The sequence below is a fragment of the Kaistella sp. PBT33-4 genome (assembly GCF_029194425.1).
Classification (GTDB): domain Bacteria; phylum Bacteroidota; class Bacteroidia; order Flavobacteriales; family Weeksellaceae; genus Marnyiella.
In genome coordinates, this window is record NZ_JARFYL010000002.1 from 288358 (window position 1) to 346028 (window position 57671).

A 57671-nucleotide genomic window follows, 5' to 3' on the forward strand; every position below is an offset into this window, starting at 1 on the left:
TGATTGCATGAGCATCAAATGATGGTGTCTCAGGAATGAAATTACCATCTTCGTAAGGCGATTCGTCATAGTACCATCCCAGTCTGCCGGCAATCTTGGAGGTGAACAAGTATTCCGTACCTACGCGGAAATTCCTGGTATTATGGAAATCCTTGATGTTGGTAAGCACTGTTGGGTCGGCCTGGTTACCGATAGGTGCGTTTGCGAAATCGAGTGTTAGCCTGTCGTATTTCTCCCAACCTACATAATTCATGTCGGCAGAAAGTTTCCATTTTGGTGTAACCTTAAAGGTAGCACCAATTGTATATTCCTCCACAAGAGGTAAAGTAGCTGTGAAATTATCCTGACCTGCAGCGTTGATTCCAATAAGTGGGTAGAGTGCCGGACTTACACTAAAAGTAGCTACCCCATTGTCTGCCTTCATGTTTACAGGGGAACGGTAAGCCACGGAAACGTCCCATTTCTCATCGGGCTGGAAATAAAAGCCCAGTCCAAATCCGTGACCTTTGGCTTTCTCGTCTTTAATATTAAGTGATCCGTTGTACAGGGTCAGTCCTTTGTCCCAGTCCACGGAGCCGGTAGCGTAAATATAACTCGCTCCTACAGATGCCCAGGGAGCCAGTTTCACAGAAACCATTGGCTGGAAATACATGGCCTTCAACGCCAGTTTCTGTACAATTTCATTTCCCTCCCAGTCATTAGGCCACTGAATAGTACTTCCATAGGGTGTAGTAAAACTGAAACCAACAGAAACATTGTCCAGTACCTTATAGGCCACAGCTGCATAAAGAGGCGTCCCGATTGGGTTGTCTGTTTCAAAGGACTGAAGCGTGGTAGGATTCTGATAAGTTACGTTGGTTATTGCACCGAAACCTCCTGCTGCGACGCTAAGTTTGGACGGAATAAACGACATACCTGCAGGATTGAAGAATGCAACACTTGCATCTCCTGCATGCGCGCTGGTGTGCGCCATGGCGAGCTGCTTAACGCCCTGCAGTGAAACCCTGAAAGCTCCTGCATACGTTAAAACTCCTGCCAGTAAAGCTGTAGAGATTAAAACTTTTTTCATAATCAATGATTCGTATATGTTGTTCAAATATATAATTAATTTTATTTCTGTGTTAATATTTCTTAATATTTATAGGGACTCGCTAAAATTTACGCTATGCTTCGAACAGGTGTTTGTGGATGCGGTTCGAAGGATTCGGAGGCAGGTCTGTCAAATTAAACCGGCCTGATAAGCCACGATATAAAAATTATTCTAAATTTGCAGATTGAACAAATTTTAAAACAGATAAATATGAGTTGTGGATGTAAGACATCCGGAGATTCTGCTCATAACTGCGGAACAAAATCCGCGAACGGCTGTGAAAGTGTTGATACCTGTGGTAATAGCTATAAATTAAGTGTTTTTGACTGGCTTTCAAACATTAACAATCCCACTTCCAGTAAGTGCGATATGGTTGAAGTCAGATTTAAAAATGACAGAAAATGTTTTTATAAGAACATAAACAGTTTGCCGCTTCACATTGGAAGCATCGTTACAGTAGAATCGAGTCCCGGACATGATGTGGGAGTAGTAAGCCTTACCGGAGAGCTGGTAAAGGTGCAGATGAAGAAGAAAAATGCTTCTGAAGAAGGTGCCCTGAAGATTTACAGGCTGGCCAATCAGAAGGACGTGGAAACCTGGCAGGAAGCCAGGGCACGGGAAGAACAGACCAAAGTGCAGGCGCGTAAGATCGCTCAGCATCTGCGGCTGGATATGAAGATTACCGATGTCGAATTTCAGGGAGATAACGGTAAGGTCACTTTTTATTATACGGCAGAAAACCGTGTGGATTTTCGCCAGTTAATAAAGGAATTTGCTGGAGCCTTCCGTACCAAAATCGATATGAAGCAGATTGGTTTCCGCCAGGAAGCTGCAAAAATAGGAGGAATCGGGTCCTGCGGCAGGGAGCTGTGCTGCTCCACATGGCTTACCGACTTCCGTTCGGTGAATACAAATGCCGCACGCTATCAGCAGCTGAGCATAAATCCGCAGAAACTGGCAGGACAGTGCGGAAAGCTAAAATGCTGTCTCAACTATGAGCTGGACAGTTATCTGGACGCGCTCCATCATTTCCCTTCTACAAGCACCACCCTGGATACGGAGAAAGGTAAAGCCTTCTGTATAAAGATCGACGTGTTCAAGAAGAAGATGTGGTTTGCCTACATGGACCATTCAGCTGCATGGTATGATCTTGACATTGCAGATGTAAAGGCAATGGTAGCTCTAAATAAAAAAGGGGAAAAAGCCAGGCCTTTGGAAGATCTGAAAGCTGTGGCACCCGAGGTCTTTGCAAAGAATACCGATCTTATTCAGGAGAACAGTGTGGACCGTTTTGAAGGCAAAAACCGGAATAAAAACCGGGGACGTAAGCCGGATAACAGAAAACCGGACAACCGGACAAACGCAGAAAGCCGTTCCGGATCAGAAAATAAACCCCGGAAACCGAAAGGTGAGCAGAAGCCAAAGCAGCAGAATGCCCGTCCGGAAGGCAAGCCGGCAAGAGAGCCCGGTACACCCAATCCAAACAAGAAGAAATTTCACAAAAAAGGTCCACCAAAACGTGATACGAATGCCTAAAGTATTTATGCTGCTAGCCTCCTTGTTGCTGCTGAGCTGCACTTCTGACGGATCCGATATCAAGACCAACAGCCTGAACAGCAGTTGGATCAAGGATGCGGAACAGCGCTTTGACTTTGATATCGACCAGGCTCAGAATCCCAAAAACATTATCTTTGTAGTAAGGAACAATAACACTTATCCTTACAGCAATATCCGTTTTATTGTAAAAGTTTCCAATCTTAAAACTAAGAAGGCAGAAACTGATACGGTAGAATATACGATGGCTAAGCCGGACGGAGAATGGTTGGGCAAAGGTTTTGGTGAGATCAAGGAAATTCATTTTCCCTACCGCACAAATTACCGTTTTCCGCAGGACGGAACCTACAGCATTGGCATCATTCAGGCGATGAGAAATGATACCCTGAAAGGGATTGAAGACATAGGTGTAAAGATAGAGAACACAAAACCATAATTATTAGCTATGGACGTTAAAAAAAATACGGACGGCACTACCCGCAAGACTTTTCCTTTACCTCCAAAAAAAGGAAGGAACAGAGGATGGAAAAAGTGGGTAAAGTTTATCTGGACGGGCCTGGTGGCAGTAGTATTGGGTATTGCCGCACTCTTTTTTGCTGTATCGCAGGGATTCCTGGGTGAAATGCCGGAAGTGCAGGAGCTTGATAATCCTGATATCTACGTAGCGTCTGAAATTTATTCGGCAGACGATGTGCTGCTGGGTAAATTCGAAAAAGAAAAAACACAGCCGGTTACATTCGCAGACCTGCCCCCTTTCCTGGTGTATGCCTTGCAGGCCAAAGAGGATGAGCGCTTCAAGGAACACTCAGGTATTGACCTTCAGGCTGTGGCGCGGGCCGTGATTTATGGAGGCGAGCGCGGTGGTGGTTCTACCATTACCCAGCAGCTGGCTAAACTTCTTTTTACGCCGGATCCGGCATCCAACAAAATCAAAAGAGGTTTTCAGAAACTTAAGGAATGGGTTGTGGCGGTAAGCCTTGAAAAGAGATATACCAAGGAAGAAATCATACAGCTTTATCTGAATAAATTCGATTTCCTCTACAATGCCAACGGAATTGAGATGGCTTCACGGATATACTTTAATAAGAGTACGAAGCAACTTACACTGCCTGAAGCCGCAATGTTTGTAGCCATGCTGGAAAATCCGGTGAAGAATAATCCAAAGAGAAATCCGGAACGTGCCAGGGAGCGCCGGGATGTAGTTTTAAGCCAAATGCTTAAGACAGGATATCTGGATCAGGATACTTATGATAAGGCAGTTAATCAGCCTGTGGTCCTTGATTACCAACCGGTAAAATCTATTGACGAAGGATACTCTGCCTATTACAAATTTCACCTCAGAAAGGAAATTGAAACCTACCTGAAGGATTACGAAAAGAAAACGGGAAAAACACTTAACCTGTTTAAGGACGGTCTTAAAATATACATCACGCTGGATTCGAAAATGCAGAAATATGCCGAGGAGGCCATTAAAGAGCATATGACGGAACTTCAGGCAAGTTTCGACAGGGAACAGCGCGGACGCAAGGATGCACCGTTTTATTATATTGATAAAAAGCAGATTAACGACATTATGATGTCTGCGGTGAAAAGGACAGGACGTTATAAACAGCTAAAGGCTGCTAATGTTTCGGAAGATTCCATTCTGATTGATTTCAATACGCCTACCCGCATGTCCAGATTTACATGGAATGGTGAAGAGGAGGTTGAAATGTCTCCGTGGGACTCCATCAGGTATCACAAACAGATTGCACAGGCCGGACTGATGTCCATGGTGCCGGGTACCGGCGAGATCAAAGCCTGGGTAGGAGGTATCAACTGGCAGCACTTCCAGTATGACCATATAAAGCAGGGTAAAAGACAGGTAGGCTCTACATTTAAACCGTTTGTTTACGCTACTGCAATTATGAATCTGGGAATGACACCATGTTCACAGGTTTCCAACGCCACCTACCGTAAGGGTACCTGGACCGTAGAAGGTTCCGGGGGTATGCTGGCACTTAAGGACGCTCTGGCACATTCCAAAAACCCGGTGGCGGTACGGCTGATTGAAATGACCAGTCCTAAAAAGGTGATCCAGACCGCCAGAGATCTGGGGGTTACAGAAGATATTCCCAATGAGTACGCAATAGCCCTGGGATCATCGGATATTACGATCTATGAAATGTTAGGTGCATACAGCACATTTGCTAACTATGGTAACTATATGAAACCGGAGATGATCTGGCGGATTGAAGATGCCAACGGCCGCGTAATTAAGGAGGTTGAACCTGTGGAACGTGAGGTAATGAACGAGAAATATGCCTATACGATGATTGAACTGATGAAAGGTGTGGCACAGTTCGGTACCGCTGCGGGGGAGCTTGGCCGCAGAGGCATCAGCAAGGCCGTTGAAATTGCAGGTAAAACGGGAACAACAAACAATAACTCCGATGGTTGGTTTATGGGGATTACCCCAAACCTGGCAACAGGTGTTTGGGTAGGCTGGGAAGACCGAGCCACGCACTTCCGCAGTACAGGTGAGGGTCAGGGTGCAAAGATGGCACTTCCGATTTGGGCAATCTTTATGAAGAAAGTCTGGGCCGATAAATCTTTAGGGGTGACACCGGAGGATAAATTCGTGAAACCTTCCGACTGGACCGATGGTTGCCAAAACCTGCAGGGTCTGGGTGGTGGTTATGGCGATGAGGGACCTTTACCCACTTTGGAAGACCTTAAGAATCCTACGATTGAGGAACCTGTAAGAAACAACAGCAAATCTCCGGGACGTAAAGAAGATAATGTAAATGAAACCCTTAACTCCGGCGATGAAATAGATTTTAACAAGTAAATCCACCATAAACTCTCCCTTCAGAACAAGGGGGAGTTTTTTTTACTCCCTGCGCTTTCTTTAACTTTACCTGATGAATATTCAAAAAATTACACAGAAGTATCTCGATATTTTTCCCGGCGATCTTACCGGAAACCTTCAGCAGCGGCAAACGCCAAATGTCCTTTTCTCCACCGTGAAGCCGGTAGGTTTTGAACGCCCCAAACTGCTTCTTTTTAATACTGAACTTTCCGAACAGATAGGTCTCGGCTCTTTTGATGATAAGGATCTTTCCTTTCTAGCAGCTACGGAGCTGCCGGAAAACGTGCGGACTTTCGCTACGGCTTATGCCGGGCACCAGTTCGGTAACTGGGCAGGACAGCTGGGTGACGGCCGGGCAATCTATGCAGGTGAAATTAAAAACACCCACGGAAAAACTACGGAACTGCAGTGGAAAGGAGCAGGTGCAACACCCTATTCCAGGTCGGCAGACGGTCGTGCGGTGCTGAGGTCTTCCCTGCGGGAATATCTGATGAGCGAAGCCATGTGGCATCTTGGTGTTCCAACAACGAGGTCTCTAAGTTTGGTGCTTACAGGAGAACAGGTGGTGCGCGATATGATGTATGACGGTAATCCTGCACCTGAATCCGGTGCGGTGGTAATACGAACTGCCGAAAGCTTCCTTCGCTTCGGCCATTTTGAACTGCTGTCCGCTCAGAAAGACATTACCTTGCTGAGAAAGCTGGCTGATTTTACGGTAGACAGTTACTTCCCCGAAATAAAATCAGAAGGAAGTCAGAAATACCGCGATTTCTTTACATCCGTATGTTCCAAGACAGCGCTGCTGATGTCGGAATGGTTTCGGGTCGGTTTTGTTCATGGTGTAATGAATACGGATAATATGTCGGTGCTCGGTCTTACCATAGACTACGGACCCTTTTCAATGCTGGACAGTTATGACCTTAATTTTACGCCAAATACCACCGATCTTCCCGGCCGCAGGTATGCTTTCGGTAAACAGGCACAAATCTCACAGTGGAACCTCTGGCAACTGGCCAATGCGCTTTTCCCGCTGGTAGAGGATGCCGGATTTTTGGAGAAAACTCTAAATGATTACAGTGACAGATTTTGGCAGGAGCATGACTGCATGATGGCTTCAAAATTTGGTTTCGACCAGCTTGTTGAGGGTGATGAAGAATTTTTTACGGAATGGCAAACCTTGATGACAGAACTTCAAATGGATTATACCCTGTTTTTTACGGAGCTGGAGAAGTGGGAAGAGTCGGTGTCTGTAAATGATTTCTTCACAAAAGTGTCCTATTCCCCCGCGTCCGAAGAGTTATTGTCTTCACTTGACCGATTTTTGAAGTCTTACAGTTCAAGAAGAAGCCGGAATAAGGTTTCCATTGCCGAATCAAGAATGCTGATGGCTAAAACCAATCCTAAATTTATCCTTCGAAATTACCTTCTATATGAATGTATCCAGGAGGTAAACGCGGGTAAATCCGGTATGCTGGACAAACTGCTTGATGCGCTTCAAAATCCCTATCAGGAAATTTATCCCGAATTTTCAGTGAAGCGGCCTTTTGGATACGATGATGTATCCGGCTGTTCAATGTTGTCCTGCAGCTCGTGATTTTGATGTATTTTCGCAAAAAATTAGCCGCTGTGAAATTCAGAAATAAGCTTATCGCTTTTCTTAAACTCGTTTTCCCCAGCACTACTCCGGAAGTGGTGCTTTTTTTTGCTTTCCTCACTGCCTATGGCGTATTGGGCTCAATGATCGCGGTTAATTACCGGATTATCTTTGACAACCGCATTCCATGGGATGCTTATTTCAGTTTTGACAACCGCGCCATTGTGATGACAGGTGGGGGTTTTGAGCGCCATCCGCTGGCCAATTATTTTTTTGATGTAATCCGGATGGCGGGCCGCGAATTTTCAGGCGGGCAGTACAACGATGATTTCAGGTTATTTCTAGCCTGGTGCAGTGCCCTGACGGTGAGTTTAAGTATGATTCAGATTTATAAGTATTTAAGAACAATAGTCGGCCTGCCGGTTTACCTGTGTCTGTTTTTGGTGGTTTTCTTTTCGCTCTTCAGCACAAGTCTTTTACTGTCATTCACGCCGGAAACCTACACCTATACCCTGTTTTTGCTGATTCTCTTTAATTACTACGCCGCTTTGAAAATCCGGGAAGATAAGAAGATCCCGACTGCTGCTCTGGCGCTGGCGACCGTTTCCATAGGAGGACTTACGATTACAAATGCTGCCAAGGTTTTTGTACCCGTGCTCCTTGAAAAAGGACTGTTCCGGAGCTGGCGCAAAATTCTTAATGCCTTTGTGAGAAGCCTGACAGCAGTAGGCGTATTTGTGATTCTGTATTTAAGCCGCCTCAATTTCGATATCGAACGGATCTTTACCAAAACAGCCGCACAGTATGACAAATTTTCTAATCCCAAAGTAACACCTTTCTGGGATATGGCTGTTTCGTGGTTTTGGGGTGGAAATATCCTTTTTCCGGGTTTTGTGATCCGCGATTATCACAATGCCAAAGGGTTTGAATATAAAGCCCTGTTTATGGATGTCTATAACGGTTCACTTCCATACGTATTCTGCGGGCTTCTTTTTATTCTGTTTGTTTTGGGCTGCGTGCGTAACTTCCGCAACAGTCTGGTTCAGATTCTTATGCTTAGTTTTTTGGTAGATGTGGTCATCCACATTGTTCTTAAATTCGGTTTGCATACGTCCTACATCTACGGAGGGCATTTTATCTTCGCTGTGCCGCTGATCCTGGGCTGGCTGCTCTGCAGTTTCCGCGAAAACAGGACTGGATTGATGAGTGTTTTATCTGTCCTGATTTTACTGTTTGTTTTTCTCGCCATCAATAATGGGGTGAGAATGAAGGAATTCTTCTACTTCCTGGAGGCTTATTACAAATAAAAAACCGGCCAGAGGCCGGTGCGTCTATCAGTGTTTGTTATTTGGCTTCTACACAGAAAACCCTGTATTGTACAGCTACTGCCGTGTTGAAGCTTTGCCTGATTCTGGCAAGGTCAGCGGAAGCACTTTGCTTGGTGAAATAACTTCCAGCCAGAATCTTATAGTTAGGTCTTAGGGAAGCATCTGTTTCCACCTTCATATTCGGAAACCTTCTCCGGAAGGCAGCTTTTACCTCGTTTGCTTCCGCATTACTTTTCACCACAGCAATCTGGATTTTGTATCCCAGGATCCGCGGATTTCTGCGGCAGATTTCGGCATTGGTGAGTTCGCGGTTCGGTACCAGTACTCGGGCAGGCTTTGGACTGCTGGTGGCAGATGATGACCTGGTATTGCGGTCGCAGTTGTCTTCCATATCCTCCAATGCGTTCTGGACTTTCGTGTCCATAGAGACCTGCAGCCTGGTGCCGTTTATTGTGTCTACTTTCACAACCTCTTGCGCACCAGCATTATATCCTGTCAGGCACAGCAAAAGGCTGCAAATCTTAAGAAGGTTCTTCATTCAGTATTATTTTAAGCAAATTTATAACAAATAAAAATTATTCCAAACTTCCTTATTTAGAACAGTTACAAATTAGTTGAAAACCAAAATAGGGTCTGCGTTCACCTGTTAAATTCCTGTTAATTGTCTTATTTTTGCGCCACTGATTATGTTCTCTGAAATCTAGAAATTAGTACTAACACAAGTTTATTATCAATGATTAGTTGGAAAAAGCATTACAAAAAAGGGTTGATAGCAATAATGCTGTTGCTTTCGACCGGTGCTTCTGTTTATGCGCAGGGCGATGCCAAAAAGGGTGAAGAGCTCTTCAAGGCAAACTGTACCGCCTGTCACGCTTTGGATAAGCAAATGGTAGGCCCCGCACTGGGCGGAGTGGTGGACAGGTTAAAGACCGAGCAGAATCTGGATACAGACTGGCTTCATAAATGGATAAAGGATAATGCTTCACTGCGTGCTTCCGGCGACAAATATGCAAATGAGGTCTACGAGAAATTTAACAAGACCGAAATGCTTCCTTTTCCTAATCTTAGCGATCAGGACATAGATGACATTCTGGAATATACCACCAATCCACCTGCGCCGGCTCCTGCAGCTACAGCGGCTGGTGATGGTGCTGCTTCCGACCAGAATTCCGCTGCAATGCTTGAGGCGGCTCAGGCGCAAAAAACCAATTCTACAATTATTCTTGTTTCACTGATAGCCATCTGTGGTCTGCTGGTTTGGCTTCTCCTTAAGCTCAGACAGTTGGTTAGGCTTCAGCAAACTGAAGAACTTGCCGGTCTTAATACCTCTAGAAGTATGTCTTTCGGCGCGCTTTACGAGAAATACAGCTATGTAGGTAAGGCGCTTTTGGGTCTTCTGGCTCTCTTTGCTTTCTACGGTATCTGGAACTGGTTAATGTGGATTGGTGTTTACAAGGGATACAAACCGGAACAGCCTATCTACTTCTCTCACAAGATTCACGCGGGCGAGAACAAAATTGACTGTCAGCTTTGTCACTCATCTGCAAAATACGGTAAGGTTTCAGAAATTCCTTCAATGAACGTGTGTATGAACTGCCACCGTAATATCTCTGAATACAACGGGTCTTATATGGAGCCGGGTAAAGATAAGGCATTCTATGACGCGGAAATCCAGAAAATATATGCCGCTACCGGTTGGGATCCTGCGACACAGCAGTATACCGGTAAGACACAGCCTGTAGAATGGGTAAGAATCCACAACATGCCCGATTTCGTGTACTTTAACCATGCACAGCACGTTGTTGCCGGCGAGCAGGCAATCATAAGCTCACACAACAAGAAAAATCCGGACAATAAGATCGATGTTGTCTGTAAAGCATGTCACGGTGCGGTTGATACGATGAACGTAGTTCAGATGGCCAATGACTTTACAATGGGTTGGTGTATAGACTGTCACAGGACAACTGAAGTAGATATGGGCAATTCTTACAATAAGGAGTATTTCCAGAGTCTGCATGATAAGCTGAAGAAGCAGTATCCTAAGAAAGAAGGAAAGATTACTGTGGACGCGATCGGCGGTCTGGAGTGCGGTAAATGTCATTATTAATAACTAAAAATTAGAAGTATCAATGGCTTCAAATAAAATACAATTCAGAAGTATTCACGAACTTAAAGACCCGGCTTTAAACGGTAAGCTGGCTCAGAAAGAGTTTCAGAATGAAATTCCTGTTGATGAAATTCTTGGGGATGACCAGTTGCTGAAAAGTGACAGCGGTACCTCCAGAAGGGACTTCCTGAAGCTTTTAGGCTTCTCCACTGCGGCGGTTACTTTGGCTGCCTGTGAAGCACCGGTTATAAAGTCAATTCCTTATGTAGTAAAGCCGCACAGTATTGTACCCGGTGTACCTAACTACTATGCGTCCACTTATTTTGACGGTTTCGATGTTGCAAGTGTTCTTGTAAAGACCAGAGAAGGGCGCCCTATCAAGATTGAACCTAATCCTGCTGCAGGAGCAATGGGTATTACCAGTGCCAGAACTCAGGCAAGTATCCTTTCTCTTTATGACAATGATAAAGTGAAGCAGCCTAAACTGAACGGTAAGGATGAAACTTTTGACAAAGTGGATGATTACGTTCTGAACGCACTTACTCAGGCACAGGGTGCAGGTAAGAGAATTGTAGTTTTATCACATTCTTTCCCTTCGCCAACATTCAAGAAGCTTTTCTCTGAATTTAAGACAAAATACCCAACGGCCGAGCTCGTAACTTATGATGCTTATCCGTACGGTGCATCTCTTGATGCAGCTCAGGAGGTTTTCGGACAGAGAGCACTTCCTGTTTATGACCTTTCAGGCACTCAGCTTGTGGTATCTTTCCAGGCAGACTTCCTTGGAGATTACAACGGCGGAGGTCTGGAAACTACCTATGCAGCGGCCAGAAAGCCGGGCGCGAATATGCTGAAACATATTCAGGTAGAATCCAATATGTCGCTTTCCGGAGCAAATTCCGATGAAAGGATTCCAATGAAGCCAAGTGAAGTTAACCAGACTTTGCTGGCGGTTTATAACGGACTGAACGGTGGAGGGGTGAATAATCCTGCCGCAGCGAAAATCGTTAAGGAACTGCAGGCTAAAGGTAGCAGCGCTGTTGTATTTGCTGACGGCTCAAAAGCCGCCCAGGTACTGGCACACCTTATTAACCAAAAACTTGGCTCTACCGCTTTCACAGGAAAAGCAAACCTGATGAAGGAGTTCGACGGCGCAAGATACCAGGAGTTCCTGAACTGGATGAATGCTGGTCAGGTAGGAGTTCTTATCACCAACAACGTAAACCCGATATATTCTTCCAACAAAGGACAGGCTTTCAAGGGCGGTCTGGGTAAAGTAAATGCTGTAATTGCAGTTGCTGACAAGAAGAATGAAATGTATAAAGCTGCACACGCAGTAATTCCTGTAGCCAACTGGCTGGAAAGCTGGGGTGACCTAACGCCGCAATCCGGAGTTTATGCACTTATACAGCCTACAATCCAGAAAATCTATAAATCCAGACAGATTGAAGAATCTTTACTGGTTTGGATTAACGGAAAAAACAATACGAACAATAACTATTACGAGTACCTGAAGGCAAACGCCGCCACAATGCTGGGCGGGACAAGCTTTAACAAGGCTCTGTATAATGGCTTTGCCGCTACTGCCAATGCAGGCGCATCCCTGTCCTACACAGGTGGGAACGCTGCTCAGGCAGCAACAGAGCTGGCTAACTTGAAGCCTTCGGACTATGAACTTGTTCTTTACACGAAGACATCAATGGGCGACGGTACCCAGGCCAACAATCCATGGCTGCAGGAACTTCCGGACCCTATTACCAGACTTGCCTGGGATAATTACCTGACCGTTTCTCCGGACGATGCCAAGAAACTTGGACTGGAAAACGACCTGAATGCCAGAATGCAGCTGGATGGTTCCAGAGTTAACCTTACGGTAAACGGTGTAACTCTGAAAGATGTGCCGGTATTTGTTCAGCCGGGCCAGGCTGACGGTTCTTTCGGACTTGCTTTGGGTTACGGTAAAAGTAATTCAGGTAAGATCGCCGAGACGGGTGTAAACGCATATCCTCTGTTCGACGGTGCCAACCTGACCCTATCAAACGTTAAGATTGAGAAAGTTAGCGGTATGCACGAGTTTGCAGGTATGCAGCTTCAGAATACATTAATGGGCCGTTATGAAATCGCAAGAGAAGTATCTCTGGAGGATTTTATAAATGTACCTTTTGACGATAAGCTTAAAGGATGGAATAAGCCTTTGGAGTACCACACACTTACAGAATCTGCTCCTGCCGGTAAGATTACTTTGTGGGATGAACATGATGATACAGACGGTCCTCACTTTAACCTTTCTGTAGACCTGAACGCTTGTACGGGCTGTGGTGCATGTATCATTGCCTGCCAGGCAGAGAACAATGTTCCTGTTGTAGGTAAAGAGGAGATCAGAATGTCGCGTGATATGTACTGGTTAAGAATTGACCGTTATTATTCAGCAAAGGAAAAGATCCATACCAAGGAGCAGGTTGAAAGAGGCCTTAATGTTCCGCAGGTATATGATATCCTGATAGAGCCGGCTAAGAATCCGGACGTTATCTTCCAGCCGGTGATGTGTCAGCACTGTAACCACGCACCATGTGAAACTGTATGTCCGGTAGCGGCAACCTCTCACGGTAAGCAGGGTCAGAACCAGATGGCGTACAACAGATGTATCGGTACCAGATACTGTGCGAACAACTGTCCGTATAAAGTAAGAAGATTTAACTGGTTTACCTATAACCTTAATGACAAATTCGACTTTAATCAGAATAACGATTTAGGAAGAATGGTACTGAACCCGGATGTCGTTGTAAGGACCAGAGGGGTAATGGAGAAATGCTCTATGTGTATCCAGATGACTCAGAACACTATTCTTGAGGCCAAGAAAGAAGGCAGAAGAGTGGCAGACGGGGAATTCCAGACAGCTTGCTCGCAGGCGTGCGGAACCGGTGCTATGAAGTTTGGTGACATGAATGATAAAAAATCAGAAGTTAGGAAACTGTACAGCAGCAACAGAAGATATACGCTTCTGGAGGAAATCGGTACGAAGCCTAACGTGTTTTATCATACCAAAGTTAGAAACAGAAGAGAAGATAATAAAGTATAAATAATAATAAGGTAACAAATGTCACATTACGAAGCCCCGATCCGGGAACCTTTAATTATTGGTCACAAAACCTATCACGATATCACCGAAGATATCGCCAGACCCATCGAGGAAAGAGCCGGTAAACTGTGGTGGATTTCTTTCTACGCAGCTCTTGCCCTTTTCATTTACGGCTTCGGCTGTATTGCCTATACCATTGGAACAGGTATCGGTGCGTGGGGCCTTAACAGAACCATCAACTGGGGTTGGGATATTACCAACTTCGTATGGTGGGTAGGTATTGGTCACGCAGGAACACTTATCTCCGCTGTACTTTTACTGTTCAGACAGAGATGGAGAATGTCCGTTAACCGTTCAGCAGAGGCCATGACCATCTTCGCGGTTGTTCAGGCGGCTATTTTCCCTGTAATCCACATGGGTAGAGTTTGGGTAGGTTACTGGGTATTCCCGATTCCTAACCAGTACGGATCGCTTTGGACCAACTTTAACTCTCCTCTGTTCTGGGACGTATTTGCAATCTCCACTTATTTCTCTGTATCTACAGTATTCTGGTTCATGGGTCTTATTCCGGACTTTGCAATGATCAGAGACCGTGCAAAAACGCCGTGGACAAAAAAAATCTACACTTTCCTGGCCTTCGGCTGGGGTGGTAAAGCCAAGCACTGGCAGAGATTTGAGGAACTTTCACTTGTTCTTGCAGGTCTTGCAACACCACTTGTATTCTCTGTACACACCACCGTATCCTTTGACTTTGCTACGTCGGTAATCAAAGGATGGCACTCCACCATTTATCCGCCTTACTTCGTAGCCGGTGCAATCTTCTCCGGATTTGCAATGGTACAGACTCTTCTGTTAGTTGCCAGAAAAGTATGTGACCTGGAGGATTATATCACAATGTACCATATCGAGATCATGAACATCGTTATCATTGTAACGGGTGGTATGGTAACCGTAGCTTATGCATGTGAATATTTCATCGCCTGGTATTCCGGAAGCCGTTATGAGGATTTTGCATACCTGACTCCGGGTGCCGCTACAGGTCCGTACTGGTGGGCATTCTGGTCACTGATTATCTGTAACCTCGTTGTACCTGCATTGTTCTGGTTCAAGAAAGTAAGAACGAATATCATCGCAACATTCATCATTGCCCTTATCATTAACATCGGTATGTGGTTCGAACGTTTCGACATTATCGTTATCAACCTGTCACGCGATTATCTGCCGAGCAGCTGGACCATGTTTAAGCCGTCCATTATAGACGTTGGTGTATTCCTGGGAACCATCGGATTCTTTTCCGTACTCTTCCTGCTGTATGCACGTACATTCCCTGTAATCGCACAGGCTGAATTGAAATCTATTCTGAAAATTTCAGGTGAAACCTATAAAGCAAAAGAAGGAGATGAGCACCACTAAAATAATTTACGGCCTGTATGCCGACGATGATGAACTGATGGATGGCGTTAGGACTTTCAGAGACAAAGGAATTGCCATCAATGAAGTTTACACCCCATTTCCTGTACACGGACTGGACAAAGCACTTGGTTTAAAGAAAACCCGTATTTCCGATGCTGCATTTATGTATGCTGTTTACGGTGTTACTGTTGCCATTCTTATTTCATGGTACGCTATGAATCATGACTGGCCTATGAATATCGGCGGAAAACCTTCCTTCACCTGGTGGGAAAATATGCCGGCGTTTGTTGTACCGATGTTTGAACTTACAGTTTTCTGTGCTGCACACATGATGTCGCTTACTTTCCTGATCAGGAATAAGATGTATCCCCTGGCACCGCCGCAGAATCCGGATCCCCGTACCACGGATGATAAGTTTATGATGGAGTTCCTTACAGATGATGTAGAGACTGTGAAACAGATCCTGATTGACACAGGAGCTGAGGAAATAACTGTAAAAGATGCGTAAAATGAAACAGAATATATTCAAAATAACTGCAGCTTTGGCAATTACTACGGTGATGCTTAATTCCTGTGGTCCCAAGGATAATCCGCCATTGGTTTATTTTCCGGATATGTATTTCCCGGTAGCCTACGACCCGCTTATGAAAGCGGAGGATGCTTATTCTGACCATGAAAATGAAATTCCTGCTTTCGTTAAGAACGGCGGTGCTACAGGAATGATTCCGGTAGACGGCACAGTAATGCAGAATAAAGACGGAATTGCAGAATCTAATTCTGCCGCAGCAATGACGCCGGATCAGTACAATGCCGGTTATGCAGAGTCAAAAGGTATTACAGCTTCCCCACTTAAAGCTGCAGGTCAGAAGAAAGACCTTGAAAGAGGTAAAGTACTTTATGACCGTACTTGTGCGGCATGTCATGGTACTGCCGGTGACGGACAGGGACCCATCGTACAGAGCGGTGCCTACAGTGGCGTACCTAAATATGCAGACCGCGAGATTTCCGTCGGTTCGGTTCATTATGTAATTATGCACGGAAGAAACGCTATGGGATCCTACGCAGGCCAGCTTAACGCAGGCGACCGCTGGAGAGTGGCCATGTACGTTATGAATGCTTTTAAAGGTGGTATGTCTCCGGCTACTACAGCCTCCGCTGCCGCAGCAACAACAGATTCTACCGCAACACAATAATAAAAAGAATTAAAATGTATAGTTTTTCGCCTAAATTAAAATTAGTTTCTATTATACTCCTCGTTGCCGGTTTGGTTCTTTTTACCGCGGGATATTTTATGAACCATGGTATGGATGATACCAGGATAGAACATATGATGGAGGCTGCTATGAGCTCCGGAGAGAAAGCTCCGTCGCACTCCAGCGAAGTAATGACACCCGCCAAAGATCATGATGGTCATCTTAAGCATGCAAAGCATCAGATCCACAACCAGCCGCTTGCTTCGATACACTTTATTGCGGTGTTCTTTTTCGGAGTAAGCTGTGCGGTAATGTTCTTCTACAGTATTCAGCATGTGGCGCACGCCGGATGGCCAATAATCATTACACGTGTTATGGAGGCTATAGGTGGTTACATCCCTTACGGTGGTGCCATTCTGATCATCATCATGCTTCTTAATATCACACACAACGGTCATCTGTTTCACTGGATGGATCCTGAACTTACAGATCCTAACTCTGATCAGTTTGACGTAATCCTGTTCGAAAAGAAAAAGTTCCTCAACATTCCCTGGTATGCGTTCCGTACGATACTGTATGTGGTAGGTGCTTCATTCCTGGCCTGGAAACTCAGACAGATGTCCAGAAAAGTGGATGAGACCAAGTCTCTGAGAGACTATCAGTACCTTTACAGATGGGCCGTAGGTTATATCGTATTTTTCGGTTTCGCATCCGCAGCGTGGGCGTGGGACTGGTTAATGTCTATTGACCCGCACTGGTACTCCACCATGTATATCTGGTACTCTATGGTATCCTGTCTGTCCAGTGGAATCGCAGTGATCATTATCCTGAGTGTTTATCTGAAGAAAACCGGTTTCCTTCCGCAGTTCAATGATAACCACCTGCATGACTTGGGAGTATTCCTGTTCGCATCAAGTATGCTTTGGACATATACCTGGTTTGCACAGTTCATGCTTTACTGGTATGCTAACGTACCGGAGGAGGTTAACTACTTCTTTGGCAGGTTCGAGCACTATAAGGAAATTTTCTTGCCGATGCTGATCCCGAACTTCCTGATTCCTCTGTTGGTAATGGTGAGTTCAAGTATTAAGAGAAACTATAAAGTAGTGACTACAATGGCATTCATTGTACTGTTTGGTCATGCCTGGGACTACTTCAACATGGTAATGCCCGGTACGATTGGACCATACTGGAGAACTCCGGAACTTTGGATCCTTACCATTGGCGCGGTACTGTTTGTAGTTGGACTGTTTATGTTTGTGGTTCTCCACACCCTGTCTAAACTCAAACTTATTCCTGAAGGTAACCCTTATCTGCACGAATCCAAGATTTACGAATATCCTTTCTAAAGGAAACTTCAACATATCAATCCCCGTTAACTTATGTTTTCGGGGATTTTTATTATCTTTTACAGCTTTAAACCCAAATCCTGACCGTTTAAGTATTCAGCATTTGAAGTTGCTTTTTAAACAGTATGTTAGATGAAAATAACTTAGACTATGAAAACAAAATTTGTCTCCCTGATACTTGCTTTCGCCGCATCCTTTTTAGTTTCTGCACAAACGCTGAAACTGGTTTCCGCTACTTCAGGCGAGCCACTAGCTAATGTCAGTTTTTTTTCAGCAAAAGGTGAACTCTTTACAACATCTGATATTGAAGGCATAGTACAGCGCGAAGCATTATTGCCTGCGCAGGAAACCTATATCCTGATACATGACTCTTATAAAATCGCGACCGTATCTGCAAAGGATCTGGATAGTGGAACGCTGAAGTTGAAGGACAGGATAACTGAAATTGCGCCCGTCATTGTAAGTAACAGGAAGGCGAAATACATGACGGTTCGCGGACCCTTCAATGTTTACCTGACAGTGAACAAAGAATTTAATGTTTATGCGGATGGAATAGCAACGTATGTTTACGACAGCAATACCAAAAAGGTTAAGGACCTGTATATTGAGCAGTACCGTTCATTCACCACGAAAAATGAAAAAGAAGACCGGAAGAAAGTCGCTTCTTTGGTATATACCGGTTTTCTGAAGCTTCCGGAACTGGAGCGTGTTGGCAAAATGCAGGAACAGAAAACCAACCCTAAAAGTAAATATAAAGAGATAAGTAATAACGGGTATACAATGATGCAGTTTAATTCAGCAGGGCTTCAGGATAAGCCGTTCACCATATTTGGATACAGCTTCTATGATTTTATTTATAACAGCACCGTAAGTTTTACAGAGGGTTCCCTAAATCTGCGCGACTTTACTTCGTACACCGAGCAGCTTGATTTTAAACTTAAGCATAAGTCCGAACCGGATTTCCATCAGATGGTTAAGTATGCCACCTTCATCCCGCAGGAAATTGGCTTTACAGACAAACCGCAGCCCACCAAAGTGCGTTTGGATCCTGCCAAAAGTTTCTATAATGAACGTTATTGGGAGGAAACCGGTTTTCCAAATATGCAGCCGGTCTTCAGCAGCTTCAGTGGCCAGGGACTTAACGAGGGGCCTAACAGCGGCCAGCTAAATTAAGAGGTGAAGTATGGGCAAAAAAAGTTAAATTTGTATGAAATGACCTTTCTATGAGAAAATTAACCCTGCTGCTATGTGCGGTTTTCCTGTTATTAATTAGCTGCAAGAAGGATGCTGTAGATTCCACCAATCTTAAAACCTTCCAGTCCAGCATCAACGATATGGCTTCCAGCCTCAATACCCTTCAGCAATATAAATTTAATGAAGCCTTGTATATTCTGAAGACTTTTGCTGTCGATGCGGAAGGCGAAACACACGAACTTGTGCAGCTTTCAAAACTCCTGGAAGGCAAGAAGGTTCCGGACATTTTCCGTATGGCCGACGAGGTGGCCAGGGAAAATGGTATTGACTGGACCAGTACCGGTCCGCCATCATTAGGTGAGATGAATATTTTTGAAGATGTAACGGCTAAGGAATCGGATGCCAACGATATCAGTGCCAGCGCCCTGCGGATAACCACCCGACCCACCCAGTCCGACAGTATACTTGGACCAAAAGCCCTTGTGGTAGTGCCAAGGCTGGTAGATGGAAATGGAAAGAACATCGAATTCAGCGGTGCCGCACTCGAAACGGTAATGGAAGTATTCAGTGGCGGGAATAAGGTTTATACCTCGAAAAATTTAATGCAGGACAATAAATTCTATGGATTTACACTCCGGTTTGATAAACTACCGGCCGAGAAACTTCAAAATAATTCCATCGATATTACAGTAAGTGTGAAAACCAGCTCCAAAACGCTCAAGATGACAAATGTAGGCGTAAAGGTGAATCCAAATGCCTTGCTGCAGCCTCAGGTTGCTGTGCCTGCGGATCCTGGCGACACCGAATTAACTGATCCTTCACTTACCGATCCGCTGGCCCAACCTGCTCCGGGAAATACGCCTGTGGCGTCCGGAGATCCCAAGACCACAGTACAGCGGTTCCTCAACGGCATCAGTACTCAAAACCTACGGTCGGCTTATGAAGCATCAAACAATCCCGCCTGGGGTACCTATGAGAAATTTTCAAATCCAACTACCGGTTTTGGCAGCGTGAAGAGTGTGAATGTGAAAGATATTACCACCTCCGCTTCCAATCCCAATTCAGCCTCAGTTTCAGCAAGCTACGATGTAACTGATAAAAATGGGAGTACCTCTTCATTAAATGTGACATTCGGCTTGAAGAATGTAAATGGTGAATGGAAAATTTCCAGCTATAAAATCAATTGATATGTCAGATTTAGTTCCCAGACTATTAAATACCATTGAAACGGTGCCCGATTTTCCGCAGCAGGGCATTTTATTTCGGGATATCACTCCCATTTTTCTGGATCACCGGCTCTATACTGATGTTATTGCGAATCTCGCGGAATTCAGCTGTGGAAAAGTAGATGCTGTGTGTGGTATTGAGAGCAGGGGATACCTGTTTGGAATCGCGATAGCTGTCGCTATTGGCGTACCGTTTATACTCATCCGCAAAAAAGGTAAACTTCCGCCACCATTTGTGGCCGAAAAATATGATCTGGAATATGGTTCTGCCGAGATTGAAATGCGCGAAGGACAGTTGCAATCCGGGATGCGGGTCCTTATTCATGATGATCTCCTGGCCACAGGAGGCACAACTGAAGCAGCAGCCCGCCTGGTACAGAAGCAGGGCGGCAAAGTGGTTCAGTTCAGTTTTCTCATAGGCCTTAAAGGGTTGCAGGGCGAAGAAAGACTTGCCCGGTTTGAGGCAGAAATTCATAAAATTCTTGAGTATTAAAAGTTTCGGAAGCATTGTCACAAAAATTTTGTTAATCATTCTGAAACCACTAAATTTGCACTTCAATTTTACAGAAATTATGGCAAAACATAAACAAAACGAAAAAACTCCGGAAGGAAAGGAAACAGTTGAATTCTTCAAGGATCTGGATAAGGAAGCTTTACAGACCGAACGTTTCCTGGAGAAGAACTCCAAACTGCTGGTTATTTTGTTTGTTTCAATGGTGGCTGCCGTACTTGTCTTCTTTGCGTACCAACAGTTTGTGGTGGCGCCCAAGAACGAAGAAGCTACTAAAAGTTATCTGGCAGCACAGAAAAATCTGGCCGCAGGTAATAATGCCGATGCCCTTGGCGGGAAATCCGCTGCAAACCCAGGATTCCTCGGTACAGCTAAAGAATTTTCCAATACATCTGTGGGAAAGCTTGCTGCCTACAATGCGGGACTTCTTAAATTTAAGGAAGGCAAATACCAGGAGGCATATGACCTGCTTGATAAGTTCTCATCGGATAATGAAGTACTGATGGCACTGAAATACGGAGCTATGGCAGATGCCAAATCCAACCTGAACAGAAATGACGAAACTCTTTCACTGCTGGAAAAAGCCATGAATGCTTCAGATGATCCTTATACCCAATATTATTTTACCAGGAAAGCCGGTACAGTGGCGCTGGCTCTTAACAAGAAAGATTTGGCGAAAAAATACTTCACTTCTGTTGATGAGAAGTTTAAGGATTATGACAACGGTATGTCCGATGCATACATTGAAATGGTAAAATACTTCTAAAAATGGCAACAGTTAATCTTTCGGATTACAAACCATTACAAATACAAAATGCTGATTCTTTCCGAATTGGCATTGTTGTTTCAGAATGGAATGATTTTGTAACTCACAACCTTCGCGATGGTGCTCTGGAAGTCCTTATTGCGGAAGGTGTAAAGCGCGAAAACATCCTTACTTTCAGCGTTCCCGGTGCATTCGAGTTAAGCTATGCATCCATGCAGCTTTGCAAAGAAAAGCAGTTTGATGCGGTTATTGCCATCGGTTGTGTAATCCGTGGCGAAACCTCCCATTTCGACTATGTGTGCCAGGCCGTTGCGCACGGAATAAAAGACTGTAATATTCTTACAGACACACCCACAATTTTCTGTGTTTTAACTGATGATACCAGGGAGCAATCCATCGCCAGAAGTGGCGGCACATTAGGTAATAAGGGTGTTGAAGCGGCCGTAACCGCATTGCAGATGATTGGGTTCCGTAATAAGTACGGAAAATAATATCCGCGGTACCTTAGGGTTGCATAGGTTAAATGTCCTGTTACTGTGAAATCAGGTGCGGAACGAAGCGGCTCTGGTTATTGGTAATTAAATTCACGCTCTCGCGCACTCCAATACCTGCCGGTTCCTGTCCAACAATCCAGCTGCCGATCACCGGAAAGTTCCCGTTAAAATTTGGCAAGTCAAAAAGTTGCTGATAAATATAACCTTCTTTGCCATAATTGCCGCTGTTTTCTTCAACAGGACGGTAATTCCGAAACAGTGAGATATTGGCGCCCTCCCTCGAATAAAGCGGTTTTTTGGCATAGCTTACGAGATGCCGCGGTTCAAAATAACTTTCAAGAAGGTAGGGATGGTTAGGAAAGAGTTCCCAAAGCACCGGCAGCATGGCTTTGGATGAGGCCAGCATTTTCCACGCCGGTTCTATCCACTGCGTTTTGTGGAGGTTGGCTGCGACATGTTTACCGAATTCTTCAGCCAAAATCCATTCATAAGGATACAGTTTGAAGATCACCTGCATTACCTCGCGGTTTTCATCAATAAATTCCTTTATCTCTTCGGCCCAACCTATGTCCTGTACCGAAATAAACTGAGTTTCAAGGCCAGCCTGAGAGGCGCAGTCGCGCATATATTCCACGGTGGTAACATCCTCAATATTGGTTAGCGACGCAAAATGTACAAAATCGCAGCTCAGATAAGGTCTCAGATATTTCCAGTATTCAACAAGTTTCTCATGAATGGAGTTAAACTGGTCATTTTCCGGAAATTTATCCTTCAGCCAGTACCACTGGACTACTGATCCTTCGAAAAGTGAGGTGGGTGTATCTGCATTAAATTCCAGAAGTTTGATCTGATTGCCATCGTAGCCCAGGTCAAACCTGCCGTAAATGGATGGTGCATCATTCTCCCAGCTGTCTGTAATGGGTTTTCGGAACCATTCCGGTATCTGGAATTTAAAGAAAAGGTTTTTTGAAATTACATGTTCCACGGCTTCCAGATACATCTCCCACAATTCCCCAGTTGCCTTTTCCAGATTATCTGTCTCAGCGCGGCTGAATTCATAATAGGCGCTTTCGTCCCAATAGGCATCTTCCAGGGAATGGAAACCGAAGCCAAGTTCTTCCAGTCGCTGCTGCCAGTTATTACGTGGAGTAGTTAATATTCGGTTCATGTCAGGACGAAGCGCTTTTGTCGGAATTGCCCATTCCACCGCGTACTACATTTCCTTTATAGGCATTTCTGCCAATGTTTGAATTTGGGGCTAATGCCCCGTTATAATAGCCTCGCTGAAATCCATTGGCACCTGCATAGCCATATGGACGAAATACATGGTACAGTAATAGGCCTGTCATAAAACCATGTGCCGGACTGTAGCCCGCTGTAGAATCGGATCGCATATACACTTTTTTCTCGCCGTCCCAGGATTTTTCCTCAGTAGCAGGTGTGCAGCTGGCTAAAATTCCGCTTACAAAAAGTAGGGTGATCTGCTTGCTCTTCTTCATGGCTATTGAACAGTGATATAGAATTCGTAATCTTTTTTGGTGGTGTGCTGTGCCGAACTTCCGTTTTGCTCTACGGTTACCAGGGTATCCCCTAATGATGGAATGGTATCCATGCTGATGATTTCGCGGGCCATGCTGTTATTTACCCAAACTTTATGGTGCGTTACCAATACGTCTGCGGAGTCCAGATGCTTCACCGAGACTTCCGTTTCTATAGAGGATTTTTTTGGGACAGACTGCACAGTTTCATCGGTAGATTCGGTACTGTTGCAGGCCAAAATAAGTAACACGGGAAGTGCCGTACATACTCGGCGTATTTTTTGATGCATCGTTTCTGTAATAAAAATCAAAAGTAGTGAATACTTATTTATTTTGTCAGAATATCTAACTTTGATTATCAACCTAAATTAAAATAAACTATGAAATGGACTGGGGACCGTAGCGGTAATGTGGACGACAGAAGAGGTGCCGGGGGCGGAGGACTGCTGGTAGGCGGCGGATTAGGCTCTCTTATAATTGCCGCAATTGTATTTTTTCTTGGGGGCGATCCGTCCGCAGTTCTCAACACCGGTGGATCTTCCTCCGCACAGACAGAACAGCGCGACCTGACGCAGGAAGAATTACAGGTAAGGGAATTTGTGCAGATGCTGACGGCGGAAAACGAGCAGACCTGGGACAAAATATTTTCTGAAAACGGAATGCAGTACAGTCCGGCAAAAGTGGTTATGTTTGAAGGTATGACTCAGTCCGGATGCGGCACAGCGCAGGCGGCTATGGGACCTTTTTACTGTCCGGCCGATCAGTCCATCTATATGGATATGAGCTTTTTTTCTGAATTGCAAAGCCGCTTTGGCGCCCAGGTTACAGAATTCTCTGTAGCTTATGTCATGGCACATGAAATGGGCCACCACGTGCAGAATCTGCTCGGTACCCTTCAGAAAACCGAACAGCTGAGAAGGAGTGGTAATTATTCTGAAAGCGAAATGAACCAGGTCTCAGTGGCTACGGAACTGCAGGCCGATTTCTATGCAGGGTTATGGGCACGGTACACCGAAAACCGTGAGAAGTTCCTTGAGCCCGGTGATCTGGAAGCAGCTATGAGTGCTGCAGAAGCAGTAGGCGATGATAATATCCAAAAACGGTCTCAGGGATACGTAAACCAGGAAAGTTTTACCCACGGAAGTTCTGCGCAGCGTAAGCAATGGTTTATGAAAGGTTACAATACGGGTGACATAAGGCAGGGCGATACCTTCAACGCTTTACTGAAGTAGATTTGAACAAATTAATAATTCCTGCTTATATTTAGGCAGGAATTATTATTATGAGCCTGTATTTCATAGCTTTTGAACCACCACCTGAAGTTGCAGAAAAAATCAGGGAGATTACAAAGGATTTCGCAGAGCGTTTTGGTGCAGAGCGCGCTCACAACAGTTTTCCGCACCTCACGCTGATTCCTCCGTTCAATTATGACGGGCAAAATGAAAGTGAGGTGACAGGCAGATTGATGAAAATGGAATTAACGGTGTTTCCGTTTGAGATATATCTTAGGAATTTTAACTGCTTCAACAAACCTAAAAGTCCGGTGATTTTTCTGGAACCTGAGGCAAACACTACCCTTCAAAAACTGTATTTGGAGGTCAATGCGGCGATGTCTATATTCAATTATGCGCAGCATTTTCATCCGCACCTTACCGTGGCTTTTCGTGACCTAAGTCCACAGGCATTTATAAATGCCTGGAGCGAGTACCGTTATAAGAAAGCAGACTTTCATTTTCGGGTAGAAAGAATCAGCCTCTACAAACATTCTCACGGAAAGTGGTGTCCCGTTGTTCACCGTGATCTTCCTTCGGATAGATAAAAAAAGCCACCGTAATTCGGTGGCAGTGATAATCAGATAGAATCTGCTGAGAGCAGTATTTTTTCCAGTATTTTCATCGTGATCATGTAGGTTGGTTTCACACCTGTAAGACCCAGGCCACCGGATGACAGGGTGGAGCCGGTTTCCAATGGATTATCAGATGCGTAGTAGGCATAGCAGACAAATAGATCGGGTGATATATGGTGTCTGATCTTGGAAGCTACCTGAATGGCCTTATGATAATGCGCACCTTCCATCTCCAGGCCTACGGCGTTCCATGTAGTATTCATAAAATAACTGAGAATGTCTTTATTTTGTAGGGAAGTACCAAGAACCGTAATCATGGAACCTTCATACGCTTTAATCTCATCATCTTCGAAATCTTCAAGTTTCAGTGCGTTCTCAAATACGTAGTTGTCCGCTGTACCCTCGAAAATATGTGAGGTAGGGATCATTATGTCTCCTTTGCCACCCGTTAGTATTCCGGCTTTTCCCATTATGGAAATGGACTTCACCTTCATGGTATATACTTCCTGATTGTGCTCATACGGTCTAAGCAGTTCGTCCATAATTTCATATGCCTGCTCGCCGAAAGCGTAATCAAAAACAAGGATTACATCATCTCCGTTATAGTTAATATTCTGAAAGGGCGTGTTCGTAAGGTCTGTTTTCTTTAAATCAATGATTTGGACATCTATATTGCTTCCGCTGTTGTCATCAATATAAATAAGTCCCTGACTTTGGGAATGACTGAGAACTTTTTCCTGAAGTGACCGCTGGTTGCTGATTTCCTGATAAAAAGAATAATCGACTTCATCACTGGATTTCCGGCCTACAGCCTCATTTCCGTACAGCATGTTTTTTACTGAGTGCATATTTGCAGAAATGATATGCAGTGGGCGCATATGGAGATTATTGGTCACCAAAACTTCTTTTACGGCATTTGCCCATTTCTCGCCAAAAAGGTGGTGGCCTACACGCTCCCTTAGGATCGCACTGAAATAAATTTCGCGCTCACGAATACCTTTCAGGTCGTCCAGGCTGGTCTTGCCCAGATAATAAATGATTTTAAAGAGGCGGTCAGGATTTTGATCGTCGCCAAAACTGTTGTACGCATGCAGAACTTCGTCAAAAGTCCGTCCCAAAAGAGAGGAGAGGTGGATCAGTGCCACTTCCTTCTCTTTGCGGCTTAGTTTATTTTGGCCTTTGGCAACATCCTCAATGATCCTCCATGTCCTTGTGGGTTTGTAATCCTCGTCTTTGCGGTAGCCAAGTTCACGGATTTTATCGGCTTCAATATAAAGGAAGGTAAGGTGGGTGAGTATATCGTAGATTTCAGAACGGCCCAGCAAAACTTCAATGTTCATTTGCTGCTCATCAATGCGGTAGCAGTTCCGGCGGCGCTTCTTTGGGACGATTACCTCAAAACTGCCTTTTTCAAAGCCTTCATCTGATGTAAGGTGCACAAAAGCCGTTTCCTCAATTCCCGCCGGCAGGCGGTCCAGTACGTAAAGTAAACCGTCAAGCTCCACCTTGTTGGATACGGCCATGGAGCCGTATATTTCGGGAGAGATTACCATTAATAGATTTCGGATTGATTCACCGGATACACCTCCGGGTTTAAAAAAACCTCTGTAAAAGAGGTGTCGCATGGTTACATAAAGGCGTTCTATTGCTTCTGTAGTTTCGCGGGCTCGTAGGTTTGTTGCCATAAATTATAGTGAGATATATTCGTTAAAGTTATAATTAATGACGAACAAAGTTAATAAATTTATAGTTAAATATAAATGAATGCTGTGTAGCACTCTTACATTCAATTATTGTCCTTTTAACATCAAAAACTGCATCTAACTTAAGTGTACCCCTTGTTTTTGGATTGTCCTTGTTAAAAAAGAGCCATATTTTTCCATTGACCCCCTTAAAAGTTTTTAATTTTTATTTTCTTATATTAAAATTGTATAAATTTGCAGTATTAAAAATCACAATATATGTCCACTCTAAGATTTAATGCATTAAAAGAACTTCCTTTCCGTAATTACAGGAAAGACAACGCAGTTGTAGTTCCCGGAAAATTGTCCGAACTTTTCTGTGAGAATGTTTTCTCCGAAGAAACCATGCGTGCTTACCTTACCAAGGAAGCTTTTACCTCTATTCAGGATGCGATAAAAAGAGGAGCCAAGACACCGCGGAATATTGCGGATCAGATTGCGGTTGCTATGAAGGATTGGGCCCTCAGCAAAGGTGCCACTCACTACACGCACTGGTTTCAGCCGCTTACGGGTTCTACTGCCGAGAAGCATGACAGCTTTTTCACACCTTTCGAGAGCGACCGCGCCATTGAACGCTTTAACGGCAGCATGCTGATTCAGCAGGAGCCTGATGCTTCTTCCTTCCCAAACGGTGGAATTAGGAATACCTTTGAAGCACGCGGCTATACTGCCTGGGATCCAACATCTCCGGCTTTCATCATTGGTACTACATTGTGTATTCCGTCTATCTTTATCTCCTATACGGGCGAAACGCTTGATTATAAAACTCCGCTGCTGCGCGCAATGCACGCTGTAGATGTTGCAGCTACAGATATCTGCAGATCATACTTTGATAAGAATGTAACCAAGGTAATTCCCACTTTGGGTTGGGAGCAGGAATATTTCCTTGTAGACAGTGCACTTTATCAGTCCAGACCCGACCTGGTACTTACAGGTAAGACCATGTTGGGGCATTCGCCTGCAAAGGGTCAGCAGCTGGATGATCATTATTTTGGTTCCATCCCGACGCGGGTAATGAATTTTATGAAGGAACTGGAAATTGAGTGTATGAAACTCGGAATTCCGGTGACTACACGTCATAACGAGGTAGCACCAAACCAGTTTGAGTTGGCGCCAATGTTCGAGGAAACCAATGTGGCTGTAGACCATAACTCGCTGCTGATGGATATTATGGCCAGAGTGGCACACAAGCATCATTTCCATATCCTTTTCCACGAAAAACCTTTTGCCGGCGTAAACGGCAGTGGTAAGCATAACAACTGGTCATTGGCTACCGATACAGGTGAAAACCTGCTCAGTCCCGGGAAGAACCCAAAGAAGAACCTTCAGTTCCTTACCTTTTTTGTTAATACACTGAAAGCTGTTCATGATTATGCCGATTTGCTTAGGGCAAGTATCGCATCTGCAAGTAATGATCACCGTTTGGGTGCCAATGAGGCTCCGCCTGCGATTATCTCTGCTTTTATAGGCTCGCAGCTTTACTCTGTTCTGGAGGAGCTGGAAAAAGTAACAGACGGTAAACTTAGCCCTGAAGAAAAAACAGACCTTAAACTGAACGTGGTGGGCAAGATTCCTGAGATACTTCTGGATAATACCGACCGTAACAGGACCTCACCCTTTGCCTTTACGGGTAATAAATTTGAATTCCGTGCCGTGGGTTCATCTGCAAACTGTGCAGAGCCTATGACAGCGCTTAACGCGATTGTAGCCAGACAGCTTACGGAATTTAAGAAAACTGTAGAGTTTAATATCGAGAAGAAAAACCTGAAAAAGGATGAAGCGATATTCAATACCCTGCGTGAGTATATCAAGGACTGTAAGAATATTATGTTCGAAGGCGACGGTTACTCGGACGATTGGGCTGTTGAGGCCGAAAAGAGAGGGATGAGTAATCTGAAGACCACACCCGAAGCACTTAAGGAAGAGCTTAACCAAAAGTTTGTAGATCTTTATCAGGAGTTGGGAATTTTCAATCACAGGGAATTTGAGGCACGTAATGAAATCAAACTTGAAAAATATTCCGCAGTAATTGATATTGAAGCGAAAGTGCTTTCCGATATTGCGCGTAACCATATTATTCCGGCCGCGCTGAACTATCAGAACAGGCTGATTGAGAATGTTAAAGGACTGAAAGAAATTTTTGGGGAGGAGGAATTTAAACCACTGGCAAAAGAACAGATGGAATTAATCAAATCTATTTCTGCAAATGTATCCCAAATTAAAACCGGCGTAGACGAATTGCTGCGGGCTAAAGAAGCTGCCCGAGCCACCACGGGAAGCCAGGAACAAGCCGAGATGTTCTGTAATGATGTAGTGCCGCGCTTTGAAAAAATCCGTACAGCAAGTGATGAACTGGAAATGATGGTTGACGATGAACTTTGGCCAATGACCAAATACCGCGAATTGCTTTTTACCAGATAATTCACCGCATTATTTTATCAATAATCCCGCCCTTTCTGTGGCGGGATTTTTTTGATAGCAGGGACCTAATTGCAATAACCGTGCAATTGCCTAATAATTAGTCGGATAGAAAAATTTCTATTTATTGAATTATAGATGGATTTTATATAATTAATAGATTTAGCAGATGAAATGTTAAGGAATCTTAATAAAATTAAAGCCGCAAATCCCTGTTTATGGGGATTGCGGCTGTTATTTATTTAACATAGCGCTTTATTGTGTTAAAATCTGTTAAACCAAGAAGCAGGAATAAGGCAAAAAACGCCTGTTAGGGCCCTTTTATATAATTTTGCCCTGCATTTCAATCACAACGATATGGTTTTAATGCTTCAAAAATTTAAAAGATAGATATGAAGAAAAGCGTTTTACTTTACTTTACTGTACTTACTTCAATTTTTACTTTGCAGTCCTGTGTAACTAATTACGTTGTAGCCGAACCGGCTCTATATTCTAAAGAATACAAATCGAATGCCAAAATTTCTTCCGCTGATGTTAAAAGGATGGAGGAAAACAAGCAGACCTTGATCAACAGTTTTGCTTCAGAAAAGTCTACAAAAATGGCGATCCTGAACAACCTGGAGAAGAAGGCGGAAATGGTGAAAGCTATTAAATTCGCCAAGACCATTGACGGAATTATTGAAGAAGCTACAACCTACCTGGGTACACCTTACAGATACGGTGGTACAACCAGAAGCGGGATTGACTGCTCTGCGTTTGTTCTTTCAGTTTTCGGTTCAGCTGCCGGCGTAAATTTGCCCAGAGTGGCTGCTTCGCAGGCGCAGGAAGGCGAGAAAGTTGAAAAAACGGAACTGCAGCGCGGCGATTTGGTGTTCTTTTCACAGGGACGCGGTCGTATTTCACACGTAGGTATTGTGGAGAATGTAACAGAAGATGGTGATGTGAAGTTTATTCACGCAGCTACTTCCAGAGGTGTAATGGTTTCTTCTCTTAATGATAAATACTGGGGTCCCCGATACAGATTTGCGAAAAGAATACTGAACCCGGATTTAGTTTCAGCTCAGGAAAACCTTGCCGGAACACTGAATTAATTGACTCTTATTATACAGCTTACTGCGTCTGACCCCCGGTCAGACGTTTTTTTATGTAAAGGGGGATTACCAGGTGCTGGTTATTGCTTCGCATAGGATGAGGAAACATTACTGATCGATGTCTGCAGGTCAGTTAAAGCATTTCATAATTATACGTTTTCCCACCAGTACCGCCATGTCCGGTGCCTGTACCGAAAATATCTGCTCTAATTCCGCCCTTGCAGGATGTTTTTATATTTTTCTGTGTACTCTTGCAGTGATGGTATCGCTGAAATTGCAAATGGGGCAAATAGATTGAAATTGGGCATCCTGGCGTTAATTCTAAAAAACTCATTCCTGTTATCTAATTCATGGTTTCACGTGATGCAGGCGCATTGAGCAACTGCCCTCAGGCCGTAAATGGGTCCGCAGGAAGAATATAGGTGATTTGTTTAGAAAAGTGAATCACTGAACTGAGATTGCCTCTGTTCTGCTCAGCAGTGGGGTGAGTAAAGCTGTAAAGGTTTAACTGTATGAACGACGTAAAAGGCCGTAATCAGGATTCAGCAGGAGCGGATAATCAAATCCCTAGACCAGTGAATTCTTATCCATATAGTTCAGCTTGAAAAATATGAAAGTCATTATGGAAAACGCGAGTAGTGAACTTCCGCCGTAACTGAAATAGGGCAAGGGAATACCTACAGTTGGGAAAAGCCCCATAACCATGCCTATATTGATGCTGAAGTGCATCAGCAGTATAGATGCAAGACAGTATCCAAAGATTCTGTTAAATGCCGTTTTCTGGTTCTCTGCCAGGTAGTATATCCTGCCTATATAAAGAGCGTACGCCAGAACGAGCACGGAACTACCCAGAAACCCCCATTCTTCGCCTACTGTACAGAAAATATAATCGGTTTCCTGTTCGGGTACAAATTTACCCTGAGTAACTGATCCCTGTCTGTAACCTTTGCCGGTTAGTCCGCCGGAGCCTATAGCTGTTTTTGAGTAAAGAAGGTTGTAGCCCGACGTGTCGCGGAACGCTTTCTCTCCTTTATAAAGCACTTCTATTCTTTCGCGCTGGTGTTTGGGGAGTTTTTCAAGTACATGAGGTGTAGCGAAGGCAATGCCGCTTAAAATGGCGACAACAAATCCAAAGGTACCAATGCTTATTACATTCCAGGAAATACTCCGGAAGTTAATAAGCAGATACAGTCCGGAAAGCACCAGAATTCCTATAAATACATAGAGCGGATCTACTGCTATGGAAATCAGGAAAACCGCCGCCAGAATAAGACCGACTCCAAAGAACCAGCCATTTAATCCCTCACGGTAGAGTGCAATAAAAAATGCCGTGAAAACAAGCACAGACCCTACGTCGGGAATGGCTAGTACAACCAAAGCCGGTACAGCAACAATGGCGAGGGTGGTGTAAAGGGATTTTCTGTTATTCAGATTAAAATCCGGTCCCGCTACGTAGGTGGCAAGCATGAGTGCCGTGCCGATCTTGGCAAATTCAACGGGCTGCATTGTGAATCCACCGAAACGGTACCAGTTTTTCTGGCCAAGAATTTCCGTACCGAAAGGGAATAGTCCGATCAGAAGCAGTATTCCGGATATGTAAAAGATACCCGAAAGATTTTCAAACAGTTTTGTACGTGCGAGAAAGATAAAAATTCCTACCGCACAAGATATCCCAAAAAACAGCAGCTGTTTGTTGCCCAGGCTGTTATCAACGCTGTAAATATTTGCTATGGCAAAGAGGCAGATTATAAAATACAGCCCCAGTCCTACTTTGTCTATACCTTCAGCCCACTTCATTTTGTAGTGTTTTTAGGGGTTGCGCTGTGCATCCGCAGTCTTACGGAATCACGTTTATTAATGAGCTTAGCACGGGTCTGGGCATCACCGGCTGCTTTTATACTGTCCTCCAATTGATGGAGATATAGCGAATCCTTGTCCGATGCGCGGTACAGGCCTTTTCGCTTCAGGTCCGATATCCACTGCCTTCTGTACTCCGGCATAAAACTGGCGTTCACCATTTTTTTGTAAAGATGCTCGCGTTTCAAGTCGCCGGTCAGATACTTTTCTGCAATAACAGTGGAGGCGGGACCGGCCCATGTGGATCCGAAGCCCGCATGTTCCATTACAGCAACCACCACAATTCTTGGTTTATCTGCCGGCGCAGCCATAACATAAATGGAGTTGTCTTTTCCCTGCGGCACCTGCGCGGTACCTGTTTTGGCCAGCTGCGTAAATTCTTTGGATATCAGTCCTCGCCCGGTGCCTTTCAGTACCACAGCTTCCATTCCCTTTATAATGGGTTCAAAGTGTTTTGGATCTACAAGCGTATGATGTTTTTTTCTGAATCTTGGATCGGGATTGGGCTTGCCGTCAACGGATTTCACAATATGGGGAGTGTAGTACCAACCGCGGTTTACTATGGCGGCCACGGAATTTGCCATCTGCAAAGGTGTAAGTAGAACATCGCCCTGCCCCATACCGTTGAAGACGGCACCGGTGGCCAGGGGATCCCATTTTTTTACCCTGCCGCGGCCTACAGCTTTGTTGATGGCTTCCATCCTGTTTTCATAAAACTCGCCGCTTGGGATCCTGCCTTTGGAACCCACTGCCAAATCATTGTTCAGAAATTCACCCAGCCCAAAACTGCTCATGATTTTTTTCCATTCGTCTACACCTTTGCTGGGGTTACCCGGATATTTGTTGATGATGGCCAGATAAGCGTATGAGAAATGGCAGTTGCTGGAAGCCTGTATCGCAGGTATAAGTGGGTCTGCACCTCCGTGTCCTTTAATCCGTAGACCCTTGTAGTTGAAGCCTCCACCGCAGGGGAATATCGTATTTTCATCCATCACACCCATTTGCATGGCGGCAGCGGCAGTAAGCAGCTTGAAGGTGGAGCCGGGTGGATAGGCCGCCTGAACAGACCGGTCAAATGTAGGTCTGTTATTATAGATGGTATCCATTTGAAGGCGGTACAGGTTCCGGGATTTCTGTGGTCCGGTGAAGACATTCGGGTCAATATCAGGCCCCGTAGCCATCACCAGGATTTCGCCGTTGCTGGGATCCAGCGCAACTATTGCACCGTGCTTGTCCACAAGCATTTCCTCCGCCATTCGCTGCAGGTCGTAGTCAATGGTCAGTGTTATGTCCTTGCCGGTAACTTCTTCTTTATCCAGTTCGCCGTCCTTATACGAGCCAATGTCCCGGAGTTTGATGTCTTTCTGGATGTACCGCATCCCTTTTTCGCCGCGCAGATACTTTTCGTAAGACTTTTCCACTCCTGATTTACCGATAAAGTCGCCCGGACGGTAGTAAACAGAATCTTTTTTCAGGTCCCGTTCTCCTACTTCGTTGGTATAACCCAGAAGGTTGCCTGATGTATTTACCTCATACTGCCGTTGCGGTCTGCTCACAATACTGAAAGCCGGATATTTGAATATGATTTCCTGAATCCTGGCCACTTCTTCGCGGCTCAGGTTCTTCATGAATGTCATTGGTACCAGTTTGCTGTAATACTTTTCTTTTTTCAGAGCTTCAATACGCTGTTCAAATTCTTCCTTCCGGATTCCAAGCAGTCCGCAGAAGCTCAAAGTGTCGAAATCCGGTCTCATGAGCGCCTGGGTAAACGAGATTTCATATGCCGGCTGGTTACCGACCAGGATCTTACCGTTCCTGTCAAAGATGACTCCGCGCTGCGGGATGATGTATTCAATCTTGATGGAAGTATTGGCGGCGTTAAGGGCGTAGCGGTCTGTGAAAAGCTGCAAATAGGAAAGCCGTGCCACAAAGATGATGGCAATGATGATCAGTACCGAAATGATTTTGAGGAACTGAGGTTTCAAATGCGTTGTTTTATTTTAAAGATGAGGGCGTAAAGTAGTATAAATACAAACGAAAAGAGCGTGCTGATAATTATATTAAGCAGGATTTCCAGAATTCTGCTCAGTTTAAAAAACTCAATATACTGCACCAATAGCTGGTGAAAGAAAATAGCCGATATGATAAACAGCAGGAACTGTGGCCACTGAAGGGTAGAAAATGTAAAGAAATCAGTGGTAGTATCCGTTGAAGTCCTGAAAATCAGCGTACGGTAATAGGCTACCGCTGTAGTTGCGAATGCATTGATTCCCCACGTGCCCAGGAATGCATCAATACTGAGTCCCAGGACAAAACTTAGAACCAGAAAATGGTAGCGGTTTCTGAAAAAGGGGTAGAACATGACGAATACCGGATAAAGTACGGGAGTATACTCCCCGAAGAGAGTGATCCTGTTCAGTATGAATATCTGCAGTGCGGTTAGGAAGGCAATGAGAAGTATATCTGTAAAAATTGTTCTGCTAATCATCTTCACGCTCTATGGTTACCTGCAATGAATCCTGAATCTTCTGCACTTCGGCTTTTTTCAGGTTTTTCACTACATAAATTTTACTCAGGGTGCCCATTTTTTCACTAAGCTCAACTGAGATGTCCCAGAATCCTGTTTTCCGGTCCACTTCATAACCGGCAACAGTGCCAATCATCACTCCCTGCGGGAAGATCGCGGACTTACCGTCGGTCTCCACAGTATCACCAATTTTTATTGGAACATATTTAGGAATGTCTGAAAGGTGCATGATGCGTGAATTTTCGCCCTGCCAGGTCAGTGTTCCGAAATAGCCTGAGTTTTTCAGCGCGGCATTGAGCCTTATCTTGTTTACGCTAAGCACCGATTGTACCAGCGCATAACTGTTGGTGGTGTTAATCACAATACCTGCAATTCCCTGCGGTGCTATAACACCCATCTTAGGATAAACACCGTCCCTGCGTCCGCGGTTGATGGTAAAGTAATTGTTCTTTCTGTTAATGGAATTATATACTATTTCTCCGTCTACAAAAGTATACACCTGCCCACCACCCAGGGTATCATGCACCTTGCGGAAGGTCGGTTTGCTGAAACCACCTTTGCCGTATACCTGTTCCATGAGCATTTTATTCTGAAGAACAAGTTGCTCATTAATCTGCTTAAGCTTCAGGTAAGAAGTACCCTTGTCAATATATCCGGAAGCACGGCTGTTGAAGGCAGCCGTTTGGGCAGCCAGCCAGGACTGCTGCATGGCATTGCGGGTGAAGATGAGAACTACCGCAACAAGTTGCAGCAGCAAAAAGAACATGAAAAGACCGTTCTTTGAAAATAATCTCATCAAAAATCCCATCCCGAATATGTAAGTGAATTATTACTTTATAAGGAAGTTGAACTTATCCATATTTTTAAGTGCAATTCCGGTACCGCGAACTACGGCACGCAGTGGATCTTCGGCTACGAAAACAGGTAATCCGGTTTTCTTGTGCAGCCTGTCCGCCAGTCCGCGCAGTAATGCACCTCCGCCTGCAAGGTAAATACCTGTCTTGTATATGTCTGCTGCCAGTTCGGGTGGGGTAAGGGACAGGGTTTCCATAACTGCATCTTCAATACGGATAATAGATTTGTCCAGGGCGCGGGCAATCTCTTTGTAACCCACCATAATTTCTTTCGGTTTTCCTGTGATGAGGTCTCTACCCTGCACCGGAATGTCTTCCACATCAACATCAAGGTCTTCCAAGGCAGATCCAACTTCAATTTTTATTCTTTCCGCCGTTCTTTCACCAATATACAGATTATGATGCGTTCTCAGATAGTACGCAATGTCATTGGTAAAGACATCTCCGGCAATTTTCACCGATTTGTCGCAAACAATGCCTCCCAAAGCAACAACGGCTATCTCTGTTGTACCACCTCCTATGTCGATGATCATATTACCTTCAGGTTTCTGAACATCAATGCCTACTCCAATTGCCGCAGCCATTGGCTCATAAATAAGACGTACCTCTTTCGCATTCACCTTCTGAGCGGAGTCACGAACAGCACGTTTTTCAACCTCGGTAATTCCGGAGGGTATGCAGATTACAATTCGCAGTGCGGGCTGGATGAGTTTTCCTTTAATTCCCGGAATCTTTTTTATGAACTCCTTGATCATGTGCTCAGACGCATGAAAATCCGCAATTACACCGTCTTTCAGCGGACGGATGGTTTTAATGTCTTCATGGGTCTTTCCCTGCATATGTTTGGCCTGCTCACCTACGGCAATCGGCTTACCGGAAGAGCGTTCAATGGCAACGATAGATGGCTGATCGATAACGATCTTGTTGTTATGTATAATCAGCGTGTTAGCTGTTCCCAAGTCAATCGCAATCTCCTGCGTGAACATATCAAATAAACCCATAATATTTTTCCGATTTCTTTTAGTCAAATCAAGTGCACAAAGATATAAATTTAGAACCATTTCAGGAGCCGGCGACCTCAATATTTGGTTAAAGTTTTATTAAAAGTAGATAGTTCTTTCTGATAAAAATTTGGTCATATCCATCTTTTCGAGAAGGGTTGGCATTTACCCTTTTGTTTTATCATGATATTTAAAACTGTGTGCAGAAAGGTAATTTTTGCGGTTTTTGTAAAGTGCGGAATAAATTGGTGGCTGGGGGAGAAAGAAGTCCCAAATGTGTAGGAGACTTTCTGATTATTAAAGACATAATGCTGATAATGATCACCGGGGATCAGGGTGCAGGTTAATTAAAATTTCAGTATTTTTGCAGTTGCGTTATGAATAACCTTCCTGAAATAAACAAAACAGCCAATTTTGCCGTCCTTAGCGTAAGTTACGAGAAAGCCGATGCTGAAACCCGCGGGAAATTTGCCTTTTTTGAAGAGCATATCAAGGATTTTGTAAAGTCGCTACATCAGGAAAGTATCGGAGATGCTTTTGTTGTGTCCACCTGCAACCGGACTGAAATTTATACCACCTCAGCAAATTATCTTCTGGTAGCCGAGGAGTTCTGTAAAACTACCGGCGTAAGCCTCACTGATTTCCTGCAGTTTGCCAATATTTATACCCGGGAGGAAGCTCTTAATCATCTATTCCGCGTGGCAGGCGGACTCGAAAGTCAGATTATTGGTGATTTTGAAATTATTGGGCAAATCAAGAATGCCTATAACCGCTTCAAGAAAGAAAAGCAGAACAGCAATCCTTATCTGGAACGTGCAATTAATTCTGCCATACAGATCTCAAGGAAAATCAAGAATGAAACCGGGATATCAAACGGCGCTGCCTCGGTGTCCTATGCCGCCGTACATTATATACTTAATCATCAGAAGCAGCTCGCGGACAAGAATATCCTGCTCCTTGGAACGGGTGAGATAGGGCAGAATACTGTTGAGAATTTAGTGAAACATATCTTTGAGCCCAATATAAAGGTGATGAACCGCTCGCTGGACAAGGCGGAAAAAATTGCGGAAAAGTATAAGATTCCCCATATTGCTATGGCAGATCTGGATGCGGAGCTGAAATCCACCGACATTCTGATCGTGGCTACAGGAGCTCCTCACCCGATTATTAACAGGGATCATTTTCCAAACGGCAAGGAAACTTTGGTCATTGATCTTTCTATTCCGCATAATGTGGACAAGAATGTTACCGAAAACCCAAATGTACAGCTCGTAGATGTGGATCAGCTATCGGCACATATCCGTGAAACCATGTCCCAGAGGAAAAAAGAGATTCCAAAGGCTGAAGAGATCATCAGGGAAATGAGTAAGGATTTTGCCGAATGGGAAAAGAAAAGAAAGATGGTACCCAAAATTCATCACTTCAAGGCGGTGCTGAAGAACATGGAGCGTAACGAGATGCACAATATTCACCGCAAGCACAGATATGTGGGAGTGGAAGACATGGAGCTCTCCGACCGTATGATCCAGAAAATAACCAACCGCTTTGCAAAGTACATCATAGACCATCCCTGGAAGGCTGAGGAAGTAAGTAAACTGATGCACGAAATTTTAGTGGAACAACCAAACAACGAATTCAATGAAAAGCATTAGAATCGGAACCCGAAATTCTCCGTTGGCATTGTGGCAGGCCCGCGAAGTTGCACGCCACCTTCAGAACAATAATTACAAGACAGAAATCACACCCATACTGTCCTCCGGCGACAAAAATCTTACGCAGCCACTCTATGCGCTAGGTATAACCGGCATCTTTACGCGTGACCTTGATACCGCACTTCTGAACGGCGAAATTGATATCGCTGTCCATTCACTTAAAGATGTGCCTACATCACTTCCGGAAAATATCGAACTTATTGCTTATCTGGAGCGCGATTTCCATCAGGATGTATTGGTAAGGAAAGCCTCATCGCTTGAGAAGCCCCTGCATGAGCTTAAGGTAGCCACAAGCAGTTTAAGAAGAAGGGCTTTCTGGCTCCGTGAATTTGCACATGCTGAGTTTTCTGATATCAGGGGAAATGTGCAGACCAGACTGCAGAAACTTGAAGACCTGGACTTCGATGCCACCATCTTTTCACTGGCCGGAATTAAACGGATGGAACTGCCTGTTGAGTATGAAGAGCTTCCCATGATGATCCCGGCACCATCCCAGGGGGTTGTAGCGGTGGCCGGACTCAGTTCAAATACCGAAATAAATAATGTTGTAGCGCAGATTACGCACGACGAAACGGAAAAATGTGTGCGGATGGAAAGACAGTTCCTGAGCACCCTGGAAGGAGGCTGTACAGCACCCATCGGAGCTTTTGCGGAAATAAAGGAAGGACAGGTACGCTTTATTGGCCGCCTGTGCTCGCTGGATGGGAAAGACTGTATAGAGACCGATAAGATCTTCAGTTTCGAAGAAAACCGCAACTATGGTAAAGAACTGGCGGAGGAAATACTCGATAACGGCGGGCGCCAAATTATGTCTGTGATAAAGGAAACACTTAAAATTTAACCTGGGGTGAGAATATGAAGGTTTTGTTCACCAAGAAAAATATTGATAAAAAAATGATTTCCGAGAAATTTGGGAGTCGTTTTTCTTATGACATCGTGGATGTAATCAGAGTGAAGTCATTACAGATGGAACCTTTTGACCTGAAAAACCATTCCCTGATTTTTACCAGCGTTAATGCCGTGGGGGCATTTTTTGAAAACGGATTTAAACCCAATGAGGACTTTACCGACCGTAATTACAATAAGATTTACTGTGTAGGCCAGAAAACCAAGAAAAAACTCCGCGAATATGGTTTCGGAACTTTTAAGGTGAAGAAGCACGCTAAAGATTTGGCAGAGTTCATCATTGAAAATTCCGGCCGGGAAAAATTTATTCATTTTTGCGGTAATTTGGCGCTGGATGTGTTAAACAATGCGTTGCCGCTGCAGAATATCTCCTACAGAAAAGTAGTTATCTACGAAACTGAGTTGCTGTATCCACAGGTGCACGGTGAGTATGATGCCATAGCATTTTTCAGCCCCAGTGGGGTGCGCAGCTTTACCAAATACAATTCCCTGGAAGGCAAGAAAATATTTTCCCTGGGAAATACCACAACTCAGGAAGTGAAAAACCATACCGACAAAAGAATTTACACCAGCAGAGAAAGCAGTTTTGAAGATATGCTGGATTTAATATTGAAATATGATTAAGAACGATTTATATCTGAAAGCCCTCAGAGGCGAAACCGTGGAGCGTCCACCTGTGTGGATGATGAGACAGGCAGGCAGATACCTGCCGGAATTTATTGAACTGCGCAATAAATACGATTTCTTCACCCGTTGTCAGACGCCGGAACTTGCCTCCGAGATTACCGTGCAGCCCATCCGCAGGTTTCCGCTGGATGCTGCCATCCTTTTTTCCGATATTTTGGTGGTTCCTCAGGCGATGGGGATTGATTTCAAGATGAAGGAAAGTGTCGGGCCCTGGCTGGATAATCCCATCCGCACCACAGAGCAGGTAAATAATGTAGTGGTACCGGATGTTAATGATACCCTGGGATACGTTTTTGATGCAATAGAAATGACATTGGAAAAGCTGGATAATGAAATCCCGCTTATCGGGTTTGCAGGTTCGCCATGGACCATCCTATGCTACTGTGTGGAAGGTAAAGGCAGCAAGGCATTTGATATTGCCAAAGCGTTCTGTTTCACCAATCCCGAAGCTGCACATCTTCTGCTTCAGAAAATTACAGATACTACAATCGCTTATCTGAAGAGAAAAGTAGAGAAAGGAGTTTCTGCAGTTCAGGTATTCGACAGTTGGGGAGGCATGCTTTCGCCTACTGATTATAAAGAATTTTCCTGGCAGTATATTGACCAGATTGTTGAAGCTTTAAGTGCGCTTACACATGTTGTGGTTTTTGGTAAAGGTTGCTGGTTCGCACTGGAAGATATGACCAAATCAAAAGTTTCAGCATTAGGTGTAGACTGGACCATTACGCCGGAAATAGCGAGAAAACTGACCCACAATTCTATCACGCTGCAGGGTAATTTTGATCCGGCACGGCTTCATTCGTCACCCGAAACCATCAGACGTATGGTCCATGAAATGATTGACCGGTTCGGTAAAGACAAATACATCGTAAATCTGGGCCACGGAATCCTGCCCAATATTCCTGTTGAAAATGCTGAGGCCTTTATTAAGGCAGTAGTGGAGTGGAAAGGATAAGTAAAGAACGCTGAAAAAGGGTAAAAACGCAGATTTTTCTGCGTTTTCGTTTTTAATGACTATTTCTTTACATATTTCCAGTTCCGTCCCTTACCTTCAGAAATCCATTCAACTGCTTGCGCCATTCTTTTGTTGCGGGTTGCCTCGGTTTTAGCTTCGGTGAGCCACATAATATATTCTTTCCGGAAGGATGGTGAGGCGCTTTCAAAAAATTCCTTTGCCTTGCCGTTATGCTGAAGTGCATCGGCAAGGTAATCCGGAACCTCCACCTCCGATGGATTCGGACTCGACTTCTTAATGCTGGCGCCCATGTCTGTAAGTTCCATCGCTTCCAGAATACAGTTCTTCAGTTGAGCTTTGGAAGGTAAATCTTCAATTTTGGTAATCTTACCCAGCGTGAACATGGAGTTTTTCTCCCGACCTTGCGTAAGTTCCTTCATTGTTTTCATTTCGCTTTCCAGCCAGAAGCCGAAGGCACAATGCTGCTTAAAGGCAGCCATTGAACATAAATTTTTCCCTTTATAGATGAAATGAGGAAAACTCCATTTCATGGCTTCTGTTGTCCCGGGGCAGAACTCGTGTACTGTTTCCCGTATATATTCCAAAACAGGCTGTGCGAAGGGTTGCGCATTTTGAATGTAGGCATCAACTTTTGAATTCATACATGTCTTTAATTCTATGAGTAGAGTTTTACGGTTTCATTCACAACAAACCGAACCTGATCGGGCCGGCCGCGGTCATTCTTGGGCTGGTCCTTATAGCTTCCTGTTCTCACAATGACCATGTTATGTTCTGGAACAATAATAACATACTGTCCCTGCAAACCCAGCAGGAAATAGTGTTTTACGGGATTGTCGTTGTTAATCCAGACGCCCAGTCCATAAATCCCGGCAGAAGCCGGTGTAGGGGTAATCATCTCCTGCACAAAATCCTCATTCAGCACCTGTACTCCGTTCGCTTTTCCTTTGTTCAGCATCATGAGTCCGAGTTTTGCAAAGTCGCGTGGCACCGCGTGGATGCAGCAAAAGGTTTTTTCCATACCGCTGTTGTCGGTGGTCCATTCCGCAGGCTGTTCCATTCCGAGCGGCTTCCATATTTTTTCGGAAAGATAATTGGCAACAGAAGTGTTTACCGCTTTTCTCAGTGCGAAGCCCAGCAGTTGCGTGGAACCACTCTGGTATTCAAACCGTTTTCCGGGTGCCTGCTTGAATCCCTGTGAATGAATAGCCTGCTCCAGACTGTTGCCATAGTAGGCTCTCGCATTTGGAGCCAGCGGATTTTTATAATCTTCATTCCAGTTCAGTCCGGATTCCATAGCGGCCAAGTGCCTCAGGGTAAGGTCGCGTCCGTACTGAGTATCTTTATAATTATCATAAAAATCAGTGAATTTACTGTCCAGGGTTTCAATTTTGCCTTCTTCCAGGGCCTTGCCGGTAAGCATTACAGCAACTGTTTTGGCCATTGAGAATGAATTTGAACGGGTATTTTCGTCATACCCCATCCAGTACTGTTCATGAAGGAGTTTGCCGTCCTTCACAACCAGAAATGATACCGTCTTCGATTCTTCAAGACTTTTCAAAAGATTTTGGGGCAGCGGTTTTTTATTATATTTCTCATCCTTTAGCCAGGGAACCGGCTTGCCGGAGGCTACGGTATTGCTTGGAAAAAGCTTTAGATCATCTATGGTCGCACTTTTTTCGCCGCGAAAATAGGTTTTCGCGATTCCCTTAAAAAGATAACCGTAATCAAATAGGTAAACGGCGGCTATGGTTCCGGCGGCCACGGCAGCGGCGCCAGTCAGGATTTTTTTCAAGATGAGGTTGTTTCAGACAAATTTAGATAAAAAAAGTTCCGCAAATTGCGGAACCCTTATTGTTTTTTCGCCCGGAAACAGTCGGTTAGATCTTGCTAAGCAGGTTTCTGAAATTAGTCTTCTCGTCGATGATCCGGCGCAAATCTGCCACCGGAACTCTTTCCTGCTGCATCGTATCGCGGTCTCTAAGTGTTACTGTGTGGTCAGTAAGCGTGTCGTGGTCAATCGTGATACAGAACGGCGTACCTATCGCGTCCTGACGGCGGTAACGCTTACCGATACTGTCCTTATCTTCATAAATCATATTGAAATCGAATTTCAGGTCATTAAAGATTTTCTCACCATATTCACCAAGGCCGTCTTTCTTCATCAAAGGTAAGATAGCCGCTTTTACCGGAGCCAGCGCCGGCGGAAGTGAAAGAACTGTTCTTTCCGAACCGTCTTCCAAAACTTCCTCTTTCAGTGAGTTTGAGAAAACCGCAAGGAACAAACGGTCCAGACCAACCGAAGTTTCTACTACATAGGGAATGTAATTCTCGTTTCTTTCGGAATCAAAATACTGCAGTTTTCTGCCGGAATGCTGCTCATGCGCTTTCAGATCGAAATCGGTTCTGGAGTGAATGCCTTCCAGTTCCTTAAATCCGAACGGGAATTTGAATTCAATATCTGCCGCGGCATTTGCGTAATGCGCCAGCTTTTCGTGGTCATGGAATTTATAGTTATCTGCGCCCAGACCTAAAGCCAGGTGCCAATTCAAACGTTTCTGTTTCCATTCTTCGTAGAAACCGAGTTCAGTTCCCGGTGGTACGAAGAACTGCATTTCCATCTGTTCGAATTCGCGCATTCTGAAGATGAACTGTCTGGCTACGATTTCATTACGGAAGGCTTTGCCAATCTGTGCAATGCCGAATGGAAGTTTATGCCGTGACGTTTTCTGAACGTTCAGGAAGTTCACGAAAATTCCCTGCGCCGTTTCAGGTCTTAAGTATAAATCAGTGGCCGAATCTGCGGAAGCGCCTAATTTGGTTCCGAACATTAAATTGAACTGGCGCACATCTGTCCAGTTTTTGGAACCTGTATCCGGATCAGCGATCTCAAGTTCCTCGATCAAAGCTTTTACATCCGCCAAATCTTCATTTTCCAATGATTTTGCCATTCTGGAAAGAATTGTTTTCTGCTTGTCGCGGTATTCCAGAACACGACCGTTCGTGGTTTCAAATTCGTTCTTGTCGAAAGCATCACCAAATCTTTTTGCGGCCTTATCAATTTCTTTCTGCGCTTTTTCTTCGAGTTTCGCACAGTAATCTTCCAGCAAAACATCGGCTCTGAAGCGTTTTTTAGAGTCCTTATTATCGATCAAAGGATCATTGAAAGCATCCACATGGCCGGAGGCTTTCCATATTGTGGGATGCATGAAGATCGCGGAGTCAATACCCACGATATTTTCATTCATCTGCACCATGGCCTTCCACCAATACTGTTTGATGTTGTTTTTCAGTTCCGTACCGTTCTGTCCGTAATCGTAAATTGCTGAGAGTCCGTCATATATCTCACTGGATGGGAATATAAAACCATATTCTTTCGCATGTGAGATCAGTTTCTTGAAAACATCTTCCTGTTTGGCCATGATTATTAATTATTTGGCGCAAAAATAGGGAATTATTTCTGTTTGACCGGCGTCGGAAATGAGGGATCCTAACCTTTTACGAATGAAAAAGACGGGTGAAAAACCCGTCTCAAAACTTATATTATCATTAATCAGAAATTATAGCTTAATGCTACTCCAGTACCTGCCGATTCCAGTTTGAAATGTGGCCGGAATGCTGTGGACTCACCATTCTCTAAAGCTAAAGCCTTTTTTGCCTGCTTGTCTGCAGCATAGGCAAAGGGGATTCCAACTCCCACCAGGCCCGCACCAATCCCTACAACAGCCCAGCCTCGGGATGGTTTATTTTCGTATACCACTCCATTTCTAACCTCGGTCTTTTTGCCGGAGAGCGCGGGTACGATACCGAAACCGATCAGGAAGCCACCGGCATAGCTGAACACATTGGATACGGCAGCATTTGTTCTGGCTTTGTGGAAAGTGCTTGCAGCGTTGGGGTCTTTAAATACACTACGGAATTCTTTCAATTTGTAGGTTTGTCCATCCTTAACTAATTTGTTTTTTTCCATTGTAACCTGTGCGGTCCCGAGTGTGAAGCTGAGCATCATCCCGAAGAGAATCATTTTTTTCATGGTGTTTAGTTTTATTTTGCGGCAAAAATAGTGTTTTGTTCAATTGAATTGAGATAATTCCGGCCGACTTATGTCAGTTTCAGCAACTATTTTTTCGAATTAGTGGATTGCAGGATTGGTGGCTTGCTCATATACTGCTGCCTTTCCGTTATTATAAGACAGGAGGGTGGGGTGTTAGCTGCACGGATAGAGCAAAAAACCCTATTTTTGTGTTTCAAAATTTTCGCATGTATAAAAGCTTTATCCGCCCTTTATTATTCAAATTTGACCCTGAAGAAGTTCATTATTTTACGTTCTCTGTTTTGAAGAATTTTAAATTTCTGACTTCAATTGTATTTCCGAAACCAATTGTAGACAAGCGTCTTGAAAGGGAGGTTTTTGGATTAAAATTTAAAAATCCTGTAGGTTTGGCCGCGGGCTTTGATAAGGATGCGAAAATGTTCTCCGAACTTTCAGATCTCGGTTTTGGCTTTATTGAAATAGGAACGCTGACTCCCAAGCCTCAGGATGGAAATCCTAAGAAGAGATTATTCAGACTAAAGGAAGATTCGGCAATCATTAACCGGATGGGTTTTAATAACGGTGGTGTAGATGCTGCGGTGGAACGTCTGAAGAAAAATAAAAACGTGCTTATTGGCGGTAATATCGGAAAGAATAAAATCACGCCCAACGAAGAAGCCGTCAATGACTATATTATCTGTTTTGAAAAGCTTTTCCCTTATGTAGATTATTTTGTCGTAAATGTAAGTTCACCCAATACGCCCAATTTACGAGCTTTGCAGGATAAGGAGCCTTTAACTAAACTTTTAAGTGAACTTCAAACCCTGAATGTTGCTAAGGAAAAACCCAAGCCAATTTTGCTGAAAATCGCGCCTGATCTTACTGATGATCAACTAATGGATATCATCGATATAGTAAAGATAACCGGAATTGCGGGAGTAATTGCCACCAACACGACTCTTTCGCGTGAAGGTTTGAGATCTGACAACAAAGTTGAAAGTGGGGGTCTTTCAGGCAAACCGCTCACCAAGCGTTCGACTGAGGTGATACGTTTCCTCTCCGAAAAAAGCAATAAAGCATTTCCAATTATCGGTGTGGGTGGTATTCATTCCGCTGAGGATGCTTTGGAAAAACTGGAAGCCGGCGCAAGCCTGGTACAACTGTATACCGGTTTCATTTATGAGGGACCTGAACTGATCCATGAGATTAACACTAAACTTCTGGAACAAGAAAAGGAACTTATGTCTTAAAGCTTGCTGTTCGCAAATCAGATAAAAAAGTTGCTTACAGTATAAATAATCAGTCCCACCAGACCTCCCACCAGTGTTCCGTTTACACGTATAAACTGAAGGTCTTTTCCTACTTCCAGTTCAAGTTTTTCGCTTAGTTCTCTGCCTTCCCAATTGCCCACAGTAGAACTGATAAGATGTGACGCCTGGTGCGTATTCTTCAGGATGTATTTGTAGGCCGTAACGCGCACCCAATGATCGATTTTATACTGTAGTTTCTCGTCGGTCTGAAGATTTTGGGACAGTTCAGACAGGTTTTTCGTCAGGTAGCGTTTCAGGGCCGAATCTTCTTCCTCCAATTCCTGTGTTAAAGACTGTTTTATCGAACGCCAGATATCTGCTGAATACTCCTTGAGTTTCACATCTGTGAGGAAGTCATTCTTAATATTGCGGAACTCATCTTCCCATTTCTTCTCGGACTGGACCTCCTCAGAAAAGGCAAAAAGTTTAGCCGTAATTTCTGCACGTAAGGAGTGTCCCGGATTATTTTCAACCTCTTCGAAGAATTTTGAAAGCCCGTTGGTAATTTTATCCGCAATTGTATCATCAACGAATTTTGGAATAAGGAAATAGCTTTCTTTCTGTACCCTCTCCTTCACTATTTGCTGGTTGGTCAGTACATATTCCTTTATCTGTTTGGCAAGACCCGTGATCATTTTCTGGTGATCTTCCTTCTCAACTAAATATTCTATTCCGCTGCCAACTATGCGGTTTATTTTCAGGTCGTTGGTCATTTCCCTCGCCTTTTTTGCGATAAGTTCTGCCGCTGCGTCATCATCCAGTTTATGCAAGATGTTAAGAACCATTTTTGAAAGTTCAGCAACGAGGTTTCGCTGGTTTTTCTCTTTTGACAGCCACTCTCCCGCAATATTTGAGATCCTGATTTTCTGAATATAAGGGCGTATGTTTTGAGGTGACAGGAAGTTTGAGACCACAAAGGTCCCAAGATTATCACCAATGCGCTCTTTACTGTTTTGAATCAGGTTGGTATGTGGGATCTTAAGTCCGAGGGGATGATGGAATAGTGCGGTAACCGCGAACCAGTCGGCGAGTGCACCCACCATAGCTGCCTCAGAGAAGGCCCGGATATAGCCTATCCAGTGGGCTGGATTCTGCTTTTCCAGCACGGTCGTAATTACAAATACGACGGCCATTAATACAAACAGTCCGGTGGCAAACATTTTATATTTCCGCAGCTGCTTACGTTTTAGGTGATCGTTCATATCTCAAATTTATGTAAATCCTACTGAAAGCAGTGCTGCTATTAACATGCCGATACTATAATGTACCGGCAAATTTGACCGCAAGTATTTTACTGAAGCCGTTTTAATATTTATACCTAATTTTGAAGATATTTTGAACAGAATGAAACCTTTGCTTTTCCTGCTCTTTCTGATTAACCTTCAGATGTGTACACAGTTAAACCAATCCGAAAATACTAAAGTTATGCAAAATACTCCCGAAAATCCTTATTACTCCAGAACAGACCGTACAAAACTTACCGTCACAAACGCCGAATGGAAAAAGATCCTGCCACCCGACCTGTATGCAATTGCCCGCGAAGCCGATACGGAAAGACCTTTTACCGGGAAATATAATGAATTTGATGAGCTGGGTGATTATTACTGTGCTGTTTGCGGTAATCATCTTTTCCGTTCGGATTCTAAATTCTCGTCTACCTGTGGCTGGCCAAGTTTTTTTGAGGCTGATAAGGAGGGAGTGGCTTATAACCGTGACTCCAGTCATGGGATGGAAAGGATTGAGGTGGTTTGTAAACGCTGCGATTCACACTTGGGTCATGTCTTTAACGACGGTCCGCCACCGACAGGGATGAGATATTGTATGAATTCTGTGAGCCTTGAATTTGTAGGTGACTCCCAAAAATAATAACAAAATGTAGCGCAAAAGCTGTTAAATTCTCTTAATTAGAGTTAAACTTTTGGGATGTAACTTCCTGAAGGATATTGTTATGTAATTTTGCCGCACCAATCAATTTAACATAATAATATGCGTAATTTACTTCTGGCTGTCTCAGCCACCTTTATACTGACCACCTCCTTTTACAGAGATACCCGCGAAGTTTCTGATGACAATACTATTGAAAATCCTGTGCCGCTTTCGTCCGAAAGTGAAAATTCACCTGTACTGAATGTTGATGCTGCAGCTGAACTCTACAAGACAATCGACTTCGGAAGTGGCAATAAGATGAATGAAGAAGTTTTCGGGAAGGCTTTTCAGGGATATTCAAACTTAATGAAAGCCGGAAAACTTGATAACGGTGCGGGCATTCTGACCGTTTGTGATTTCTCACTTTCATCAACAAAGAAAAGATTGTGGGTTATTGACATGAATTCTAAAAAGGTTCTTTTCAATGAGTTGGTAGCCCACGGAAAGAATACAGGAGAAGAATTTGCGACAAAATTCTCGAACACCGAAAGTTCACTGCAAAGCAGCATGGGTTTTTATATTACGGAATCTACTTACAATGGTTCTAACGGTTACTCGCTGAAGCTGATCGGGATGGATAAAGGCTACAACGACAACGCGTACAAACGTGCCATCGTAATGCATGGTGCCGATTATATTAGTGAGGAATTCATTAAGGCACAGAACAGGATTGGCCGCAGTTGGGGCTGCCCCGCCGTGGCACGTGAACTGGCGGAACCTATAATCAACACCATAAAAGGTCAGAATGTGCTCTTCATCTACTATCCGGACCAAACATATCTGGAATCTTCTGAATGGCTTAAGGCATAACTGCTATAATACATAATAAAAAGGGAAGCCGGCGTATGCTGACTTCCCTTTTTTTATTACCCAAACTACTATCAGAATTTGAGGTCGAGGCCTAAATAAAAATTTGCCGGCATAATGGGTGCGTACACCATTCCGCCGTCAAAATAATTTCCAAAAGGATTGGAGGCATCAATAATGGGATTGTCCTGGGTAAATGATGTCAGGTTTTCGCCGCCCACGTAAACTCTGATGTTTTCCGAGAAGTCACGCGAAATCTGCGCATTCAGCGTCATGAAAGGGTCTGATCTGCGCGCCAGCTGAAATTGTGCAGGATTGGATGAGAGGTTCGGCAGGTCTTGTTTTCCCACGTACTGAAGTGTGGTATCGAAAGCCCAGAAAGCTTTTTTTTCATTGGCAGCGGTGCTGTACGAGGCATTAAAAAACCCTCTGTTCTTAGCCATAAAAGGTATGTTTCTTCTGCCTTCCAGATAATCTGCCTGCACATCATAGTATTTGTAAGCCAGACGAAGGTCCAGGTTTTTAGCCGGTGAAAAGTCCAGCTGGGTCTGGAAACTGTTGGCAAAGGATTTTCCGTTCAGATTATAGAATACAATTTTCTGTGGAGATACGTCAAGGTCTGTCAGGACCTGATTCTGGAAGTCCGTGCGGAAGAAATCAGCTACCAAAGTAGCTTTCCTGCTGAAAAGGTTAAATTCCTGCTGTAGGCTGGCACCGTAATTCCATGCAGTTTCAGGCTTCAGGTCATATATCTTACCGCCATTTCCCAGTATTTCGATTTGCCTGTTGGACGCAAAATACTGCTGGTTTTCAGCAAAGACATTCGCTGTGCGGAATCCTCTTCCGGCCGAAAGACGAAGTATGGTCTTCGGTGTAAAGTCATATTTAAAATTAACACGCGGTGTGAACTGCGTTCCGGCCAGATTGTGAAAATCGGCTCTGGCCCCGGCCACCAAAGTATATTTTTCTCCTGTTAGGGTGTATTCCAGGAAGAGTCCGGGAACAGTTTCTGTGCGGCTATAGCCCTCCTGAAGATATACTTCATCAAATTTATCAAACAGGAAACTCGCACCGGCTTTGTATTTGTGGTTGGTGTTTCCCAAGATGCTTTCAAAAATCAGATTGGAATAAAAGGTGCTTTGCTTGCCCAAATAATTCCTGTTTCCGAAGAAACTGTCCTGTTCGTGATGGCTGTACTGGTTCATCCAGCCGATACTTTGGTAAGGTTTGCCTTCAAAAACATACCCCGTCTTGTTCCAGATATCAAATTTAGCCAGGTCAATTCCGATTCCGTAAAAACTCTGCTGAGACTGGTCAGTATGTCTGTCATAGTCTTTCTGTCCACCGTGTCGCTGATCCTTAACGAAACTTATTCCGAAGTGCGTTCCCAGTCCCGAATTTTCCAGGTCATTGTAATTAAGTAAATAAGCGGCATTGATCTGATTGCCTGTGGGCTGATCCAGGAAGCCGTCGTCATTTGTGTCCATTTTTGCTACAGTTGCATTTCCGTGCAGAAGTACTGTCTGATTCCATTGGCCGGTAAGCGCGCTTGTTGATGTGATATTAGTTTCAAACCTGCCGTTGACATCGCCAAAGAAATTAAGAGCTGTTTCCGGAGTTGTCTGGAACTTCAGGAATTCAGTATTGATTTGTCCGGTTATACTTTCATATCCGTTGGTTACCGTACTTCCGCCTTTAGTCAGCTGTATGCCGCCGATCCACCGGCCTGGAATCAAGTTAAGTCCGTAAGGTGAGGCCAAACCACGTATTGAGGGCAGCAGTTCCCTTGTGAGCGAGGTGTACTTCTGGTCCAGACCTAACATTTTCAGCTGTTTTGTGCCGGAAACAGCATTACTGAAAGAAACATCTACAGTTGCATTCGTTTCAAAACTTTCTGATAGGTTGCAGCAGGCCGCCTTCAGCAATTCTTTTTGGCCAATGTTAAAGGTTAGACCGGCAGATTTGCGGCTTAGTGAAGTTGCTTCTTCCTTCTTGGTGATCAGGACACCGTCTATATCATGGTCAATATGGTCCTTATGCTGGGTAAAATCCTTGGGAGCTTGCTGTTCATCGCTGTGAACCAGATCACTCTTTACACCAAAAGCCAGTTCGCGGTCGTAGAGGCAGCATGCGGGCAAAGCATTATACACAGAATCCTTTGCCAGGAATTTTTCATTGTCGTGACCAGCCTCTGCAATTTTCTGCAGAATAATGTCTGAAGATGTTTTTGATGGGTCAAAATTGAGCACCACAGTCTGGGTCTCAGAATTCCAGTCCGCAGTTGTGGCGCCGGCGTCTTTGGCGGCCTTTTCAATCCTGGCTTTGCATGAACCACAGTTTCCTTTTACAAAAAATGTATTCGCAGGTAAGGCGGAAACACTGGCTTGCGGTTCTATGTTGGTCGTCAGGAACGAAGGTGTCCTTTCGTACAGGCAGCAGCCGGGAAGGTTACTGTACACTGAGTCGGGAGCGGTATATTTTTCATTGTCGTGACCAACCTCGGCGACTTTTTTAAGTATCGTATCTCCTGTAACCCTGGCAGCGTCGTATTTTACACTCAGCGTTTGGGTGTTGGCGTTCCAGTTGGCGGATGCCGCACCGGCGCTCTTTGCGGTGGTTTCTATTCTGTCTTTACACATACCACATTCACCTTTTACTTTGAAGGTGGATTCGGTAATGGTTTGGGCATTTAATAACTGAGTGAAGAAAAGGGATATAATCAGAACACTTTTTAATAAAGTTTTCATCGTAAAAATTTAGATTAATTAAAAGAGAATTTGCCCAGTGAACGTACCTTGGGCATAGAATCGGATAATTAACCTATTTTAGGAGGTTGCCAGATTTTGGCTGCGGCATCGGAAAGTTCGGGGCTTAAATAGCTAAAGGCCTTGCTGTTGTCTGCAGCGGATAAGGTGTTATCTGTTACCTTAATGTCCGGTGCAATGGAGGCAAAAACCGTGGTAGTGGAGCAGGATTTGCAGCTCGTACAGTCACCTCCACAGGATTTTTTTTCTCCACTATGACAAGGCTTGCTATCACTTTCAGGAGAGGGACAGCAGTCTGCGGAACCGGAAACAGAGCAGCAGTCCTGCTGGAGGAGTTGAGCAAAGAGGTTCTGCTTAGGCATTACAAAAATACCCAAACAGAAAATTAAAATCAGTATGTGAAGTTTCCCTGCCATTTAAGGCACAAAATTAGGCAATTTATTTTAAAGGTGCGCCTACGGCGATATCACATCTGTGTCCGGGCTGGCCATGGGCAGGGTTAAGACCCGCTTTTCCGGTGGTCGCAGCTGCCGGTTTGTTTGCAACGTTATACGCCATTGGGTCTGGTGTACCAGTGGCGGGAACTATGCTGGCAGGTGTCGCCGTGCCTGTAGTACTTTTGGCAGGGCTGTTAAGCGGTGCCCCAACGGAGATATCGCACCTGTGGCCGGGTTGGCCGTGTGGCGGGTTCATGCCGGGAGCGGTAGTAGGTGGTGGTGTTACATTATAAGCCGCGGGATCTTTCTTCGCCGAATTAGGATCTACAGTAATGGACTGCTGAGCAGCAGGGCTTTTTGCGGCAGAATTAAGTGGTGCACCTACAGGAATCTCGCATTTATGTCCGGGCTGTCCGTGTGGAGGGTTGGTGCCGGGTGCTGTTTGCTGTGCTCCGGCGGTGTTCTGTGCCACGCCGGGTACCGATGCCGTTCCACCTGCAGGTAACAGCATATTTGAGGCTTGGGCCTTTGCTGCATCAGCTTTGCTGTTTGTGGAAGCTGCAGTGTTTGAATCCTTAAGATAAGTGGGCTTCTGGTCTTTGTTACAGGAGTTGAGGGCCAGAATACTTGCGATTATAAATAGTGTACTAATTTTCATGTTGTTATCTTCTGATTCAGCAAAAATAGGAAATTCTGCTGACTTTGCAGTATCTGTTTGTTTTTTGTAAAATTCTCGTATTTTGAACGGTTTACAGCTTGAAAAATTTACATTTGCAGCTAAAATAAAACTAAAGTACTTATGAAAAATGTATTTGTATTGATCTTTATGGTCTTTTCTGTGGTGTTGTTTTCTCAGGACAGGAAAAGTTTAGGTCAGGATTTTGTGAAATCCATGTTCTCAGATAATGAAAGTGAAAGGGCGTATGCAATGTTTGACTCAACGATTAAAGAACAGCTTCCGCCGTCCGAATTTAAAGAATTGGGCTCTCAGATCACGGGTCAGACCGGAGCTTTCAAAAAAATCCTTGATGTAAACAATGAGGAGGATACCTATTATTTTTATTCTGAATTTGAAAAGACCAGTCTGGATGTTCAGGTCACCTTTAACAAAGAGAATAAAATTGCAGGCTTTTATTTCGTACCTCATAAAGAATTTGCAGCCGAAAGTAAGAAGTAAGACCGTAATTTAAAAAAGACAAACAGCAAAAACACCTCGCAGTACTGGACTGCGAGGTGTTTATAATAATAATATTGAAGGATTAGTTTTTTACCAGCAGGCGGAAACCCTCGCCGTGTACGTTAATGATCTCAAGACCCTCATCATCGCGAAGCAGCTTCCGCAGTTTAGCGATATAGACGTCCATACTGCGTGCTGTAAAATAATTTTCCTTTTTCCAGATTTTCCTGAGTGCCAGATCCCGCGGCATGAAATCGTTTCGGTGCTGACAAAGTAGCTTCAGGAGTTCGTTTTCCTTTGGTGAAAGTTTATATTCTTCATCGCCCACGCGGAGTTGCCTCAACATGGAATCGAAGAAAATATTACTGATCTTGAACTGTTCCTGTTCGTCATTTTCTACCGCTGCGCTGCGCTGCAGGATGGCCTTGATCTTGTAAAGCAGTAATTCTGTATCAAAAGGTTTTGTAATATAATCATCAGCTCCCAACTGATACCCCTTCAGGATATCTTCCCGGAGGTTTTTGGCAGTAAGGAAAATGATGGGTGTGTTCTTGTCTATCTTCTTCACGTCTTCGGCGAGTGAGAAGCCGTCTTTTTTTGGCATCATCACATCAAAGATGCAAATGTCGAATTCATTCTCGGTAAATTCCTTCAAACCCTGCTCTCCATCCACTGCAAGGGTCACCTCGAAGTTATTGATGGTTAAGTAGTCCTTCAGAACTGCGCCAAAACTTTGGTCGTCTTCTACCAGTAGGATCCTGTTATTCATTTTATTTGTTTTTTATTGTTTTACTGTGTTTTATACATGATTCATAGGTAGTTTTATGGTGAAAGTACTTCCTTTTCCTTTACGCGATTCTACCAGAACCTGTCCTTTATGGAGTTCAATGATTTTCTTTACGTAGGACAGACCTAAGCCCTGACCTTTCACATTGTGGATGTTACCTGTTTCCTCTCTGAAGAACTTATCAAAAATCCGTTTGTTGTTGTCCACATCCAAACCAATACCTTTGTCTGAAATTTCAATTACATACCAGTTTCCTTCATTTTTGGTCTTTACATTTATCTGAGGTGTTTCCGGCGAATACTTATTGGCATTGTCCAGAAGGTTGATCAGTGCATTGGATATATGGAATTCGTCCACTTTCACAATATATCGGTCTGCCGTGAACTCCTGTTCCAGCGTACCGCTGCGCTGTGCAATGATGAGGCCGAAACTTTCGGTAATTTCTTTGATGAGGTTTCGCAGGTTGGTTTCCTTCAGGAAAAGCTGTACTTCGTTTCTTTCCAGCTTGCTCATGTTCAGTACATTTTCCACCTGCTTTTTCATGCGCAGGTTTTCCTGTTTGATGAGCTGCGAATAATACTTCACCTTCTCCGGGTTGGTGGCAATTTTATCATTGGCCAGCGAATCTGTAGCTACCGAAATGGTGGCCAGCGGCGTCTTGAACTCGTGCGACATGTTATTGATGAAATCCGTTTTAACCTCAGCAATTTTTTTTTGCCTCATCATGTAATTGATTGAAATAATGTAGATTCCAAGGATGGTGAGCAGAGACATAAAAGTTCCCAGCAGCATAGGAAGATTGTTTTTGGCCAGTGAATAGCCTTTTCTAGGAAATACTAAGGAGAGGCTGTAGATGGTCCGGTCTTTACTGTCGGAAAAAATGGGGTAAGTGTAGCTGTCGGCATTCTTCTCCACTTTAAAGATCTCATTCGCTACCGGAGTCAGATTGTTCCGGCTGTCCAGAATTCCGTAGCCGAATTTGGTATCTATGCCCTTAAGGCGGAGTTCCCGCGATATCACAGAATCCAGTACTTCGGGCACAACACGTTTTTCCACCGGCTGATTAATTCCTATAAGCTGCACAAACTCTCTAAGCGTATATTCGCCGCTTTGTATGGACCTGTTCAGGTCTTCTGTAAGAAGTTCGGGCGCGGAGGAATCTCTACGCAATCGTACAAGTGCCTCATCGGTGTACATAGTGGTCACCTTCAGGCTGTCGCCGCGGTGTGAAATGGGAATATCCTTATTTTCAATAATATTCTTGGAGTAGGTTATGGTACGACGGCTGGCCGAATCCTCCACCTGCTGGATGGCTGTTATTGAGGGCTGAGTGCTGGAAGTGACGTCTTTGTCCAGATTTTTATACTGCGCATAATACTTTTCAACCTCTATATCCGTCATTTTTTTGGCTGATGATTCCAATGCCGCGTGCACCTTATTCGAAAAATCCTGTTCCAATGCTTCATAGTAGCTTTTGAGCCAGTAAAACTGCAGCGCAACAAAAACCACCAGAGAGATGGTCATAAAAACAGATATGATGGGAATAAATTTATTGTTCATGAACCCGTTAAATTTCAGGTGTTAAAATTACTGATTTTAAGAATGTAAATGCAAAAAATGCGCTGGAATAATAATAAAATTTTCCTAAAAACGCTCATTTTAACGGTTTATTGTGAATGCTTCGGCATGGTTATAATTGTTTTGAATTCTAATGTTTAAATTTGACATAAAAATATCTCAGGATGAAAGACAGAACAATTGTACAGACGGACCGTGATGCAGCCACGATGTTTATAATGCGGGTTTTCAATGCGGATGTTTCTGCTGTATGGGAACATTTTTCCCGCAAGGAACTTTTGGACCGCTGGTGGGCACCAACTCCCTGGAAATGCGAAACCGGGAGTTTAGACTTTAAGGAAGGGGGTGTATGGCAGTATGCAATGGTGGGACCGGCAGGTGAGCGCCATTATGCCGGAGTTCGCTACAATGAAATCATGTTTCACCGCAGTATTGCCTGGTCTGATTATTTTTCGGATTCTGCCGGCAATATGGACAGCAACAAACCTGTGGTAGACTGGCTGATAGGCTTCACCGGCGTGCAGGAAGGTACAAAGCTCACCGTAAATCTTCATTTCAGATCAGCGGAGGATATGGAAGAGATTATCCAAACCGGTTTTGAAGAAGGTTTCAAAGCTGGTTTGGATAATCTCGAAAGATCTCTGAAGTGAGGTAGGCAGGCAAGCAGCGTTTAAAACAGATCTTCGTCTGTAAAGTACTGGATGATGGCTTTTTTCATCAGCAGTTGCTGCTCATTGGGCTTAAGTTCGGGTAATGCCTCCACTTCACTGAAATGCGGAAAGCCTTCTTTGTCATAATGCGAGAATTTATAGTAGCCAAATGGCTCAAGTAACCTGCAAACCGCAATATGCAGGATGTTGAGCTTATCATCTTTTGTGTATTTCTGCGGCCCGCTGCCCAGTTCCTGAACACCGATCAGAAAAAGGATGGTGTCCAGCGACGGATGTTTTTCGGTATCAAAATTTTCAACAAAGAAACTCTCAACTTTGGTCCACAGCTCTGCTTCGCTCAAATTATTCATGATGTTCTTTTTTCCAGTTTTAGTAAGAATGCAAACTCCAGCGCGTCTTCTTTCAGGCTCTCAAAGCGGCCGCTGGCACCTCCGTGTCCCGAGCTCATGTCGGTTTTGAATAAAAGGAGATTGCTGTCGGTTTTCAGCTCTCTTAGTTTCGCTGTCCATTTGGCAGGCTCCCAATACTGTACCTGTGAATCGTGAAGACCTGTTGTGATAAGCAGGTTTGGGTAATTCCTGGCCTCCACATTATCATAAGGTGAGTATGATTTCATATAATGGTAATATTCACTCTCATTTGGATTACCCCACTCATCATATTCTCCCGTGGTAAGCGGAATGGTTTCGTCCAGCATTGTGGTCACAACATCTACAAACGGTACCTGAGCAATTACACCGTTGAAAAGTTCCGGTTCAAAATTGATTACGGCACCCACGAGTAAACCTCCTGCCGAGCCGCCCATCGCATATAAGTGCCTGGATGACGTGTATTTTATTGAGATCAGATGTTTCGCGACATCGATAAAATCGTAAAAGGTGTTCTTTTTCTTAAGCATCCGGCCTTCTTCGTACCATTCGCGTCCCAGGTACTCGCCACCGCGGATGTGAGCAATGGCATAAATGAAACCCCGGTCCAGAAGGGATAACCGTACGTTAGAAAAACCTGCGTCTACTGTATGACCATAACTTCCGTAACCGTACATCAGCAATGGAGTATCGGGGCTTTTAGCGGTGTCTTTATGGTATACCAGCGAAACGGGGATCATAGTTTCACCATCCCGTGATTTGGCCCAAAGTCTTTCCGAAATATAGTTTTCGGGGCTGAAGTTTCCTCCCATTACCTCCTGCTGCTTCAGCAAGGTGGTTGTCCGCTCTTCCATATCGTATTCGTAGGCTGTCGTAGGTTGTGTCAGGGAGGTGTAACCATAACGCAGTTT

At 44.3% G+C, this 57671-nt stretch carries 52 protein-coding genes (2 of these 52 only partly in view); 29 read left to right on the forward strand and 23 right to left on the reverse strand.

Features of this window, described 5'->3' with window-relative positions; genetic code table 11:
- Positions 1 to 1069 carry the 5' portion of an outer membrane protein transport protein gene (locus P0M11_RS04335; RefSeq protein ID WP_275624610.1) on the reverse strand. 164 nt of this gene lie to the left of the window's left edge, so only the first 1069 of its 1233 coding nucleotides appear in the window; it begins with the start codon at positions 1067 to 1069; its stop codon lies off the left edge, out of view.
- A 231-nt stretch (positions 1070 to 1300) separates the two neighbouring features.
- Here P0M11_RS04335 and ricT point away from each other — a divergent pair, with 231 nt between their 5' ends.
- The 5 genes from ricT (at position 1301) to P0M11_RS04360 (ending at position 8396) form a co-directional block, all read left to right on the forward strand.
- Positions 1301 to 2626, forward strand: a complete 1326-nt coding sequence (ricT, locus tag P0M11_RS04340; protein ID WP_275624611.1) for a regulatory iron-sulfur-containing complex subunit RicT — start codon at positions 1301 to 1303, stop codon at positions 2624 to 2626.
- Positions 2619 to 3080, forward strand: coding sequence for a gliding motility lipoprotein GldH (locus P0M11_RS04345; protein ID WP_229723823.1), 462 nt, complete (start codon positions 2619 to 2621; stop codon positions 3078 to 3080). The genes ricT and P0M11_RS04345 overlap by 8 nt, the downstream gene beginning before the upstream one ends.
- 9 nt (positions 3081 to 3089) lie before the next feature.
- Positions 3090 to 5474 carry a transglycosylase domain-containing protein gene (locus tag P0M11_RS04350; protein WP_275624612.1) on the forward strand — a complete coding sequence of 795 codons (2385 nt, stop codon included), beginning with the start codon at positions 3090 to 3092 and terminating at the stop codon, positions 5472 to 5474.
- Between the two features lie 73 nt (positions 5475 to 5547).
- A complete protein-coding gene (locus P0M11_RS04355) occupies positions 5548 to 7089 on the forward strand; it encodes a YdiU family protein (protein WP_275624613.1) in 1542 nt (513 codons plus the stop codon).
- A 32-nt stretch (positions 7090 to 7121) separates the two neighbouring features.
- Complete coding sequence (locus P0M11_RS04360) at positions 7122 to 8396, forward strand: DUF6080 domain-containing protein (protein ID WP_275624614.1); 1275 nt, start codon at positions 7122 to 7124, stop codon at positions 8394 to 8396.
- Between the two features lie 37 nt (positions 8397 to 8433).
- Here the strand turns inward: P0M11_RS04360 and P0M11_RS04365 are convergent, their stop codons facing one another.
- Positions 8434 to 8955, reverse strand: coding sequence for an SPOR domain-containing protein (locus tag P0M11_RS04365; protein WP_275624615.1), 522 nt, complete (start codon positions 8953 to 8955; stop codon positions 8434 to 8436).
- Positions 8956 to 9150: 195 nt separating this feature from the next.
- Here P0M11_RS04365 and P0M11_RS04370 point away from each other — a divergent pair, with 195 nt between their 5' ends.
- The 11 genes from P0M11_RS04370 to ribH all read left to right on the forward strand — a co-directional run bounded on the left by P0M11_RS04370 (position 9151) and on the right by ribH (position 21746).
- Positions 9151 to 10524 (forward strand): c-type cytochrome, encoded by a 1374-nt coding sequence (locus tag P0M11_RS04370; RefSeq protein WP_275624616.1) that lies wholly within the window; start codon positions 9151 to 9153, stop codon positions 10522 to 10524.
- 22 nt (positions 10525 to 10546) lie between these two features.
- Complete coding sequence (locus tag P0M11_RS04375; protein ID WP_275624617.1) at positions 10547 to 13603, forward strand: TAT-variant-translocated molybdopterin oxidoreductase; 3057 nt, start codon at positions 10547 to 10549, stop codon at positions 13601 to 13603.
- 18 nt (positions 13604 to 13621) lie between these two features.
- The gene (nrfD, locus tag P0M11_RS04380) at positions 13622 to 15016 is read left to right on the forward strand and encodes an NrfD/PsrC family molybdoenzyme membrane anchor subunit (RefSeq protein ID WP_158063029.1); all 1395 of its coding nucleotides are present in this window, start codon (positions 13622 to 13624) and stop codon (positions 15014 to 15016) included.
- Positions 15003 to 15524 carry a DUF3341 domain-containing protein gene (locus tag P0M11_RS04385; RefSeq protein WP_158063030.1) on the forward strand — a complete coding sequence of 174 codons (522 nt, stop codon included), beginning with the start codon at positions 15003 to 15005 and terminating at the stop codon, positions 15522 to 15524. The genes nrfD and P0M11_RS04385 overlap by 14 nt, the downstream gene beginning before the upstream one ends.
- On the forward strand, positions 15517 to 16209 hold the full coding sequence (locus tag P0M11_RS04390) for a cytochrome c (RefSeq protein ID WP_275624618.1): 693 nt from the start codon (positions 15517 to 15519) through the stop codon (positions 16207 to 16209). The genes P0M11_RS04385 and P0M11_RS04390 overlap by 8 nt, the downstream gene beginning before the upstream one ends.
- A 14-nt stretch (positions 16210 to 16223) precedes the next feature.
- Positions 16224 to 17558, forward strand: coding sequence for a quinol:cytochrome C oxidoreductase (locus tag P0M11_RS04395; RefSeq protein WP_158063032.1), 1335 nt, complete (start codon positions 16224 to 16226; stop codon positions 17556 to 17558).
- Between the two features lie 150 nt (positions 17559 to 17708).
- On the forward strand, positions 17709 to 18731 hold the full coding sequence (locus P0M11_RS04400; RefSeq protein ID WP_275624619.1) for a hypothetical protein: 1023 nt from the start codon (positions 17709 to 17711) through the stop codon (positions 18729 to 18731).
- Positions 18732 to 18781: 50 nt separating this feature from the next.
- Entirely contained in the window at positions 18782 to 19939 is a 1158-nt protein-coding gene (locus P0M11_RS04405) for a hypothetical protein (protein WP_275624620.1), read from the forward strand.
- A gap of 1 nt (position 19940) precedes the next feature.
- Complete coding sequence (locus P0M11_RS04410) at positions 19941 to 20471, forward strand: adenine phosphoribosyltransferase (RefSeq protein ID WP_158063035.1); 531 nt, start codon at positions 19941 to 19943, stop codon at positions 20469 to 20471.
- Positions 20472 to 20550: 79 nt separating this feature from the next.
- A complete protein-coding gene (locus tag P0M11_RS04415; RefSeq protein ID WP_275624621.1) occupies positions 20551 to 21255 on the forward strand; it encodes a tetratricopeptide repeat protein in 705 nt (234 codons plus the stop codon).
- A gap of 2 nt (positions 21256 to 21257) precedes the next feature.
- Positions 21258 to 21746, forward strand: a complete 489-nt coding sequence (gene ribH, locus P0M11_RS04420) for a 6,7-dimethyl-8-ribityllumazine synthase (RefSeq protein ID WP_158063037.1) — start codon at positions 21258 to 21260, stop codon at positions 21744 to 21746.
- Positions 21747 to 21786: 40 nt separating this feature from the next.
- Here the strand turns inward: ribH and P0M11_RS04425 are convergent, their stop codons facing one another.
- Genes P0M11_RS04425 through P0M11_RS04435 form a run of 3 tightly spaced genes read right to left on the reverse strand, consistent with a single transcriptional unit; the run spans position 21787 to position 23577 of the window.
- Entirely contained in the window at positions 21787 to 22917 is a 1131-nt protein-coding gene (locus P0M11_RS04425) for a glutathionylspermidine synthase family protein (protein ID WP_275624622.1), read from the reverse strand.
- Between the two features lies 1 nt (position 22918).
- A complete protein-coding gene (locus tag P0M11_RS04430) occupies positions 22919 to 23248 on the reverse strand; it encodes a hypothetical protein (RefSeq protein WP_275624623.1) in 330 nt (109 codons plus the stop codon).
- 2 nt (positions 23249 to 23250) lie between these two features.
- Positions 23251 to 23577: a hypothetical protein gene (locus tag P0M11_RS04435; RefSeq protein WP_158063040.1), complete on the reverse strand. Its 327-nt coding sequence runs from the start codon at positions 23575 to 23577 to the stop codon at positions 23251 to 23253.
- 90 nt (positions 23578 to 23667) lie between these two features.
- Between P0M11_RS04435 and P0M11_RS04440 the strand changes: the two genes are divergently transcribed.
- Both P0M11_RS04440 and P0M11_RS04445 read left to right on the forward strand, forming a co-directional pair.
- Entirely contained in the window at positions 23668 to 24519 is an 852-nt protein-coding gene (locus P0M11_RS04440; RefSeq protein WP_275624624.1) for a neutral zinc metallopeptidase, read from the forward strand.
- 50 nt (positions 24520 to 24569) lie between these two features.
- Positions 24570 to 25106 carry a 2'-5' RNA ligase family protein gene (locus tag P0M11_RS04445; protein ID WP_275624625.1) on the forward strand — a complete coding sequence of 179 codons (537 nt, stop codon included), beginning with the start codon at positions 24570 to 24572 and terminating at the stop codon, positions 25104 to 25106.
- A gap of 32 nt (positions 25107 to 25138) precedes the next feature.
- On the opposite strand, the gene P0M11_RS04450 is transcribed toward P0M11_RS04445, so the two are convergent.
- Positions 25139 to 26818: a hypothetical protein gene (locus tag P0M11_RS04450; RefSeq protein WP_158063043.1), complete on the reverse strand. Its 1680-nt coding sequence runs from the start codon at positions 26816 to 26818 to the stop codon at positions 25139 to 25141.
- Positions 26819 to 27094: 276 nt separating this feature from the next.
- Between P0M11_RS04450 and P0M11_RS04455 the strand changes: the two genes are divergently transcribed.
- Together P0M11_RS04455 and P0M11_RS04460 are read left to right on the forward strand one after the other, a co-directional pair.
- On the forward strand, positions 27095 to 29296 hold the full coding sequence (locus tag P0M11_RS04455) for a glutamine synthetase III (RefSeq protein WP_275624626.1): 2202 nt from the start codon (positions 27095 to 27097) through the stop codon (positions 29294 to 29296).
- 389 nt (positions 29297 to 29685) lie between these two features.
- Positions 29686 to 30384, forward strand: a complete 699-nt coding sequence (locus P0M11_RS04460) for a C40 family peptidase (RefSeq protein ID WP_158063045.1) — start codon at positions 29686 to 29688, stop codon at positions 30382 to 30384.
- A gap of 567 nt (positions 30385 to 30951) precedes the next feature.
- Here the strand turns inward: P0M11_RS04460 and rodA are convergent.
- Genes rodA through P0M11_RS04485 form a run of 5 tightly spaced genes read right to left on the reverse strand, consistent with a single transcriptional unit; the run spans position 30952 to position 36623 of the window.
- Positions 30952 to 32181 (reverse strand): rod shape-determining protein RodA, encoded by a 1230-nt coding sequence (rodA, locus tag P0M11_RS04465; RefSeq protein WP_275624627.1) that lies wholly within the window; start codon positions 32179 to 32181, stop codon positions 30952 to 30954.
- Entirely contained in the window at positions 32178 to 34226 is a 2049-nt protein-coding gene (locus P0M11_RS04470) for a penicillin-binding transpeptidase domain-containing protein (RefSeq protein ID WP_275624628.1), read from the reverse strand. Before P0M11_RS04470 ends, rodA begins: the two co-directional genes overlap by 4 nt.
- Positions 34223 to 34729: a rod shape-determining protein MreD gene (locus tag P0M11_RS04475; protein WP_158063048.1), complete on the reverse strand. Its 507-nt coding sequence runs from the start codon at positions 34727 to 34729 to the stop codon at positions 34223 to 34225. The genes P0M11_RS04470 and P0M11_RS04475 overlap by 4 nt, the downstream gene beginning before the upstream one ends.
- Complete coding sequence (gene mreC / locus P0M11_RS04480; RefSeq protein ID WP_275624629.1) at positions 34722 to 35576, reverse strand: rod shape-determining protein MreC; 855 nt, start codon at positions 35574 to 35576, stop codon at positions 34722 to 34724. Before mreC ends, P0M11_RS04475 begins: the two co-directional genes overlap by 8 nt.
- A gap of 21 nt (positions 35577 to 35597) precedes the next feature.
- Positions 35598 to 36623: a rod shape-determining protein gene (locus P0M11_RS04485; RefSeq protein WP_158063050.1), complete on the reverse strand. Its 1026-nt coding sequence runs from the start codon at positions 36621 to 36623 to the stop codon at positions 35598 to 35600.
- Between the two features lie 377 nt (positions 36624 to 37000).
- Here P0M11_RS04485 and hemA point away from each other — a divergent pair, with 377 nt between their 5' ends.
- Genes hemA through hemE form a run of 4 tightly spaced genes read left to right on the forward strand, consistent with a single transcriptional unit; the run spans position 37001 to position 40883 of the window.
- Positions 37001 to 38275: a glutamyl-tRNA reductase gene (hemA, locus tag P0M11_RS04490; RefSeq protein WP_275624630.1), complete on the forward strand. Its 1275-nt coding sequence runs from the start codon at positions 37001 to 37003 to the stop codon at positions 38273 to 38275.
- Positions 38262 to 39176, forward strand: a complete 915-nt coding sequence (gene hemC, locus P0M11_RS04495) for a hydroxymethylbilane synthase (protein WP_275624631.1) — start codon at positions 38262 to 38264, stop codon at positions 39174 to 39176. The genes hemA and hemC overlap by 14 nt, the downstream gene beginning before the upstream one ends.
- A 53-nt stretch (positions 39177 to 39229) precedes the next feature.
- Positions 39230 to 39865, forward strand: a complete 636-nt coding sequence (locus tag P0M11_RS04500) for a uroporphyrinogen-III synthase (RefSeq protein ID WP_275624632.1) — start codon at positions 39230 to 39232, stop codon at positions 39863 to 39865.
- Positions 39858 to 40883, forward strand: a complete 1026-nt coding sequence (hemE, locus tag P0M11_RS04505; RefSeq protein ID WP_275624633.1) for a uroporphyrinogen decarboxylase — start codon at positions 39858 to 39860, stop codon at positions 40881 to 40883. Before P0M11_RS04500 ends, hemE begins: the two co-directional genes overlap by 8 nt.
- Positions 40884 to 40942: 59 nt before the next feature.
- Here hemE and P0M11_RS04510 read toward each other — a convergent pair whose 3' ends face one another.
- From P0M11_RS04510 to P0M11_RS04525, 4 genes are all read right to left on the reverse strand, one after another.
- Positions 40943 to 41545, reverse strand: a complete 603-nt coding sequence (locus P0M11_RS04510) for a YdeI/OmpD-associated family protein (protein ID WP_275624634.1) — start codon at positions 41543 to 41545, stop codon at positions 40943 to 40945.
- A 14-nt stretch (positions 41546 to 41559) separates the two neighbouring features.
- Positions 41560 to 42696 carry a serine hydrolase gene (locus tag P0M11_RS04515; protein WP_275624635.1) on the reverse strand — a complete coding sequence of 379 codons (1137 nt, stop codon included), beginning with the start codon at positions 42694 to 42696 and terminating at the stop codon, positions 41560 to 41562.
- An 85-nt stretch (positions 42697 to 42781) separates the two neighbouring features.
- On the reverse strand, positions 42782 to 44323 hold the full coding sequence (locus P0M11_RS04520) for a glycine--tRNA ligase (RefSeq protein ID WP_275624636.1): 1542 nt from the start codon (positions 44321 to 44323) through the stop codon (positions 42782 to 42784).
- 131 nt (positions 44324 to 44454) lie between these two features.
- Positions 44455 to 44934 (reverse strand): hypothetical protein, encoded by a 480-nt coding sequence (locus P0M11_RS04525; protein ID WP_275624637.1) that lies wholly within the window; start codon positions 44932 to 44934, stop codon positions 44455 to 44457.
- Between the two features lie 227 nt (positions 44935 to 45161).
- Between P0M11_RS04525 and P0M11_RS04530 the strand changes: the two genes are divergently transcribed.
- On the forward strand, positions 45162 to 46184 hold the full coding sequence (locus P0M11_RS04530; RefSeq protein ID WP_275624638.1) for a quinone-dependent dihydroorotate dehydrogenase: 1023 nt from the start codon (positions 45162 to 45164) through the stop codon (positions 46182 to 46184).
- 17 nt (positions 46185 to 46201) lie between these two features.
- Here the strand turns inward: P0M11_RS04530 and P0M11_RS04535 are convergent, their stop codons facing one another.
- Positions 46202 to 47446, reverse strand: coding sequence for a DUF445 domain-containing protein (locus tag P0M11_RS04535; protein ID WP_275624639.1), 1245 nt, complete (start codon positions 47444 to 47446; stop codon positions 46202 to 46204).
- A gap of 142 nt (positions 47447 to 47588) precedes the next feature.
- Here P0M11_RS04535 and msrB point away from each other — a divergent pair, with 142 nt between their 5' ends.
- Positions 47589 to 48110, forward strand: a complete 522-nt coding sequence (msrB, locus tag P0M11_RS04540; RefSeq protein WP_275624640.1) for a peptide-methionine (R)-S-oxide reductase MsrB — start codon at positions 47589 to 47591, stop codon at positions 48108 to 48110.
- A 120-nt stretch (positions 48111 to 48230) separates the two neighbouring features.
- On the forward strand, positions 48231 to 48980 hold the full coding sequence (locus P0M11_RS04545) for a murein L,D-transpeptidase catalytic domain family protein (RefSeq protein WP_275624641.1): 750 nt from the start codon (positions 48231 to 48233) through the stop codon (positions 48978 to 48980).
- 71 nt (positions 48981 to 49051) lie between these two features.
- Here P0M11_RS04545 and P0M11_RS04550 read toward each other — a convergent pair whose 3' ends face one another.
- The 3 genes from P0M11_RS04550 to P0M11_RS04560 all read right to left on the reverse strand — a co-directional run bounded on the left by P0M11_RS04550 (position 49052) and on the right by P0M11_RS04560 (position 52837).
- Entirely contained in the window at positions 49052 to 51724 is a 2673-nt protein-coding gene (locus P0M11_RS04550; RefSeq protein WP_275624642.1) for a TonB-dependent receptor, read from the reverse strand.
- Between the two features lie 68 nt (positions 51725 to 51792).
- The gene (locus P0M11_RS04555; RefSeq protein ID WP_275624643.1) at positions 51793 to 52158 is read right to left on the reverse strand and encodes a hypothetical protein; all 366 of its coding nucleotides are present in this window, start codon (positions 52156 to 52158) and stop codon (positions 51793 to 51795) included.
- 22 nt (positions 52159 to 52180) lie between these two features.
- Complete coding sequence (locus P0M11_RS04560) at positions 52181 to 52837, reverse strand: hypothetical protein (protein WP_275624644.1); 657 nt, start codon at positions 52835 to 52837, stop codon at positions 52181 to 52183.
- Positions 52838 to 52978: 141 nt separating this feature from the next.
- Here P0M11_RS04560 and P0M11_RS04565 point away from each other — a divergent pair, with 141 nt between their 5' ends.
- Entirely contained in the window at positions 52979 to 53356 is a 378-nt protein-coding gene (locus tag P0M11_RS04565) for a DUF3887 domain-containing protein (protein ID WP_158063069.1), read from the forward strand.
- Between the two features lie 82 nt (positions 53357 to 53438).
- Here the strand turns inward: P0M11_RS04565 and P0M11_RS04570 are convergent, their stop codons facing one another.
- Both P0M11_RS04570 and P0M11_RS04575 read right to left on the reverse strand, forming a co-directional pair.
- Positions 53439 to 54125 (reverse strand): response regulator transcription factor, encoded by a 687-nt coding sequence (locus P0M11_RS04570; protein WP_158063070.1) that lies wholly within the window; start codon positions 54123 to 54125, stop codon positions 53439 to 53441.
- A 30-nt stretch (positions 54126 to 54155) separates the two neighbouring features.
- Complete coding sequence (locus P0M11_RS04575) at positions 54156 to 55703, reverse strand: HAMP domain-containing sensor histidine kinase (protein ID WP_158063071.1); 1548 nt, start codon at positions 55701 to 55703, stop codon at positions 54156 to 54158.
- Between the two features lie 182 nt (positions 55704 to 55885).
- Here P0M11_RS04575 and P0M11_RS04580 point away from each other — a divergent pair, with 182 nt between their 5' ends.
- Complete coding sequence (locus tag P0M11_RS04580; protein WP_275624645.1) at positions 55886 to 56371, forward strand: SRPBCC domain-containing protein; 486 nt, start codon at positions 55886 to 55888, stop codon at positions 56369 to 56371.
- A 20-nt stretch (positions 56372 to 56391) separates the two neighbouring features.
- Here the strand turns inward: P0M11_RS04580 and P0M11_RS04585 are convergent, their stop codons facing one another.
- Together P0M11_RS04585 and P0M11_RS04590 are read right to left on the reverse strand one after the other, a co-directional pair.
- Entirely contained in the window at positions 56392 to 56742 is a 351-nt protein-coding gene (locus tag P0M11_RS04585) for a hypothetical protein (RefSeq protein ID WP_158063073.1), read from the reverse strand.
- Positions 56739 to 57671 carry the final stretch of a S9 family peptidase gene (locus P0M11_RS04590; protein WP_275624646.1) on the reverse strand. Its footprint extends 1116 nt past the window's final position, so 933 of the gene's 2049 nt are visible here — the last part of the coding sequence; the start codon falls outside the window, past its right edge; its stop codon occupies positions 56739 to 56741. The genes P0M11_RS04585 and P0M11_RS04590 overlap by 4 nt, the downstream gene beginning before the upstream one ends.

Coding starts and splice junctions, on each gene's coding strand:
- P0M11_RS04390 (WP_275624618.1), top strand. CDS start 15,517: ATGCGTAAAATGAAACAGAATATATTCAAAATAACTGCAGCTTTGGCA.
- P0M11_RS04350 (WP_275624612.1), top strand. CDS start 3,090: ATGGACGTTAAAAAAAATACGGACGGCACTACCCGCAAGACTTTTCCT.
- P0M11_RS04425 (WP_275624622.1), bottom strand. CDS start 22,917: ATGAACCGAATATTAACTACTCCACGTAATAACTGGCAGCAGCGACTG.
- P0M11_RS04395 (WP_158063032.1), top strand. CDS start 16,224: ATGTATAGTTTTTCGCCTAAATTAAAATTAGTTTCTATTATACTCCTC.
- rodA (WP_275624627.1), bottom strand. CDS start 32,181: ATGAAGTGGGCTGAAGGTATAGACAAAGTAGGACTGGGGCTGTATTTT.
- P0M11_RS04560 (WP_275624644.1), bottom strand. CDS start 52,837: ATGAAAATTAGTACACTATTTATAATCGCAAGTATTCTGGCCCTCAAC.
- hemC (WP_275624631.1), top strand. CDS start 38,262: ATGAAAAGCATTAGAATCGGAACCCGAAATTCTCCGTTGGCATTGTGG.
- P0M11_RS04415 (WP_275624621.1), top strand. CDS start 20,551: ATGGCAAAACATAAACAAAACGAAAAAACTCCGGAAGGAAAGGAAACA.
- P0M11_RS04440 (WP_275624624.1), top strand. CDS start 23,668: ATGAAATGGACTGGGGACCGTAGCGGTAATGTGGACGACAGAAGAGGT.
- P0M11_RS04535 (WP_275624639.1), bottom strand. CDS start 47,446: ATGAACGATCACCTAAAACGTAAGCAGCTGCGGAAATATAAAATGTTT.
- P0M11_RS04575 (WP_158063071.1), bottom strand. CDS start 55,703: ATGAACAATAAATTTATTCCCATCATATCTGTTTTTATGACCATCTCT.
- P0M11_RS04580 (WP_275624645.1), top strand. CDS start 55,886: ATGAAAGACAGAACAATTGTACAGACGGACCGTGATGCAGCCACGATG.
- P0M11_RS04410 (WP_158063035.1), top strand. CDS start 19,941: ATGTCAGATTTAGTTCCCAGACTATTAAATACCATTGAAACGGTGCCC.
- P0M11_RS04345 (WP_229723823.1), top strand. CDS start 2,619: ATGCCTAAAGTATTTATGCTGCTAGCCTCCTTGTTGCTGCTGAGCTGC.
- msrB (WP_275624640.1), top strand. CDS start 47,589: ATGAAACCTTTGCTTTTCCTGCTCTTTCTGATTAACCTTCAGATGTGT.
- P0M11_RS04585 (WP_158063073.1), bottom strand. CDS start 56,742: ATGAATAATTTGAGCGAAGCAGAGCTGTGGACCAAAGTTGAGAGTTTC.
- P0M11_RS04435 (WP_158063040.1), bottom strand. CDS start 23,577: ATGCATCAAAAAATACGCCGAGTATGTACGGCACTTCCCGTGTTACTT.
- P0M11_RS04455 (WP_275624626.1), top strand. CDS start 27,095: ATGTCCACTCTAAGATTTAATGCATTAAAAGAACTTCCTTTCCGTAAT.
- P0M11_RS04520 (WP_275624636.1), bottom strand. CDS start 44,323: ATGGCCAAACAGGAAGATGTTTTCAAGAAACTGATCTCACATGCGAAA.
- P0M11_RS04510 (WP_275624634.1), bottom strand. CDS start 41,545: ATGAATTCAAAAGTTGATGCCTACATTCAAAATGCGCAACCCTTCGCA.
- nrfD (WP_158063029.1), top strand. CDS start 13,622: ATGTCACATTACGAAGCCCCGATCCGGGAACCTTTAATTATTGGTCAC.
- P0M11_RS04355 (WP_275624613.1), top strand. CDS start 5,548: ATGAATATTCAAAAAATTACACAGAAGTATCTCGATATTTTTCCCGGC.
- P0M11_RS04460 (WP_158063045.1), top strand. CDS start 29,686: ATGAAGAAAAGCGTTTTACTTTACTTTACTGTACTTACTTCAATTTTT.
- P0M11_RS04530 (WP_275624638.1), top strand. CDS start 45,162: ATGTATAAAAGCTTTATCCGCCCTTTATTATTCAAATTTGACCCTGAA.
- P0M11_RS04555 (WP_275624643.1), bottom strand. CDS start 52,158: ATGGCAGGGAAACTTCACATACTGATTTTAATTTTCTGTTTGGGTATT.
- P0M11_RS04430 (WP_275624623.1), bottom strand. CDS start 23,248: ATGAAGAAGAGCAAGCAGATCACCCTACTTTTTGTAAGCGGAATTTTA.
- P0M11_RS04405 (WP_275624620.1), top strand. CDS start 18,782: ATGAGAAAATTAACCCTGCTGCTATGTGCGGTTTTCCTGTTATTAATT.
- P0M11_RS04385 (WP_158063030.1), top strand. CDS start 15,003: ATGAGCACCACTAAAATAATTTACGGCCTGTATGCCGACGATGATGAA.
- P0M11_RS04475 (WP_158063048.1), bottom strand. CDS start 34,729: ATGATTAGCAGAACAATTTTTACAGATATACTTCTCATTGCCTTCCTA.
- P0M11_RS04500 (WP_275624632.1), top strand. CDS start 39,230: ATGATTTCCGAGAAATTTGGGAGTCGTTTTTCTTATGACATCGTGGAT.
- P0M11_RS04485 (WP_158063050.1), bottom strand. CDS start 36,623: ATGGGTTTATTTGATATGTTCACGCAGGAGATTGCGATTGACTTGGGA.
- hemE (WP_275624633.1), top strand. CDS start 39,858: ATGATTAAGAACGATTTATATCTGAAAGCCCTCAGAGGCGAAACCGTG.
- P0M11_RS04570 (WP_158063070.1), bottom strand. CDS start 54,125: ATGAATAACAGGATCCTACTGGTAGAAGACGACCAAAGTTTTGGCGCA.
- P0M11_RS04365 (WP_275624615.1), bottom strand. CDS start 8,955: ATGAAGAACCTTCTTAAGATTTGCAGCCTTTTGCTGTGCCTGACAGGA.
- ribH (WP_158063037.1), top strand. CDS start 21,258: ATGGCAACAGTTAATCTTTCGGATTACAAACCATTACAAATACAAAAT.
- P0M11_RS04550 (WP_275624642.1), bottom strand. CDS start 51,724: ATGAAAACTTTATTAAAAAGTGTTCTGATTATATCCCTTTTCTTCACT.
- P0M11_RS04525 (WP_275624637.1), bottom strand. CDS start 44,934: ATGAAAAAAATGATTCTCTTCGGGATGATGCTCAGCTTCACACTCGGG.
- mreC (WP_275624629.1), bottom strand. CDS start 35,576: ATGGGATTTTTGATGAGATTATTTTCAAAGAACGGTCTTTTCATGTTC.
- P0M11_RS04545 (WP_275624641.1), top strand. CDS start 48,231: ATGCGTAATTTACTTCTGGCTGTCTCAGCCACCTTTATACTGACCACC.
- P0M11_RS04400 (WP_275624619.1), top strand. CDS start 17,709: ATGAAAACAAAATTTGTCTCCCTGATACTTGCTTTCGCCGCATCCTTT.
- P0M11_RS04445 (WP_275624625.1), top strand. CDS start 24,570: ATGAGCCTGTATTTCATAGCTTTTGAACCACCACCTGAAGTTGCAGAA.
- ricT (WP_275624611.1), top strand. CDS start 1,301: ATGAGTTGTGGATGTAAGACATCCGGAGATTCTGCTCATAACTGCGGA.
- P0M11_RS04370 (WP_275624616.1), top strand. CDS start 9,151: ATGATTAGTTGGAAAAAGCATTACAAAAAAGGGTTGATAGCAATAATG.
- P0M11_RS04375 (WP_275624617.1), top strand. CDS start 10,547: ATGGCTTCAAATAAAATACAATTCAGAAGTATTCACGAACTTAAAGAC.
- P0M11_RS04565 (WP_158063069.1), top strand. CDS start 52,979: ATGAAAAATGTATTTGTATTGATCTTTATGGTCTTTTCTGTGGTGTTG.
- P0M11_RS04450 (WP_158063043.1), bottom strand. CDS start 26,818: ATGGCAACAAACCTACGAGCCCGCGAAACTACAGAAGCAATAGAACGC.
- hemA (WP_275624630.1), top strand. CDS start 37,001: ATGAATAACCTTCCTGAAATAAACAAAACAGCCAATTTTGCCGTCCTT.